Below are 57671 nucleotides of genomic sequence, written 5' to 3' on the forward strand. Positions count from 1 at the left end.
GCGGATGCAAGGCAAGCCGGCCTCGATGCGTTCCTGTTCCGGGAGGATGGGGTATTCGTCTTCCGCTCGTCGGAGGCGGTCCGCCGCTATGAAGAGAAGGAGCAAATCGGCTGCATGCTGCTGAATGAACATGACAATGAGTGGAGGGAGAGTTACGTTCAGAAGGTTATTTTAATCGGAGATATGCCGATTATTCGCCAAGTGTGGGCGTTGCATGAATCTGCTCATGCCCGCTTTGCCTCCTTCCAGTCGGAGGCGGACTACTGGGAGATTATAACGAGTGGACAAAGCAAAGGGACGGCCTTGCGCAGAATCGCGGAACGGCTGAACATCAAGCGCGAGGAAATAATGACGCTTGGCAATCAGCTTAACGATCTGGACATGCTTCAATATGCCGGGATTGGTGTAGCCGTTGCCAATGCGCATGAAGAGCTGAAAGCTGCTGCCGATTATGTCTGCAAGCGGGGTTATGGCGAAGGAGTCGCAGAAGCGATGGCCAAATTCTGTCTGTAGGATGACGGACGATGCGACTGTAGTCTGGCATCGTTATCTACCAATGTCGTAACTCAAAATACAGCCTCCGACCGTAACGAAGCCGCTGTTCCTTCTGTAAAGTTGAACTATCAGATTTTACAGGAGGAATGGTCAGGGTGAAGGATCAACCGTTATGGTTTAAAGGCGAGAAATGGACGGTCATTACGGGGCTTCTAGGAATCGCGTTGGCGCTCGTGTGCGGCTTGGGCGCGCTTCTGCTTGGCACGGACGAAACGCCGGGCTCCGGCATGGCCAAAGCTTTTTCATTCAATGCGGCGCTTGGCATCTTCTTGCTGTCAACGGCCGCTGTCAGTCCCTATTCGGGTATGGGCCGAAAGAGCAGAGCCTTCTTCCGCTGGTCTTACATTGCGCTAGCGCTATTCTCTTATTTCGCAGAGACAGTTCAGCATATCCGCGGAGTTAATCCCCGGTTCGTAACGGACGGCTCCGCTTTTGACCTTGCGGTCGCGAATAGCTTTGGAATGGTCGCCATGCTGCTGGCCGTTTTTTATTTGGGCTTTGCGGCGGCGTTTTTCCGGAAGCGTGCCTCGCAGCTGCAGCCAAGCGTCGTATTGAGTGTTCGATATGCTATGGCCGCTGTTATGTTTTCTTTTGTAGGCGGCTTCTGCATCTCCATCAACGGAGGCAGATTCATCGGTCTGGAGGGCAATTTAATTTGGTTCCATGGGTTAGGTTTTCACGCCCTGCAGGTTCTTCCGGTTATAGCATGGCTTGTCGTGAGGGGTGCGATGTCAGCGCGCTTGCAGCGAACGCTGATTCATATTGCCGGGGTGTCGTTCATCGGCGGTCTGCTGGCAATCGGCTTGCAAACCTTGCAGGAGAGGACACTGATGGAATGGTCGTTGCTGCCGCTTGCGGCGCTGGCCTTTTTCATTGTGACGACAGCGGCGGGCTTGCGGGCATCTGTCGAAGCGGTTCGTTCGAAGAAGGGGGAAAGCACGCTCGCCGGATAGGGCTTTGCCCTGTACGTTCTCTTGCCTGCTGCCGTGAAAATAGGGTTCTTCCCAACCGATTGATCTTATTTTACAATGACGGTAGCTCTAGGAACGGAATGAACAGGGGAGGACTCTCTACGTGAAAAGCAAGGCAGTGGTATGGTTGGAGCTGTTAGGGGTGTCGACGAAGCTCGGGCTGACTTCCTTCGGTGGGCCTATCGCCCACTTAGGTTATTTTCATGAAGAATATGTGCGCCGAAGGAAGTGGATTGGCGAGCAGGAATATGCGGAGCTGGTTGCGTTATGCCAGTTCCTCCCCGGCCCGGCAAGCAGCCAGGTCGGTATCGGCATTGGGCTGAAACGGGGCGGGCTGCTCGGCGGGGTGTTGTCATTCATCGGTTTTACGTGGCCCTCTGTACTGGCGCTGATGCTCTTCGGATGGTACATGCAAGCATCGGGAATGGACGGGAGCGGATGGCTGCACGGGCTAAAGCTTGTGGCAGTTGCGATTGTCGCGCATGCCATCCTGGGCATGGGCCAGAAGCTGGCCTCGGGGCGGCTGCTGGCGACGATAGCTGTTGTGTCAGCGGCATCAGCCTTGCTCTGGCCGACTGCCTTCACCCAGATTGTCATTATTGCGCTGGCAGGAGCGGCAGGGATATGGCTATGCCGGGATCAGCCGGACCAAGCCGGAGCAATCAAGCAGGGGGAGACGGCGCAGGAGTGGCATGCACCGCTGTCTCGACGCTTCGGCATCATCTGCTTGCTGTTATTCGCTGGCATGCTGCTTATTCTGCCATTGCTGCGGGATACGGGGAGCATGATGGCGATGGCCGACAGCTTCTATCGCTCAGGCTCTCTTGTATTCGGGGGCGGGCATGTAGTGCTCCCGTTGCTGGAGGATGAGATCGCAGGACGTGGCTGGGTGAACACCGAGCAGTTTCTGGCCGGATACGGCGCGGCTCAAGCTGTGCCGGGTCCGCTCTTCACGTTCGCGGCTTATCTTGGGAGCGTTATGGCAGGGCCTCTAGGCGCGGCAATTGCTACGATCGCGATCTTCCTGCCGGCTTTCCTGTTGGTCGCGGGCGCGCTTCCCTTCTGGGATACGCTTCGTGGGATGCCGCTGGCGCGCCGGGCGCTTGCTGGTGTCAATGCGGCAGTCGTCGGCTTGCTGCTTGCCGCATTCTATGACCCGATCTGGACGAGCGCCATAGGCTCGACGCAGGACGTTGCTTTCGCCGCGATCCTGTTTGTTCTGCTTTCTTATTGGAAGCTGCCGCCATGGGTAATTGTCATGCTGGGCGCCGCTGGCGGAGCGCTTGGTATCGGAGGATAACAGTCAATTGGAGTTGCCTAAGCCCCACTATGAGGTCATGTATGCCATCTTGCGCGCCTGTCTGCTTACGGCCAGTGTCGTTCTCATCATCATATAAAACATAAAGGTATCTCTTCTGGGCAAACAGCCCGCAAGAGATACCTTTTGCTTGTCTATTTTGTCACAAATTAGTAGATGGAAAAAAGCAACAAATATAAGCCCAGCAGCGTTAGGAATAAGACGGGCAGCGTCAGGATGATGCCGACCTTGAAATAGTAGCCCCATGTAATCCGCATGCCTTTTCTGGATAAAACATGGAGCCATAAGAGCGTCGCCAGCGATCCGATAGGGGTCATCTTGGGACCCAGGTCGGAGCCGATGACATTGGCATAGATCATGGCCTCGCGTAGCGCCCCGCTAGCCGTTACGCCTTCAATGGCTAGAGCGTCAATCATGACCGTCGGCAGATTGTTCATGATGGAGGAGAGGAACGCGGCGCAGAAGCCGACCACCATCGTAGCGGCGAACAAACCTTGATCGACAGCCCACTGGAACAAGGCTCCAAGCTGATCTGTCAATCCGACGTTGCGAAGCCCGTAGACGACGACGTACATACCGACGGAGAACACCACGATGGACCATGGCGCTTTCGCTAACACTTCACGTGTGCGGACAGCTTCGCTGTTGCGAGCGGCGATCAGCAACACAATCGCAGCAGTACCGATTATTGCGGAAATCGGCACCGGGATATATTCGCTTGCCAGATAAGCGGCAAGGAGCAAGGCGAGAACATACCAGGACAGGGTGAATAGCCGCTTATCCTTGATCGCCTCGCGCGGTTCTTTCATGCCGCTTCTATTATAGCTCTGGGGAATGCTCTTGCGGAAGAACAGGTAAAGCACCAGCAAGCTGGATAAGATGGCGAATAGCGTCGGGACAATCATACGGCTGGCATACTCCATGAACCCAATACCGAAGAAATCGGCCGACAGGATGTTCACCAGATTACTGATGACGAGCGGGAGCGAGGCCGTATCCGAGATGAATCCGCCCGCCATGACAAAGGGCAGCACCATCCGTTCATCGAATTGCAGCGCTCTGACCATAGCCAGCACAATCGGCGTCAGAATAAGCACGGCTCCGTCATTGGCGAAGAAGATGGATACGCCTGCTCCCAGCAGAATGGTATAGACGAATAACCTGCGGCCGCTGCCGCCTGATATTCTGGCGACGTGCAGCGCCGCCCATTCAAAAAATCCGTTCTCGTCAAGCAGCAGCGATATGATCATAATGGCGATTAGCGCGAGTGTAGCGTTCCAGACGATAGCGGTAACATCCCAGACGTCTTGCAGCGTGACTACGCCCAGCAGAAGGGCGATTGCAGCGCCGCCTGCTGCCGAATAGCCGATATTCAATCCCTTCGGCTGCCAAATGACAAACGTGATAGTTAGTACAAATATTCCTAGTGCGAGCAGCATGCAATAATGGCCTCCCCGAATCTCAACGACTCATTATAGCGGGCTGCAAATAGGATTGGCAATCACCAGCAAACAAATTTTTTCAACGTGCAACACATCTTTCCAATTGTCTTCATGCGTGGTATAAATGGTAGTGACATCATTCGACATCTACACATTTTCAGGTGAAAAGAGGCTTGTAGTACGATTATGAATCCCGAATTAAACACTTCCTCGCAGACAGCTAAGCGGTCTGCGCGAGCGAAAAAAGCACCCTACTCCAAGCTTCGAAAAGCTAGATACGGGTATTATGGCATTGCATTTGGATTGCTGTTTTTCATACTGGCACAATTTGCGGCAAGCTATATGGTGAAGCTGGATACCGTGTACAAGCATCGATTGAATTACGATATGTTCCTCGCCGATTCCAAGGTGATGGGTATCGCTGTTGAAGAGCTTGCCCGTCATATTAAGGATGAGGGCTTGACCGACTATGCAATACTGATCGGCAATTCCGTAGCTTGGGGCACGAATGAAAGCTCGGACCATTCCTTGGGAAGATACTTGTCCGATTCCGCGACAGCCGACGGAGAAGGCAAGCTGCAGGCCGTATTCAATCTGTCGGCGCCGTCGATGATGGCGGGTGACGCATACACGCTGCTTCTAATGCTCGACGAACATGGCATCAAGACGGATAACGTCATGATCGGACTAACGTACTCCTCCTTCGTAGGGGGAAATCCGGGCGTGAGGAAGGTGTTCTGGCTGGGCGATGATTTGAAAAAAGAAGATCCGGCTGTATTCCAGAAGGTGCTTCCGCATCTGGAAGCGACCGGCTATAAAAATGTGACGGGCTGGAAGGAAACGGAGCATAACGCGATCGCTGCACTCTCAAAATGGGTGCCGGTTATCCATTATAAAACGGTAATTCCGGAATCCATCAAGCAAATGGGCAAGGATAGCGACTTGATGGGCGATCCGCGCGCATGGAACGAAAAGCAATTTTCGGAGAACTGGATTACGTCGCAGCAATATTTGAATTTCTTTAATCCGGAGCCATTCGATATGTCGGAGGCCAATTGGAGCGTTTACTTCATGAATCGGATCGCCGAGCATCAACAAGGGAAGCGGCTTTTTGTATTTGTAGCAGGAAGCAACGGTGAGCTGTCCAAGAAGGAAGTCACACATCCCGGCTATATCGCCAATACGGAAAAAATCGATATCTATCTATCGGAGCTTGGCGGGGAATATGTCATGCTGCAGGATCGTATTGATCCGGACTTATTTACCGATCATGTTCATCTGACCAAAGAAGGCAATCAACTGCTTGCCCGTATCATTTGGGACGCCTGGACGGGCAAGGAGGCCTAATCATGTTATTTAATTCACCGACATTTCTCATATTCCTGGCCGTCGTCTTTGGTTTGTATTATGCATTGCCTCGCGGAAGAATGGTCATCCTTGCGCTGGCGAACGCTGCATTCTATGCGTATGCAGGGTTTGGCTACTTCCTGTTGTTCGGCGCAATTGTAGCGTCTGTGTACTTTATATCCAAAGGACTGCATGGTCCAAGAGGGAAGCTTGCGCTTGGGCTGGGATTGGCCGTTGTGCTTGCGAATCTGTTGTTCTTCAAATATTCGATGTTCCTGCTGGAGAATATCGAGAGCATGCTGGGGATGACCTTCTCTCTGCAAGGAACGGCGTTCGACGACCGCAGTATTGCGCTGCCGATCGGCATCTCCTTCTACTCGTTCCAGCTCATTGCTTATCTGGTCGATGTGCACAGAGGACAGCTGAAGCCTAGCCGCTCGTTATTGGAGTTTTGGGTCTTTATCTCCTTGTTTGCACATTCTGCGGCAGGTCCCATTCTGCGGGGCAATGACTTTATTCCGCAGCTGCGCAAGATCAGCTCCATCTTGTTCCGCGCGCCTCGCGTGAAGCTGGGTCTGGCGTTCATCCTGCTTGGCCTGTTCAAGAAAGTGGTCATCGTCGAGCAGGTCGCGCCGTATGTGAATGACTATTTCTCCAAAGCGCAGACGCTTACCGGAGTCGAGTCATGGATTGCTTCCTATTTATTCGCATTCCAGATTTACTTCGATTTCTCGGCATATAGCGAAATGGCGGTCGGTATCGGCTTCCTGCTGGGCTTGCGCCTGGATCTGAACTTCAAGACGCCTTACCTAAGCGCGAGTCCGGCCGAGTTCTGGAGAAGATGGCATATTACGCTGTCGCAATGGATTCGCGACTATATCTTTATTCCGCTGGGCGGCTCGCGAGTAAAGAACTGGCGCATATATGCCAACCTCATTGCCGCGATGACGATATCAGGCATCTGGCATGGCGCAGCCTGGACCTTCGTAATCTGGGGCCTCTATCACGGCCTGCTGTCCGCGGGGCATCGCATGTACGCCAAGGGCATCGCTCGTCTAGGCTGGAAGAAGGCGCTGGACAACAAGCTGTACAAAGTGTTTGCGATCTTCGTCTTCTTCCATTTGACTGTAGTCGGCTGGGTATTCTTCCGAGCGAATAGCTGGTCTGACGCCGTCTACATGCTGAAGAAGATGACGATGCTGGACGGCGTGCAGTTTACGAAGGCGCATCTGCTGCTGCTCGCGGTTGCAGCGGGATTGTATGTGCTTCATATTATGGAATATATCGTCGTATCCCGATTCAAGAAATGGTCGCTGGCTTGGCAGTTTAGCGTGCCTTCCATTGTACGGGGCGCGGTATATGCGGTTATTGCCATTGTGCTTCTCTTCTTGTTGATGAAGGGTGAATCAAGCAGCTTTATCTACTTCCAGTTCTAGCGGCTTTCATAAACTGCTTTTCTATAGGTATAGATCTCTCTCAATATGAAAGACTAGAGAGTGGGGGAGCAACCTAGGAAAGGAGCGAAGCCGATGGAATTCACACTTGGCGCGGACGAAGTCGTTCGCCGGATTAAGCAGCTGCAAACGAGCGGAGGATCTACCAGCAAGAAGCTGGTTAAGCAGAGTGATCCTGAATTAATGCGGAATGCGCTGTTCTATTTTCCTAGCTGGGATCATGCCCTTAAGAATGCGGCTCAGCTGTAACCAGCAGACCCATGCTATAGATACACGATAAGAACCTGAGATGAAACCATGTCCCTGCAGCCGCATGCTGTACGGACATGGTTTTTTGTATTTTTTAACTATAGTCAAATGTAGAATGGCGCATTCCGCTTGAATAGAGATACAATCATCGCAATAGAGGTATGTGAAAGGAGAGGCTAAGAAAGCCTATGAATATACGACAATTGCCGTTAACCGTATCGGGATTGGCGCGGGACTTTGAAGAGCTCGGGTTGAAACCCGGCATGTCGCTCATCGTTCACGCTTCACTGAAATCGACCAATCGCTGGATCGTAGGAGGGCCTTCCGCCGTTGTGCTAGCGCTGGAGCATGCGCTGGGGCCACAGGGAACGCTTGTGATGCCGACGCACACGTCGGATCTGTCAGAGCCTTCGGATTGGCAGAATCCGCCCGTCCCTGAATCCTGGTGGCCTATTATCCGGGAGGAAATGCCGCCGTTCGAAGCAGACCTGACGCCATCCAGGCGTATGGGTCAACTGGCAGAATGCTTCCGCAAACAGGATGGGACGCTGAGAAGCTCGCATCCTCAAGTGTCGTTCGCCGCTCGCGGTCAGCATGCACGCCGAATAACAGAGTATCATACCTTAGCGGACAGTCTGGGCGAGCAGTCGCCGCTGGCCAAGCTGTATGAGTTGGACGGCTGGGTCATGCTGCTGGGCGTAGGCTACAATCGGAATACCTCAATGCACTTGTCGGAGCATAGAGGGGAGTACGAGACCAAGCAATATCGGCAGCAAGGAGCGCCATGCCTTGTGAACGGTCAGCGTGAATGGACGGTATATCAGGATCTGGATTATGATTCGGATGACTTCGATGCCATCGGAGAAGCGTTCGAGCAGGAATATGGGGGTGCGGTTCGTGCAGGGAAAGTCGGAGATGCAGACGTGCGGCTTATGCCGATCCGCAGCTTGGTTGATTATGGGGTAGAGTGGATAGAGAAGCATCGCAACATTAAGAGCTGAAAGCGGACAGCGCAGACAGCTTCCGGAACTGATCTGCGCTCATATAGATAAGTCTGTTCTCCATGTAGTAGTCTCCGGGGGCTTCATGGCCGTTCTGGAGGACGCTCCCGCTCTCCAGCAAGAGGGAGAAGTTCATGCCATCTACGGTCAGATCGATCGTATTCGTTTCCCGGTTATAGGTTAGCTCTCCCCCGTATTTATTTACCAGCTCATGGAGCGGCGTATAGGCGGAATGATTCGCGGATGCCAGCTTGAATGCGGATTGGGATTGAGCCGATAGGATCGGCGCTGCGATAGGCGCATGCTCCGGCGCAGGGGGACTGGCCAGTGCGCCGTAGAACGTGACGGCAGCCAGCAGGATCAGGATCGTGTTACGGATTGGCAGCTTCATTGCTAACTCCTCCTCATCACGGATGTCGGAACAGACTTAGTGTAATGGACGATTGTGAAGGGAATGTCAAGCCGATATGAAGGTTTGTTAAAATCGCGTTGCTGCTCATAGCTAGAAAAAAGAACCGAAGACCGGAGCTGATGCCGCCGTTTTCGGTTCTTTCATTAAGAGGTTGCTTTCAGTTCCTTCTGAGATTGCGCTGCGGTCGCAGGCGCTGTCGCCATCTTGCTGCTGCCGTTGAACACGCCGCCGGATTCAATAATGAGCGATTGAGCTGTAATGTTGCCATTCAAGACGCCTGTGGCGCAGATGGTCAGCTTGCCTCTCGCTTCGACGTCACCGTTCAATTGGCCGGCAAGCACCAGGTCCCGAGCTGTGATGTTGGAGTTGGCCACGCCGTTCTCTCCGACAATGACATCCCCGCTCGACATAATGTCTCCGATGATGCTGCCTTCAATGCGAATGCTGGCCTCGGACTTGATCTTGCCTTCGAAGATCGTGCCTTCGCCGATGAGCGTATCCGTTGTATCCGGATTGATTTTTCCGCTTCCCGATTTGCTACTTTTGAACATGATCACTTTTCCTCTCTGTCTTCTTTTAGATAAGGCATAGGGTCGACATGCTCGCCGCCTACGATTACCTCGTAATGAAGATGGGGGCCTGTGCTTCGGCCCGTGTTGCCAAGCTCGCCGATGAGATCGCCTTTCTTCACCTTATCGCCAACCTCGACCAGCCGCTTGTTCAGATGCAGATAGCGGGTCTCAATGCCGCGGCCGTGATCGATGATGATGTTGTTGCCATGCGGATACGTTCTCTCTGACAAGGTAATGACCCCGTCTGCCGCAGCATAGATCGGGTCGCCGCGATTGCCGCCCAGATCCAGGCCGGAATGTACGGCTGCGCGTCCCGTGAAGGGATCGCGGCGAACACCGAAGGTAGATGTGATTTTACGGGAATCCGCGGGCCATATCGTCGGTGTAATCTCCAGAATGCGCTGGTGCTTGAGGAGTGCGTCCTTCGTTGCTTCCAGACTTGGCTTTAGCTCGTCCATCTGCGTGGACATGATGGACAAGTCCTGGAGCGTCTCCGCCGCAAGCGTATCATTCACATCCGGGGGCAAGAGAAGCTCTTCACCGCCTTGGCCGCCTTCCTCAATGGTTACATCCGATGAGATCCGAACCTCGGGTTCCTGAATGCCCGCAATCTCCTTCAACTGAAGCTCAAGCTCGGTAATTTCGGACATTTTGCTCTCGACATGCTTGGCTTGAGCGGACAAGGCGGATACGTCGGACTCCAGCGCCGCGATCAGGTCTTCACGTTCCTTCAGTTGCTCCTCATAACCCGACTCGGAGAGGGACAGCTGATGCAACACATTGTTGAGATGGCTGGCCTTTCCCGAAAATAATACAATGAACAGGGCTGCGCATATCGCCAGCAGTATGATAAGGGCGGGTATGAGTACGATGATAAGTCCAGGCACGCTGTAGCGCTGGACAGATTGATTCGCGTCCGGTATAACGACGAACGTGAATCGCTTCGACATCCACTTCATGTTTTTCCTCCTACATTTTCCAATACGTCTTCAACTTCCTCCTATTCGACATGTCTCCAAAAAAATCCTTTATTTCGAGCGATTATGCCGCAGAATTATCGGAATGCCGGGAAATATGGGGTCTTCTATGACTTTTGAACGATATTTACGTCGGGCTCGCCGCATGATACGCTAGTTGAAAAAGAAGCCTCGTACGGTATTAAAACCAGGATAGAAACAGGGGCAGGGACAGGAGCGAGACAGGCATGCTGAAGTGGGATGGACATACACACACCAGGTTTTGTTATCATGGCAGCGATGCGGCCCAGGAGCTGTATCTGGATCGAGCGATCGAGCTAGGATTCGAGCGCTATACCATTAGCGAGCATCCTCCGCTGCCGCAAGGCTGGATTGCGGATCATGATATATGGGACGAGCTGGCGATGCCGGAGGAGGAGCTTCCGCTCTACATGGCCTATATGCAAGAGATGAAACGGGCTTACGAGGGCAAGATCGAGGTTGCGGCCGGATTGGAATTTGATTATTTGCCGGGAAGGCTCGACTATACGGAACGGATGCTGGACAGATGGCAGGATGAACTGGAGGATGTGGTCTACTCCGTGCATTACTTGCCCGGTAGAGACGGCATGCGCTGTATCGACTTCAAGGCAGAGCACTTCAAGGAGCAGTTGCTCTCGTATTACGGCTCGATGGAACGGGTCGTGAATGAGTATTATGACCATGTCGAAGCGGCGATCGAATGGGCTTCAAGATTTCCGATGCGCAAACGGATCGGCCATATCAATCTGATCGAGAAGTTCCATCAGGCTTTGCCTGAGATGGATGAGAGTCTCATACGCAGCCGATTGGAGCGGATGCTGCCGCTGCTGGTAAAGTCTGGCGTAGGCATTGACGTGAATACGGCAGGGATGCGGGTGGCGACATGCGGCAAGCCGTACGTGCCGGAGTGGTTCCTGACAGAATGCGTAAAGCTGGGCATTCCATGTGTGTACGGCTCCGATTCGCATAAGCCGGAGCAGGTCGGCTTCGGATGGGAATGGTTCGAGAAGCAGATGTCGGGCCGGAGAGAGGGCTAGTCCATGGAGAAGCTTGTCATTGAACGAGTGCCCGCAGGCAGTCCCCAGCTCGCGGCATTGATCCGCGAGCTGGACCAATATCTGGAGGGCTTGTATCCGCCGGAGGATATCTTTGTCGTCGATTTCAATGACCCGAAGACGGAGGAGATGGTGTTCGTCCTTGCATATGGGGACGGCGAGCCGATTGGCTGCGCCGGTCTGCGGCAGCTGGACGGGCAGTCGGCAGAGCTGAAGCGGTTCTATGTAGATTCGCGCATGAGAAGGCATGGCGTCGCCCGTCAGCTGTACCAGTACCTGGAGCAGCAAGCGCTTATGCTTGGCTGCTCCATCATGAGGCTGGAGGCGGGCGCTCCGCAGGTAGAGGCGATCGCCTTCTATAAGAAACTTGGCTTCTACGAGATCCCCGCGTTCGGCGAATACATCGGCTGTGAATCCAGCCTCTGTATGGAGAAGAAAATCAGATAGCCCACGCTCATCACCTTATCCTGCACTCCGTTCGAAGGCGACGATCCAGTCGCCTTTGGTTGCGGCGTAGCCGGCATCGCCTTCCACGACAAGTCCATACAATCCTTTGACGTCTAGATATTCCTTGCGCGAGCCGTTATCGAACTCAAGTGTGATGTAATAATACGTGCGGGAAGAAGAGCTCGTATGGCCGATATGGTTGTTGTCATGATGATGACTGCTGTGGCTTTGAACATCCATCCGCTTGGTTACGATCCTCGCATAGGCGCTCTCCTGCGGGGCGCTTGCGTTGCGGAAGTGATTCGCCGCCGCGTACAGGATTCCTACAAATACGACGATAAAGCCAATGATAATGATGATGGGCACGGCCGTGGACATAAAATTGAATCCGCCGCCCCCGCCGGGAAATGACGGCCCAGGCCCGAAGTCTGGCATAGAGATAACCTCCTGATCTGATGGTCGGTTGTGTTTTATCGCGAACTACTTCTAATACGCTAATTTTCCATAAAGTGTTGCATTTACCTGAACCATAGATCGCGGAATCTTACCCAACCGAGCGATTCCAGCGAGATGCCTTGGACGGAAGGGTGAAAGGCCGTCTTCAAATGCTTGCGGTACAGGAACAGCAGGGAATGCCGCTTGATCAGCTCATCCTCCATCTCCATGAACAGACCCATTCTGACGGAGGCGTCCGGCTCGCCGAGTATGCGTTGCAGCGCATCTCCCAGAACAGCACCCGTAGCGTGATCCATATGCTGCATCATGCTTTTGTACAAATCGATCAGACGCAGCTCGCGATGTTCGTCGAGCATGATCGCGAATAGCAGCAGATCTGCGGACATCCGCTCCTTGCCCTTGAACTGCTCGGCGGCGATGAGATGAATCTGCAGATTAATGCCTGCTTTGCCCAGCATCTCTTGGATCAAGGCGGCGTCATGTTCATATTGGGGTATGGTCGTCAGGACGAGCGGCTGGCCGTTATAGCCGCATTCTCGCAGCATGGTGCTGCATGTCAGCAGGTAGTCAGCCTCATCCGTGACGATCCGGCCGCCATCTGCTGTCGGTCGGAACCAGAAGCTGGTAGCTTCTTCGATGACATCGCCGGACAATCGCCTGAGCAGTTCTGTCCGATGGATGGCATAATCAAGCGCTGAACGGAATGCCGCATTCGCTAGCGGCCCGGTCTTCAGTTCATTCACCGTCAGAAATTTGCATGTCGTGCCGGATTGCCGGACCTGCTCCCATTCGCCGCCGGCCATGCCTTCAATCCGGACATTGTGCATGACCTGAAATTGGCGCAGCTCCTCCATATCCTCTTCCTTGCGGTCCGCATCAGCGGGCATCGTCCAAACTTCCACACGATCAAGGAACGGGCGCTCCTGAAAGTAGGAGGGGAATGCCTCTAGTATCCATATGCCATGGCTGCTGCTTGAGAGTCTGAATGGACCGGTGCCTACAACGGCGCCGCTTGCCTGCCCGAATGCATCTCCAATCTGCTCGCATAGATCTTCAGGCACGATCGAGGCCCGGTTCGTGGAGAGAAACGACAGAAATGCTTCATTACGCGTCTTGAGCCGGAAGCGGATGGTCAGGTCATCCGGCGTATCGATATGCTCAATCCCGTTGTACACCCAGCTATATAGTCCGTTCGGCGCGAGCCGATGCAGGCGGTAGAGCGTATATTTCACATCCCAGGAGGTCATCTCGCGGCCATGGTGGAAGAAGACGCCTTTGCGCAGGAAGAAGGTCCATTCTGTCCGTGATTCATTGGTCTCCCACGCATGGGCGAGATGCGGGAGCACGGCGTCGCCTCTGACATCCATCCGTACCAGTCCGTCAAAGAGCTGGTTCACCAGATGGGATTCCCCGACATAATGGATGCGGGCAGGGTCCAGGCTGTCGATCTTGCCGGGCATCGGGAAGCGCAGCGTGTCGGTGCGCCGTTCGCCTTCTACAACGGTCTGGAAGCCGAATTGGCCAGACAGCCATTGCTGGAACCGGCCGACCAAAGCCGCGCCCCGCGGCTGGAGAAGCTGCAGCGCCGATTGCAGATCGCCCCGTAGCGCAAGCTCCTCGGCCTCCTCGAGCATGAGAGAATCGAGCGGCTTCGCGAAGGTGAGCAGAGAGCGGTTCCCTCTGCCGCGCCTGGCGGCCCATTCGATCCATTCTTCCTGTACCATTCGCTTAAGCAGAAGCACCATGTTACGATGAGTGCAATCCAGCTTCTCGGCAAGCTCGGCTGTCGTCACTTCAAGAGGAACTCCGTCAGTCGCTTGCGGATAGGATTCTCTCAGGATGAAATAATGTCTTCGAATTTTCACTTGAACCTCCGCTATACGCAAAATATGAAATTCTGCAATAGAAAGTTGCACTTTTTGTTCTTATTTTATAGGTTACAATAAAAGGGAGTTCATTACAAAGGGAGGTTATGGGCGATGAGAGATCCCGCGCCATGGCAGAGGCGATACAATAACATGTGGATACTATCGATCCTTCTCGGCGTGCTCGGACAATATTTGTTCGTGGGACGCCCGGCCGGCGTGTCCGTACCGATATTCGTCGCGTTGTTCTATGTCTTGTTTTTCTATGCGATGAAAGGAAGAATGGGGGGCTTCGACCGCTGGAGAGGGCAATCGAGAATGGGATGGTTCCTATTCGCGCCAATTGCACTGCTATCCATGACGTTCGTTCTATATGCGAATGAACTCTTCCGGTTTCTTAATCCCATTGTGATGTTTATATTGATTGTAGCCCAGACCATGCTTCTGGCGCGCGGCGGCTCGCAGCCGTGGCATCGTCCCAGATTTGTCCTGGAGCATATTAAGCAATGGCTCGTTACGCCTTTCGCCCATCTGACAGCACCGTTTAATACGATGTCGGACTGGGTGAACAGCAGAAGGGATACGAACAAAGCGAGATCGGTAGCAGGCAAAGTCGGCTTCGGCCTTATGCTGGCGGCTCCGCTCTTATTTGTGGTTGTTCTGCTGCTTGCATCGGCTGATGGCATCTTTATGTCCTGGGTGAACAAGCTGGGCACATTATTCGCGGGCGACTCTATCGACAGTGTTGTGAGCAGGATCATCTTTACATGCTGCTTATCGATATATGTGTTTTGCTATTTGTGGGGACTGCTGTTCCAGAAGCGAAAGGCTGTAGATATGAGCGCTGCGGAGCTGACTCCAGACGGGGAACCGAAGCTGCGTCCCGGGGTGGAGCGGGAGAAGGTCGATCCAATATCGGCAGCTACCGTGCTCGTGTGCGTCAACGTAGTTTATGTCTTGTTTGCCGCGATCCAGTTTACGTACTTGTTCGGAGCAGCAGAAGGTTTGCTTCCTGGAGGCACGGCCTATGCGGAATATGCGCGCAGGGGCTTCTCGGAGCTGGTCATTGTCTCGCTGATTAATATAGGCATTCTGCTGGTTGGCCTGCATTTCATCGGCAAAGGCAGCATGTTGTTCGAGCGTTTGCGCCAAGTGATGCTCAGCGTCTTGATGGGCTGTACGCTCGTGATGCTGATCTCGGCCTACAGCCGTCTATCGATGTATGAAGAGGTCTATGGCTATACGGAGCTGCGCCTGCTGGTCCACGGATTTATGATTTTCCTTGGGGTGCTTATGGCGGTAGCATTCGTCCGGATCTGGTACACAAGGTTCTCATTAGCGAAAATATATATTGCTTTAGCCATAACTTCGTACGTAATAATGAATTTCGCGAACATTGACGCCCGTATTGCCGTCAATAACATTGCACGGTTTGAGGAGACAGGGAAAATCGATATGTATTATCTTGGGACGTTGTCCGCCGATGCCGCTCCAGCTATTGTGAAACTGTGGGAGAAGCATCCGGAATATACGCAGCTGGAGAGTATTCTTAAGGGGTACGAGGGAGAAGCGCAGAGGCGGAACCATTGGCAATCGTGGAACCTGTCTTATCATCGTCAATTACCGTGATAAAGGAGTGAAAGAGGAGGTGGAGAGATGAGCAGAACAAAGAGATGGTTGCTTATCTATTTGCCTGCTGCCATTGTACTGTGCATTTACTTTCTGTACGCGCAAAACAATTCAATCGTCGTAACGACCTATAAGGTCGCAAGCGACAAGCTGCCGGACGGCTTCGATTCGTACCGCATCGTGCAGCTGTCCGATCTTCAGAGCAAGGAGTTCGGCAAGGAGCAGCGTCCGCTGATCCGCAAGGTGCAGAAGCTGGAGCCCGATATCATCGTGGTGACAGGCGACCTCGTAGACCGGAATCATTATGACGGCGAGGCCAGCTTCAGATTGATGGAGGGCATGGCGAAGATTGCACCGGTTTACTTCGCGAGGGGCAATCATGAACAGGGAGCTGAGGAATACTCTTCGGATTTAGAGGAGCGCCTGCTTGCGCTTGGCGTCCACATTATGAAGAACGCTCATGAGGATATTCCGCTTGGAGATGGCGAATTCCGGTTGATTGGAGTAGATGATCCTACGTATAACCACAAGGGCGACGGCGATGCGGACAAGATGAATGCCCATCTGACCGAAGCTCTAGCGGATGCGGACGGCTCCGATCTTTTCACAGTGCTCCTGTCCCATCGCACGGAGCTGTTCCCGGTCTATGCGGAGAATGGAATCGACCTGAGCTTGACGGGACATGCCCATGGCGGCCAGATTCGTGTTCCGTTCAAGGGCGGCGTGTTCGCACCAGGCCAAGGCATGTGGCCTGCTTGGACAGAGGGCATGCACGAGATTGGCGACAGTGCGATGATCGTCAACCGCGGCCTCGGCAATAGCCGCTTCCCGCTTCGTTTATTCAATCAGCCCGAGATTGTGCTGGTGGAGTTGACCCCGCAAGCGGCGGGGTAGAGAGCGACGGGAACAATTGCCGGGAAAAGAGGCGAATGACCTGTAGGAATCGCCAATTCGTCCGTTCTATCATCCGCATACGCTAGCGTATATGGCGTAATAGATGAATAGAGAAGGCGGATGATCTTATGCCCTGTTGCCTCGGAAATGTGCAGATCTTCAGGAATGAAGGTACGATAATATTCGGGAATATACGGCAGTACGCACCCAGCACCAATACGGTAGCGACGGAGACTCCCGAAGAAGCAGATGAAGAAAATGAGGGAGAAAGCACGGCGAGCGTATCGAGACGAAGGCGCGAGATGCGCAAGTCCCGCGCTCGCCGTGCAAAGGCAACACTGTATAGAAGCAAAAAGGGACCCGCTGCAACGGGCAGCGGGCCAAAAAGTTTATATTATAAAAAAGGGGGTCGAGTTCTATTATATGCCCCTTTCATTAATGGAGGATGAACGTAATATTTCAGTTTCGTTACAAATGTTGGGCAGGCCTTCCACTTGCCGTATTTGTAAGGTGAAAAAAGTTCGATCCCCGAACGGAAACATCGCCTATTAGGATTCAGTGCTTATGCAAAAAGAGGACCCTTGATCTATTCAAGGGTCCTCTTTTTGTTGTTTACCGCAGGGTCATATATCTAAAATGGCGATCATTCAGATTAAGGCTGAACGTGTCAGAAAATAACAGAAAAAAATCAATTGAATGCAAAATAGCGCTATGATATAATCGATAGCGTCATTGACAAATTAAATCAAGTGTGTATCCAGTTTTATTCCCACTTTAATTGTACATCTTGAACTTTGTTTTGTCAATGCTCTTTTCAAAATCCATAAAAAGGAAAAAGGAGAGTGTTCAGAGAGATGGAAGCGAAGGTTTGGCAGCAGGAACAGGAGCGGCTGAAGCGGGTCAGGAACAACCTCCAAGCGAGAATCACTGAACTGGAGCCGGAGGTTGCCGGACTGAGCGATCAGGCTACAGATATCCGCAAGCGGTTTTGGGAAGAAGTGACGATTAACACAAGCACATACGAAGATTTCGAAGAGAGCTTCTACTCGATTAATCAGCAGTCCGCCATATTGGCCGAGCGGGAGCGCGGCCACAAGCTGCTGATGCAGCAATGGAAAAACATGAACCGTCTGCTCCCGTCTCCGTATTTTGGACGCATAGACTTTCAGGAGGATAGCCTTGGCCTCAGCGAACAAATCTATATTGGCGTTTCTTCCTTCGTTGACGAAGACGGATTGAGCTTCTTGATCTATGACTGGCGTACGCCAATCGCGAGCATGTACTACGACTGCTCTCCCGGTCCGGCGTCTTATGTGACGCCATCCGGAGAAATCGAAGGGACGATGGAGCTCAAACGGCAGTATCAGATTCAAAACGGTCAAATCCGCAACATGTTTGACGCGAGCGAAACGATTGGGGATGAATTGCTGCAGCAAGTGCTCGGCAAAGGTGCAAACTCGCAGATGAAGAGTATCGTGGCCACGATCCAGAAGGAGCAGAACGCCATCATCCGCAATGACACAAGCCGGATGCTGATCGTACAAGGGGCGGCCGGCAGCGGCAAAACTTCTGCGGCCTTGCAGCGGGTGGCTTACCTGCTGTACAAACATCGCCAAACGATTAAAGCTGATGGGATCGTGCTTTTTTCACCAAATACGATGTTTGCCAGTTATATCTCTACCGTCCTTCCGGAGCTCGGCGAAGAGAATATGCAGCAGACGACGTTTCAAGAATATCTCGACTATTGGTTAGGTTCCTCGCTGCAGCCGGAGGACCCCTTTGATCAGATGGAATATGTACTGACTGCACAAGGAGAGCCATCGTATGAAGCTCGGCTTCAAGGGATGAAATACAAGTCATCCGAAGCTTTCCTGCAAGACCTGCAGAGCTATGGGAATTGGCTGGGGCAGAAAGGCATGCGCTTCAACGGCATTCGCTTTCGGAACCGCAATCTGATTACGGCAGAGCAAATGCGGACGAAATTTTACGAGTATGAACGTACCCTGCCGTTGTTTAATCGAATCGCTCTGTTGCAGGAATGGCTGCTGAATGAACTGGCCTCGCTGGAGCGCAAGGAACGGGAAGCGCCTTGGGTAGAAGAAGAGTTGAATTATCTCGACGCCGATCAGTATGCGGAGGCCTTCCAAACGCTGCATAAAGAGAAGGAGCTATTCGACCTTACGGAGCATTTCACCTCTGTTCGCGAGAAGCTGACCAACAAGCGCCGGGAAGATGAAGCCGACTTTGACTTCGCTTCGAAAGAAGAGGAGCTGCTTCGCCGCATGGTGGCGAAAGAAAGCTTCAAACCGCTTAGGAAAGCCGTGAGGAAGTTCTCGTTTGTAGATGTCAAAGGCATATACAGCCAATTGTTCAAGGGTGAGGTCGCTTATCGCGAGAGGACCAATACGGCAGAGCTTCCTGATTTATGGCCTGACATCTGCAAGCAAACCAGAGAAAGGCTGGATCAGCAAGCTTTATTTTATGAGGATGCGACTCCTTATTTGTACTTGAAGGAGCTAATCGAAGGCGTTCGGACGAACACGGAGATTCGGCATGTTTTTGTCGATGAGGGACAGGACTATTCGCCGTTCCAATATGAGTATCTGAAAAAGCTGTTTCCCCGTGCCCGGATGACGGTGCTCGGCGATTTCGGGCAGGCGATCTACATGCAGGCTACAAGCTTGGACTCGCCCGATTCGCCGCTCGTTCGTCTTTTTGGCAAGGATGAAACCAGCCTGGTCCGCTTGCTGCGCAGCTATCGTTCGACGAGAGAAATTGTTGAATTTACAAAATCGATGCTTCCGGGAGGGGAAGAAATAGAACCGTTCGATCGGAGAGGCCGGAAGCCACTACTGTTCCAACTGGACGGCAGGGGGAAGCGTGATGAGCAAATGGCGGCAGATATCGCTTCGCTCAAGGCGGAAGGCTACGACTCCATCGCCATCATTACGAAGACCGCAGCCGAAAGCCGGGAGGTCTATGAATCGCTGCGGATTCATGGCGTCGAAGCTTTGCAACTCATTACGAAGGAAACGCCGGACTTTGAGAAAGGCGTAATGGTCATTCCTGTGTATCTCGCCAAGGGCGTAGAGTTTGATGCCGTCCTGGTCTGTGATGCTTCTCTCGAAGCTTACGGACGAGATAACGAGCGGAAGCTTCTGTATACGGCATGTACGCGGGCGATGCACCGGCTTCATCTATATACGACGGGCGATTGGTCGCCATTCGTGCAGACATTGCCTGCGGATTTGTATGAGCAAGCAACGCATTAATCATTTTACCCATATCAAGCTCGCTGAGCAGAAAGCAGGGATCTATGTCCACTCCTACGCAAACCAAACCGGCGGCAGCCGGCGGGGACGGCTTCTCGTTGAAAGCGATTCTGCCTCCGCTTATCGCGATTATTGCTGGCATGATCATGGTGATTCTCGACAGCACTGTCGTCAATAATGCTATTCCGAAGCTCGTAGATTACTTCGACACCGATTTGAAGACGATCCAATGGACCGTCACCGGCTATACGCTGGCTCTATCCGCCGTTATCCCGCTTGCAGGCTGGATGACCGATAAATTCGGCTCCAAGCACATTTTTATAACGACGATTGCTCTGTTCACGATCGGCTCCGTCCTGTGCGGAATTGCGCAAACGCCGGAACAGCTGATCCTATTCCGTATTATTCAAGGCTTGGGCGGCGGGATGGTAGGCCCGATCGGGATGGCGATGGTGTTCAAGCTCGCGCCCCCAGAGCGCCGCGGATCGATCATGGGCGTACTCGGCATTCCATTGCTGGTAGCACCGGCGTTCGGTCCGGTGCTGTCCGGCTGGCTGGTCGATTCGGTCAGCTGGCACTGGATTTTCTTCATTAATCTGCCGATCGGCATTATCGCTTTTATTCTTGGGTACAAATATTTGCCGAAATCCGACCGCCAAGCGGCGCCGCATCTGGACATCGTGGGCATGTGCCTCGCACCAGTCGCATTCTCCATGCTGGCATACGGTGTAAGCGAAGGCGGCACAAGCTGGTCTAGCGTATCGACGATCACAGGCTTGAGCGTTGGCGGCGTGGCGCTCATCCTCTTTATCATTGTGGAGCTGAGGCAGAAGCAGCCGCTGCTGGAGCTGAAAGTATTCAAGTCGTCGGACTTTACTCGCAGCATCATTTTGACGTGGGTCGTTCAGCTCGCTCTGTTCGGGGCCATGCTGATCGTGCCGCTGTATCTGCAAGGCGTCATGCATTACTCTGCGCTGGAAGCGGGCTTGATCCTGATGCCTTATGCGCTCTGTGCGGCAATAGGCATGCCAATCAGCGGCCGGCTGTTCGACAAGATTGGGGCTCGCCCGCTCGCCATTGCCGGATTTACCGTAGTATCCGTCGCCTTGTATATTCTATCTGGTATCTCGGTGGATACCCCGTTATGGAAGATTATCGCGTGCATCTGCATGATGGGTCTTGGCATGGGGTTCTCCATGATGCCGCTCAACACGCATGTCCTGAACGCTGCGCCTCGTCATCTGGTGGGCCGCGTTACACCGCTGACCACAGCCGCTCAGCAAGTCGTCGTCTCATTTGCGGTTGCGGGCTTGACGGGTTATCTAACGTCGCAAATTGCCTCCCATGCCGCAAGTGCGGGAGCAGACGCCAATCCGCTGACCGCCGTCGTCGCGGGCTACGGCGATACGTTCTTCCTGTCCGCGTGCCTCGTGACCGCGGCTGTTGCATTATCACTCCTTCTGCGCAAGCCGAAGCCGCAGGAAGAAGCAAGAGTCGCGGGCGTGGACAATCCGGACCCCGCGATTATGGGGCATTAATCGCGTACCGGATCTCATTCGCTCGTATGCAAAAAGCCTTGGCCATTAGTCGGCCAAGGCTCCTTTGCTGATCAGGTTACTTTATTTGTCCGAACCACATTTAACGGAAAAAAGCGTTTATTTTCGGTTCCTGACGATAGGATGTGACGGTCAGTTCTTTGCTTTCGTCCAAGGAGGCGAAGAAGACGTCTTCTATTCGGAGGTTCATTTTGTTAAGCTTATGCTCCAGCCAGTCCTCAGTAAGCTGAAGAGCGCCAAGCGTGAGCAGCTGAGGCCTTCCTTCTTTAATGACCGCGTAGGAGAGTCCGAGTGTTCCGTTCGGAACGCCGAGCATAGAAGGCGTCGCTTCTTGATGGATCGCTTTCTTCAGCACGCTTAACTCGCCATTGCCCTCCAGTATCGCCACCTCAACCAGTGCGGCATCAAATACGCCTTGTTCCCTCAGCATCCGCAAAATATCGTCCACGCTATATTGGAGCTTGCGAAGGTTGGAGCGAAGGAACTGGCCGTCTTTCAATACGACGACGGGCTCGAACGTCATCCACTTCCCGAACTTGCCGCTTTTGATCAGCAAATAGGAAAACAGCTTCTGCATGATGGCAATGGCTATGATCGCTACGGCGGTATGGATATGCTGGACCTTCGGATCGGCAATATCGGCGCCCACCACAGAGCCGAGCGACAAGAAGATCAGGAAGTCGAAGACAGGGAGCTGTCCGATCGAACGTCTGCCCATAAACAAGGTGATGGCCAGGAGCAACGGATAGATGGTATAGATGCGGCCGATCACGAGCAGCGAATCTTTGAGAATAGCCAGCTTGCATCCCTCCCGTAGGGCAATATGGAACGGGGCATTCTCCACCCATTCCCAGAATAAGGTGCTCATCGGGGATGGGAAATATGCACAGACGAGAGGCGATTGCGGTCTATGAAAAAAAGAACAGGCTGCCCGGAGCGGGAAGACTCCAGGCAGCCTGTGATGGGTTACAGCAACGCTTTCCATTGAGCGATCTGCTTCTCTAATTGCGAGATAATATCGTCAATTTCGTGCGGGAACAGCACTCCGCCGTTTGTTTTATCGAGCGCGATGAGCTGATTCGCAAGCTCATCCTGCCGCTTCAGCTGCGTCTGCAATTGCGCTAGCAATTCGGCAGGCTGCGCGCTGGCGGATGGGGCCGCGGCTTGTGCTGCTGGCGCAGTGACTGAATTTGCAGTAGTCTCCGCTTGTCCTGTGGGAGCCGGGCTGGCAGGAGCGGCCGGTTTGTTCTCTGGCGGCGTCACGCTAGGTGCTGCGCTTGAAGCATCGGATTGGGAGCTTGGGGCTGCTGGCTTCTGCGGCTTCGGCTCCTCTTGCTGGCGGGCGCGTTCCTTCCGGTTCTGCTCATACACCGACCAGGTCTCGATAAGGCCTGGCCCTGACTTCAGCAGCAGCTTTTCTTTGGTGTTGTCCGAGATGGTCTTGTCCTTGAACAGCTTCGCAATCTTCTTCACGTCGCTGACGGGAAGCTCGTCACGGGCGGCAATGAGCGCCAGCGGATCACGGTGCTCCATAGGCAGATCCTTCAGCGGCATGAGCTGATCTTCCGTTAGCTTGTCCTTGCGGATCTCGATACCGCTGACGATCAGTTTTTTTACGGCATTGCTGAATTTCAGCAGCTCGCATTTATTTTTAATATAGCTTTCCGGCTTCCCGAGCTTGGCTGCCAAAAACTTCAGCGAGCTGCGGAATCTGGAATCATTCATAAGTTTATCGAAAGCTTCCGCTTCTTCTATCGGCGAGAAGCCTTCACGGGTCAGGTTCTCTGCGATTTGCTCCAGATAGATTTCCATTTCATCGGTCGTATTGGATACGATGCAAGGAATCGTGGCGCGTCCAAGGCGTTCAGTCGCTTTGTAGCGTCTGTTCCCATATATGATTTTGTAGCGTCCGTCAGCGGTTGTTCTTACTTTGATCGGAGACAGCAAGCCAAGCTCCTCAATACTGCGCATGAGCTCTTGCAGGGCTTCCTCGTCGAATTGGTATCGGGGCTGGTCTTGGTCTTCATCAATTAGTGCAATCGGAAGTTCAATGATATCCACGTTCATTCTCCTTCGTATCTGTCATTCTCGTATGGAGACGTCCGAGTGGGACGACCCTATTATATACCAGGAAGGGCTGGACATGTAGAAGAAATTGGACCCGGAATGATGGATTTGTAAAAAAGTGTAACAATTTCAAGATTTGTTCCGTCTACTAGGCTGCAAGCATCACTAAGAGCATAAGGAGAAGATGGATGAATCGACAAATGATCTTGATGGCGCTGGTATCTGCCGTTATTATATTGCTTCTGATTATTCCGGCTCTAGAGAGACCGAGGGATGAGCAGCAGCTTGTAGTGAATGACACAAAAGCTCCGGTTTCTATAGATATTGCACCAGAACAGGTAACGCTGCCTCCGTCAGATATCGTAGGGGAGGGAGGTAACCAAGACCCCATTCCGCCGCTGAACGCCTACCTGCAACCAGCGATAGGCGGCATCCGTTTGGTACTGGATAAAGGCAAAGCCCTAAATGCCAGCAGTGTAGCTGAAGATGCGCTAGGGGATATTTCCGTTCATGTGGTGGAACGGGAGATAGACTCCGGCGATTCCGAACTGGGCTGGGTGAAGCGGTATGACCTGGCTGTCGTGAGGCCGAATTCCGCCAAGTTGGATATATACCCTTTGTACATGGAGGAAGTTGGAACAGGTCACTATTACTATCCTAAGGTCAAGATTTTGAACGAGCATGAAGTGATGTTTATTAGACGGCTGAAAGAAGGGGAGATCATACAATACCAGCTTGTTGTCGTTCAATTAGGTAGTGGAAATTTCCATACGCTGCCGCCCTTTTGGAAGGTTCATCCCGATAGTGATGAAGAACGTGACTTTCTGCTGAGTGCCCACTATGAATGGAATGAGGACGGACATGTAGTTGAGGTCATGCTGACGAGCTATGAAGGCAAGAGATGGCAGATGGACATGGAAGCATTCAAGCTTATTGGGCATAGAGGTCAGACCTATCCTGCGACGGGTGATGCCGGCAGCGGTGGCCCGTCCAGGCCGCTCATGAATCCGACACCTGACCTGGAGAGATTCGCCTACTCTTTTACGGGGAAGGACCCTATCTTTGTAAGCAACCACTTTATGGTCGCGGATTCGAAAAGCGGCAAGGTGCTTAAGTTGTTCAGTATAGACGATACGATGCAGTTGTCGGATTCCGGACTGGTATGGAATAAAGAGAGCACCCGTTTTTTTCTGGAATATGCGAAGAAAGGCGATGAAATGGGGGTCTGGTATGACAGCGGCCCGGTTGTTTTCGCGCAGCAAATCGCTTTCTATGATTCGAACGGAGAGAGGTCGCGTGTGCTTCATGCCGCGAAAGGAGAGAGGCTCAGCATTTATAATTGGCTGGATGAGCATCGCTTGCTGGTAGAGAGCTACCGCCCAGTTCAGAGGACGAGCGGAGGCTGGAGCAAGGGAGATATCGTCTATAAAGAATACGATTTGCGTACAGGGAAGCTAACAGCCTACCGCAAGGAGCAGGACGCAGGCAAGCTGGCGAATGGGGAGACGGTAACCCTCAGGATGGCTGGAGGGACCTATGATTCCAAGGCATTCGTGTATGTCGACCATAAGAATATGAAGATATGGACACCCGATGTGAAAGGGCGGACGCATCAGAGCGGCGGGCAGCTCTATATCGACGTCTCCGATGCTGACATGCAACAGCGCATTTTTGAATGGGATGATGAGGCTAAGTCACTCCGTCTGGTATATAGCACAAGCTCGTCAGAACAACAGCTGCGCCAGGCGCTCGGAGACTGGCTCATGCTGGAGGATCGTGGGGAAAGCTCGTTCCTTTTCTTCAATACGAAGCCAGAACCGGAACTCAATGATGAAGGGTTGCCCATTCTCTCGGGTGAGCTTGTTCGTCTCAGAGGTAATGAGTGGTGGAACGAAAACAGCGACACTCTGATTAGTCTTCCTGGGAATGAAAATCGCGCGCTTGGCAAGAGCCGTTACGGGACGCTGCGAATACGGTCTTCGGAATGGGAACTTGAACATTATAAGGGAGCACGGCAGTATTATGGTCGATACGATGTGGAATTCACCAATACCGCTGGCAAAAAAATCAGGCTTCCTTCTTTGGAAAAAGTGGCGTTTGAGCTAGAGCGACCTGTTGGTGAGATGAAGGTATTATCTTTTGATGGTTTTGATCTGATTTTATTGAAGACGCATCAACAACGGATCGGCAAAAGTTATGGCGAAAAGTTCACTAATGTGTACGCATACGCAGTCACTGAGAACGGTGAAGCGACGCCACTTACCTTTCGCTATGCAGGTCCTGGGGGCATTCAGTTGGCGGATACTATCGGTATGATTGATACAGAAACCGCGACAGGGACCTCGGGGCAATCGATGATACTCCAGTCGTACATGGGAGAAAAGCGTGTTGAGTTGGCTTGGAAGGCGGATGTGAAGACGAAGTCCCTTACGTTGACTGAACTGAAGGATCGGACGAGGGAAGATGAGAGCATCCGGACAGTTGTAGAACGATATGCGAATCGTCTGGAGCAGGCGCTTGGTTTGACTGATATTGCGTTGCCGGAAGGTAAAATGGATAAGGTGAAGCTGCGTTCGCTTTTCACAGAGAAGGCTTGGAACAACCCTGGCTTTCAGCGGCTCAAGACTGACTTTGTCAAGCTGGAGAAAGCAGGAACTCCGTCCCGCGCATTTGCTTGGCAGCCAATTAACGCACGGTATGACGAGTACGGCAACATTCGAGTGACGTTTACGTTCAATTTATTTTACTCGATTGGGTGGGCGGCCCATTTGGAGGCGATCTTGAAGTTGGACGAATTTGAATGGATATTTCATGACTTCGGCATGCTGGAAACCGAGTATCAGGAAGGCTACAAGGAGCTTGACAATGACCTGGGCATGAAAGGGTACAACGGACTGGTTATTCCAGATGCTCTGGAGCGCTAGGTTGGATGTATTTCGTTGCCCGCGGTTGAGGGGACGAGTCCACTCAATTGCGAGAAAGTGGATTAAAAGTGCGCTGATGAACGAGATGGGGGAATAAGTCGATGAGACCGACCTGCAAGCCCGCTCTCGGGCGGGATGGTGGGAATAAGTCGGTGAGACCGACTTAAAGGCTCGCCGTCGGGCGATGGGAATGAATTAGGTCGATGGAATCGACCTGCAAGCTCGCCATCGGGCGAGATGGAGGAATAAGTCGATGAGACCGACTTAAAGGCTCGCCGTCGGGCGATGGGAATGAATTAGGTCGATGGAATCGACCTGCAAGCCCGCTATCGGGCGGGATGAGTGAAATAATCGGTTAAACTCGGTGGAATAGTGTTGTGTGGCACCACTAAATTTGCTGAATCGGCAAAACGAGCGAAATAGCGTTGTGTGGCACAACTAAATGTGCTAAATCGGCGATACGAGCGGAATAGTGTTGTGTGGCACCACTAAATGGACTCAATCGGCGAAATAAGCGAAAGAGGCTGTCCCGTAAGGTCCATCGTTGACCCTGGGGACAGCCTCTTTATGTATATTGCAGCTTCAGGCACAAACTAGCTTATTTGAAGAAGCTTTCGAATACCTTCTTAATCCCTGCTTGATCATGGGAGATCGATAGCATCACGTAGTTGCCTTGGCGCACAATCTGGTAGTTCTTCGCATCCTCGTGCTGGTCTGGCAAATATTGCGAGAACGTCTTGATGATGTCTTCGGCGCGCTTGGTCAGACCTTCCTTAACAGCCTCATAATGCTTGTCCGACTTCAGCTTCACAACCACCAGCTCAGTAGCTTTTGTATTCATCATCGCTTGATGATACGAACCCTCTGCAACAAGTTCGCTCGGATCAAAATAATATGAGTCCTTCACCTGTTCACCTGAAACGGACATAAGCACTGGCAGCTCAATATCCTCTAAAATTTTGTCGATGATATCGGATGTCTTCACCTTATCAGAAACTTCCGGCTTCTGCGACGGCTTCTCGGTAGGCTTCACAGTCGGCTTTGGCGACGGTTTCTGGCTTGGCACAGTGGTCGACGGTTTTTCAGTTGGCTTCGTGCTTGGTTTTTCAGACGGCTTCACGGTTGGTTTCGCTGTTGGTTTCGGTGTCGGCTTCGCCGTTGCTGCCGCATCGGCAGACGGCTTCGTTGTAGCGGATGGCGCGGCGCTCTCTTTTGCAGCGTCTTCATCAGTCGGCTTCTCGCTAGCTTGCAGCTCCGCCTCGTCGGACGGCTCTGGCGAAGAAGACGTGTCTTCGTTGCCCGCATTGTCCGTAGCTTCAGGCGTTGCCGATGCGGTCACATTAGGGCTGGCATCTGCGTTGCCAGCTTCTTTGCCGTCACCGTTGCTGCAACCAGCCAGTAACGATAATGCAATCGTCAGAGCGGCTGCCGTCTTGAATAACTTCTTGTTGTTGATCATGCTGTTCTCTCCTTATTCTCATGAAGTCGAACAACTAGACGGTCCTATGCCGTGAAAGGTTGCAGTAAATGAGAGTATAGCTATCAATCCCCATGAAGTCGACGATAAGCAAAATGATTCGTAGGTCCGTGTCCTGCCCCGATCTCAAGGGAATGCTCGATCGCCGCATGAATGAAGGCTTTTGCAAGGTCAACCGCTTTATAAGCGGTCATGCCCTGAGCCAGTCCGGCGGTGATGGCCGCGGAGAAGGTGCAGCCCGTCCCATGCGTATGGCGAGTATCGATGCGCCGTTGCTCCCAATAGTGGAACGCCATGCCGTCGTACAGCATGTCCACGACCTGATCGCCTGTAGAGGGATCATGCCCGCCCTTCAGCATGACATAGTCGCTGCCCATCTGATGCAAGCGCCGAGCCGCTTCCTCCCTGTCGCTTAAGCTTGTGATACTCATTCCCGTTAGTTCCTCGGCTTCCGGTATGTTCGGCGTGATCATGAAAGAGAGCGGAATCAGCTCCTTAACCAGCGCTGACAAAGCTTCGCGTTGCAGCAGGGATGTACCGCCCTTCGCAATCATGACGGGATCGATGACAAGATGGGGGAAACGATAATGGGCAATTTGCTCAGCAGCGGCAGTAATGATTGAGGCATGGGCAAGCATGCCCGTCTTGACGGCATCTGGCGGCAGATCATCGCCTAACGAGCGCAGCTGCTCGGCAACGGCGCTGGCTTCCATGGGATAGACGGCTTGTACGCCAAGCGTATTTTGCGCGGTGATGGCAGTAATCGCAGACATGCCGTATACGCCTAGCTCCTGAAAGGTTTTCAGATCGGCCTGAATGCCGGCGCCGCCGCCGCTGTCCGATCCGGCTATCGTTAACGCCTTGTGAATGACGGTTGAAGGTTGCATAGTGGCATATCCTTTCCTTGCACATAGATTAGCTATTATTGTATCAGCGTGAAGCTCCCATCGAAATGTATTTTTTATAAAGGTCGGGGAAGCGCTGTTGATTCGGTTAAGCGAATTTGGTAGTTTGGAGAATAAGCAATTATAGAGGAGCAGTGAATTTGTATGTCATTGGAGATAGAGCGCAAGTTTTTATTGCCGCAATACCCGCAGGCGCAGATTGAAGCGGGAGAACTGGTCCTGCAATCGGAGCAACGAATCGAGCAGACTTACTTGGCTATTGATGAAAATGAAGAACTGAGGGTTCGCAGGTTAATCGATCTGGCAACTGGACAGGTGTCGCACACGCATACGTTCAAGAGCGGCAACGGGTTGGTGAGAGGAGAAGTGGAGTACAGCATCTCGGCGAGTATGTATGCTCAGGTGACCGAAGCCTTCGGCTTTACGCCGCTGACGAAAAACCGGATCACTGCCTCATGGAATGGGCGCACGATTGAAATCGACAATTACGACCAAATTCAATTGTCCGTGCTGGAGGTAGAATTCCCTTCTTTGGAGGAGGCGAATGCCTTCCAGGCACCGGAGTGGTTTGGCGAGGACATCAGCTTGCAGAAGCAGTACAGCAACAAGACGGTATGGAAGCAGCTGCAAGGCGAGAAATGGCAGGAGAAATAAGATAGCGAGCAAAAGCCAAGGACACAGGAGAGGAGCGTTGATGAATGTCCATTCACAAAAGAAGCGGGTTTCTGCGCAAAATTGCTCTGCTTCGGGATAACGTACCTTCCTTCCGCCAATACCCGTTCAGCCTGAATGCGGTGCGAGAGCTCGACGAGCTGGAATTTCACCCGAAAGTGACTTATCTGGTCGGAGAAAATGGTTCGGGAAAGTCGACGCTGATGGAGGCGATCGCAGTGGCGCTCGGCTTTAATGCGGAGGGCGGAACCGTTAACTTTACCTTTCAAACAGAGGCGACGCATTCGGAGCTGCACCAGTACCTGAAACCGGTGCGGGGAGCAAGTCGGCCGCGGGACGGCTTTTTCTTCCGGGCTGAGAGCTATTACAATCTGGCTTCGAGCATTGATGAGATGGATCGCGAGGGTCTCGGCCCCCCTATCATATCCTCTTATGGCGGCAAGTCACTCCATCAGCAATCGCATGGGGAGTCGTTCTTCTCGACCTTTCTGCACCGGTTCGGCGGCAACGGGCTGTATATTCTCGACGAGCCCGAAGCGGCGCTTTCTCCATCCAGACAGATGGCGCTGCTCGCCCGCATGCATGATCTCATACAGGATAACTCCCAGTTTATTATCGCGACCCATTCGCCAATCGTGATGGCCTACCCGGATTCCATTATCTATGAATTGTCAGCGGACGGCATTGGGACGACGACATGGGAAGAGACGGAGCATTACATCATTACAAAACAATTTCTGAACAATCGGGACCGGATGCTGAAGGATTTGCTGGAAGAGGGATTCGACTGATGACGGTGTGAGCCATGTATTTGATGTGCCCCTATGCTCGGCCCCAACATGACCAACGAGGACACGTGGTGCAAACAATCATCGATAATCGGATACAACTGCGTCCGCCAGCGGAATGAAAAAAACTGGCCCCGAAGGGCCAGCCTATTGATGTTATTTAAAATGAGCGTATGATTCCAGATGGTTGATTGAAACTGATCGCGATCATGAGAACATTCGAGATATCGCGCGTCATAGGGTTGCACGGTAGTAGCAATTCGTTTTAAAGGCCCGACGCTTTCTTCAGCTCTTGATAGAGCGATCTCGTCTTGGCCGGTTCTTCATCATTGTAGATGACAACCAGATCGTCGAGCTTCATGATAATGTACGGCGGCGTTTTCTTGAATACGTACAGCTTGGCAGGCCCGAGCTCGGCGAGCTTGAAGTTGCCCCTTGCAAAGGTGGATGTCGCAATGCCGTTCGAGCGGAAGCCGGTCGGCACAGCATCCTCAAGCGTGAGCTCTTTGATCTCGTCTATAGCAAAGCTGTAGTCGTATTCGGTGTTTTTGATCGACACTATCCCTTGATCATTGATAAGCAATTTAGGCGGAGAGGAATCCGCGCGCACCATCATGAACGTCACAGGCAGAATGACGAGAGCTACCAATATGAAGCTTCCGTAATAAATCCGCTTGCCGCCTTTGGTAGCCAGATTGACAGTTGTGCCAGTGCCAACGCGTTTTTGGACCATTACGGACTTATCCTGTGGATTATAGTAGGACAAGCCATGCCGCCAATGCAGGTCGTCGTCCTCCGCATGATAGCCCTTGCCATCGGTGCTGCCGAAGCGGTATTCCAGCTCTTTGACGCGGTTATGGACGTAATAGATGCCAAGCAGAGGGACTAGCGAGACCATCGCAATGCCGCCCATCCATAGATTGATATGGATCATTGTACCTTCGGATAATACGTTGTAGGCGATAAATGCGTTAGCGACCTCGAATATCGCCAGAATGAGCCAAAGGGTGGACCAATAGCGTCTCGCGGCATGATGAATGGCGTTGTTCGCGACCGGATTCCGGCTGTAGGCCCGCGGCTTGCCGTGGGTAAAGCTGAGCGACAGCAGCAGCAAGACGGCGGTCATTGCCAAAGAAGCGAAGCCGGTCAGGCGCAGCAGCGGATTGTCATGCGAGATCGACAGGGCGATCAGCGGAATGCTCAGAACAGCGGGCAATGCGAACCAATAGGGCGACCAAGGCTTCATGGCAGCCAGCCGGGCAATGTCCTTTTCGACCGATATGTAACGCTTCTTGCCAACGAACCATTGTTCATCCCTTTTTAGCGCGACGGTCTTGTGATGGATGGTTTTAAATGGTACGGTGGAGGTGTACATGACGCCTGCGACCCACAAAATAAAGTAGATGAAAGATAAAGAAAAATAGGAACCGAGCCATAGCAAAGGCGCCAGACCGAGCAGCCCGGCGACGGCGTACCAGCGGTATGACTGTCGGAACTGCACCTGGAGCGCGGCGATTCGCGAATCCTGGAGCGCCGCTTCAGGCAGCTTAAGGCCGAACAGAATGCCGTTTTTCGGCTTCGCCTGCGTCCCGTATACAAGCAGAACGGTAATATATACGATCAGACCCGGAATAAGCAATATCAATGTGTCCAATACTCTACCTCCCGTTAGGATATCTCTGATGCTCTCGCCCAATATAATATAGAACATATGTTTTTGTCAAAATGAGAAGGAGCTGCTCAATATGATACGATTCGGCCTTATCGGAACAAACTGGATTACCGAAAGATTCCTCGCAGCGGCCAAGCTGCATGACCAATTCAGCCTGACAGCCGTCTATTCCCGTACGGAAGAGACAGCCGCGGCTTTCGCGGACAAGCACCAAATTCCTCATCGCTTCACCAGTCTGGACGCTATGTTCGCCAGCGGGGAGATAGATGCTGTCTACATAGCCAGTCCTAACAGCTTTCACGCGCCACATGCGATCACCGCGATGAATCATGGCATTCACGTCTTGTGCGAGAAGCCAGCAGCGTCCAACGCCCGCGAGCTGAGAGAGATGATCGATACAGCGAACCGCACGGGTACGCTGCTAATGGAAGCGGTGAAGTCTACGCTTATGCCGGGCTTTGGCGCGATACGCGACAATCTGGAGCGGATCGGGCCGGTTCGTCGTTATTTTGCGAGCTTCTGCCAATACTCCTCCCGCTATGACGCCTACAAGTCCGGCGAAGTGCTGAATGCGTTCAAGCCAGAGCTGTCCAACGGCTCTCTGATGGATATCGGCATCTATTGTATTTATCCCGCCGTTGCCCTGTTCGGCAGACCCCTTACGGTCAAGGCGGATGGGTATAAACTGGCTACCGGAGTAGACGGAGAAGGCAGCATCATTCTGGGCTACGGCTCTATGGATGCGGTGATGATGCATTCCAAGATTACCAGCTCGACACTGCCGAATGAGATTCATGGCGAGGACGGCAATCTGGTCATTAATAAAATCAGCGAGCCGGTACGGATCGAGCTGCATACGCGCGACGGCCGGGTAGAGGATCTGACCAGACCGACGGTCGAACATTCGATGTACTACGAGCTGGATGAATTTATCCGATTGCTGAAAGAAGGCAAGAGAGAGTCCTCCGTTAATACGCATGAGGTGTCTCTTATTACGATGGAGATTATGGACGAAGCCAGAAGGCAGCTTGGCATTATCTACCCAGCCGATAACGTATAGATAAGCATGGATCATGAGGCTGGAGCGAGCGAGGGTAGTTCGTATCCGGCCTTTTTTGCCATGCTTGACGTTCATAAGAAGAGGGGAATAGGATGAAATACTTCACGGCGGAGCAGTACCGGAAGATGCAAATTCGAGGCTTTCTCGTCTTTCATGAAAGCGAAGAGGATTATGCAGCCGACAGGCAGTGGTATGTGGAGAATGATAGGGATTACGAGGCGGAATCGATCGCCTTCTATACCTATCTGGAACCCATCATTACCCGTCATATGCCGCAAGAGTTGCACGAAGCTATTCAGCGCGGCGAAGGCGACTTGAAGAGAATGGGCATGCCGTCACCTGAATTCCGCAGGAGAGCCGAAGCATGGAGGCAAGAGCTTCAGCGTGAATGGGATGAAGCGCGAGATGCGTATTGGGCGCGCTACAAGTCCATTGAATCAGAGCTGCCTGAAGAGCGCAGCATCATTCATCGGCTCCATGATGCCAAGATCATCGCCGAAACGATCAGTGCAGATGAAAAAAGCATTGAGCTGCTGCTGGATGGCAGCGGCTCAATGCTTGGCCATGATCACCTATTCCTTCGCTTCGAAGGGGTGACCCATTATGAATCGCTTAGCTCGTTGCTCGATAATCACTGGCTTTACGAGGAGCTGGATTTAGGCGGCAATGGCTTCGAGCTGCGCGCTTTGCTAGACGCAGGCAGCGGCTTGCAGGACATGAATGAACTCATCATCCGGGCAAGCCGCGTGAGTGTCGTAACGGAGCCGGCTGTTGACTTAAGCTCCAGCAACGGGCAGTCGAACTAATCGATCATCTGAATCAAGACAGCCGGTATACCGCGAACGGATCGCCTTGTCTGAACGGCTCGCTGATCTCGTCCAGACGAGCCAGCGTCTCTGCGCTCAGCTTAAGGTCTACACTGGCGAGATTGTCGCGGAGCTGGCTGACGCGCGTCGCTCCGACAATGACCGTCGAGACCGCAGGGCGGGCCATCAGCCATGCAAGCGACAGCGTGCTTGCCGTTGTGCCCAGCTCCGCCGCCAGCTCATTCACCTGGCGCGCCAGCTTCAGGTTCTTATCCTCCATGAACCGCTTGAAGCCGGGGTCGGTGTCTGCGCGCGAGCCCTCCGGCGCATCCTGCGCCGAGGCATATTTGCCGGTAAGAATGCCGCCCGCCAGCGGGAAGTATGGGATGATGCCGAGTCCTTGATCGAGGCAAAGCGGGATAAGCTCTCGCTCCGGCGTCCGGTCTGCAAGCGAATAGCTGGTCTGCATAGACACGTACGCGTTCAGTCCCAGCTTATCGCTAATGCCGAGTGCTTTCATGAGCTCCCAAGCATAGTAGTTGGATGCGCCGATATACCGGACTTTGCCGGAGCGGACCATATCGTCAAGCGTCCGCAGCGTCTCCTCCAGCGGTGTCTCGGGATCGAAGGTATGTATCTGATACAAATCCACGTAATCCGTCTGCAATCTACGCAAGCTGCCCTCCAGCTCGCTCATCAGATGGCGCCTGGATGATCCGCGTTCATAAGCGCCTGCGCCGCGCGGCAGGCCAGCCTTTGTCGTCAGTACAGCGTCATGCCGTCTGCCCTCCAGCGCCACACCGATAATTCGCTCCGACTCTGAACCGGCATAGATATTGGCAGTGTCGATGAACGTAATGCCGCTGTCCAGCGCCTCATGAATGATATCGATTGAAGCACGCTCGTCGGACCGCTTGCCGAATGCATTCGTGCCAAGCCCCAGCGCGGACACCTTCAGCCCGCTAACTCCCAAACGACGGTATTCCATATCCATTCAGCTCCTCTTCGTTTTTACCCATTCTACTCCTCGTCCACGGCAAAATCCATCCCGGTTGAACCGGAGCATCGCTCACAGGTATAATCTCCCTAAGGCCATGCCCAACGAAGTCATATCGGCCAAGCCAGCATGGCTTCGACAACGTGAAGGAGGATGACTCATGCGATTCGTCAGCAACAACGGCATTACCGATCCGGCGCTTAATCTGGCGCTTGAAGAATACATCCTTCGTTCCTTGCCGAACGAAGACGACTATCTGCTGTTCTATATTAACGAGCCGTCCATTATTATCGGCAAAAACCAGAACACCGTGGAAGAAATCAACGCCGACTATGTGAAGGACAACAACCTGCATGTCGTGCGCAGGCTGTCTGGTGGCGGCGCAGTTTACCACGATCTTGGCAATCTGAATTTCAGCTTCATCATGAAAGACGACGGCGGTTCGTTCCATAACTTCAAGAAGTTCACGGAGCCTGTCGTGAGCGCGCTTCGCAAGTTGGGAGTAGAGGCCGAGTTGACCGGGCGCAATGACCTGCAGGTCGGCGAGCGGAAGATCTCCGGCAATGCGCAATTCCATACGAAGGGCAAAATGTTCAGCCATGGCACACTTCTATTCGATTCCGAGATCGAAAACGTGGTATCCGCTCTTAAGGTGAACGCCGAGAAGTATGTGTCGAAGTCGACCAAGTCGATCCGCAGCCGTGTGGCGAACATATCTGAGTTCTTGAAGGAACCGATGACGACGGAGGAGTTCAGGCAGAAGCTGCTTCAATCGCTGTTTGAAGGTTCGGAAGAGATTCCGCTATACGAGCTGACGCAGCAGGATTGGGATAAGGTCCGCAAGCTGGCGGACGAGCGCTACCGCAGCTGGGAGTGGAACTATGGCCGCTCGCCTGCGTTCAACGTGCAGCAGCGCAAACGCATTGAAGGCGTCGGCACGTTCGATGTCCGTCTGCAAGTAGAAGAGGGCGTGATTACGGAAGCGGCAATCTATGGCGATTACTTCGGCCGGGGCGACAGCGCCGAGGTTGCGGAACGCCTAGCAGGAACCCGCTATGATGCGGCCTCGCTGCGAGAACTGACAGATAGCCTGGATTTGCCGTACTACTTTGGCGCGATTACGAAGGAGCAATGGCTTGAGCTATTGCTGTAAGAGGGCCAGAAGAAGGGACATCTTGCAAGCATGTATGCGGCCTGATTTGATTGTCTTTCATGCCGAAAAACTCGCATGCAGCTAGGATGACATTTTCGTATCACCAAGAAAAAGAGGCCAGTCGCTTGCCGGACTGGCCTCTTTGACATATCAGTGAACTTCGGCAGACACTATTCCGACAAAATCTGAGATATTGACTAACGATATAATCAGGTGTATATTAATTGTGTAACCGGTTACCTATCAGGGTGGAGTGAGAACATGACTTCAATTAAAGACGTTGCAAGGATTGCGGGCGTATCTGTTGCGACGGTGTCCAGAGTGCTGAACGATAAAGGCTATGTAGGTCAGCGCACGAGAGAAGCAGTTGAAAAGGCCATCAAAGAGACGAGCTACAAGCCTAACGAAGTGGCGAGAAGCCTGTTTAAGAAGCAGTCGAGCACGATTGGCTTAATTGTTCCTGATATCATGAACCCTTTCTTTACCGAGCTTGCCCGGGCTGTTGAAGATATGGCCACTAAGCTTGGCTATAATGTTATACTGTGCAATTCCGATGGGAATGGAGATAAAGAGCAAGCCTATTTGGATGTACTGAAACAACAATATGTAAACGGTATTATTGTTTCTTCCAATACACTGACTGCTCAGCAGGTTGAGGAGCTTAACATTCCTGTCGTAAGCATTGACCGAGAGATCAGCAAGGGACTTCCGACAATTGTAGTAGAGAACAAGAAGGGCGCAATGATGGCTACGCGTTATTTGCAGAGCAAAGGGTGCAAAAACATCGGCCACATCAGAGGCTCATACGGCGTTGTCAATGCGGAAGAGCGTTATGAAGGCTACAAAGAAGTCGTTGCGAATGAGCCATGGTTCAAAGAAAGCTACGTCGTGAATGGAAACTACGATATGCAGTCATCCATTGAAGCGACGGCAGAGCTGCTGCGTCTGCATCCGGAGATAGACGGTATCTTTGCCGCCAATGATATTATGGCTATTGGGGCGCTCAAAGTCGCTCACCAGCTTGGCAAGAAAGTGCCTGAAGAGCTTGCCGTTATCGGATTTGACGGAATTAAGCTGTCCACAGTCATGACGCCGGAGCTAACGACGATTGTTCAGCCTATTTACAAACTGGGAGAAGTATCTGCTGAAATGCTGATTAGTTTAATGGAACACCAACCTATAGAGAACACTTATTATAAATTGGATGTAGAGCTTATAGAGAGAAATTCTACTTAAGGAGTTTACCGGAGTGGAGCAGAAACCCAAAATTACAGTTGTAGGCAGCATTAATATGGATTTGGTGACGATTACTTCCCAGGTGCCGAAGGTAGGCGAGACGCTATTCGGCAATCGTTTTCAAATGAATCCTGGAGGCAAAGGAGCTAATCAGGCAGTAGCTGCCGCCAGGCTTGGAGCTCATGTTCAATTAATCGGTTGTATTGGCAACGATGATTTTGGCCAACATATTCTGAAGCATCTGCAAAACGAAGGTGTTAATGTAAGCAATGTGGAACCGGTTACAGATTCGACAGCAACGGCAACGATTGTGGTAGCTGACGGGGACAACAGTATTATTGTTGTGCCTGCGGCTAATAATTATGTAACGGCTGCATTCGTTGAATCCAAGCGGGAGGCCATTGCAGCAAGCGATATTCTCATTGTTCAATTGGAAATTCCGTTGGAAGGCGTGCAGAAGGCAGTTGAGATCGCGAAGGAGAACGGAGTAACTGTCATTCTTAATCCGGCCCCTATTCAAGAGCTGCCGTCTGAACTCATTCATGATATCGATTATTTGACCCCGAACGAACATGAACAAACATTGCTCAGACAAGGGAGAAGCGAAGAGGAGCTGGATGGGAAGCTGATCGTCACGAAGGGAAGCCAAGGGGTTTCGATTCGTGAGGGCGGCGAGGATATCCACATTCCTGCTTTCAAAATCAATGTCGTGGATACGACGGGAGCTGGGGATTCGTTTAATGGAGGACTGGCCCTTGCGCTTTCGAAAGGTATGCCACTCCGAGATGCTTGCTACTATGGCAACGCGGTTGCAGCTATGTCCACAACGAAGCTTGGCGCACAGACTGGAATGCCTACAGCAGCAGAAGTGGAAGCGTTTATGAAGAGCCGGGCGTAATGACCCGGCGGCTGTTTTATATATGCATTGGAATCGCTTACTTTATATTTTCATTTTAGGAGGAATTATACGATGACTCAACAACCAAGACCAATCATTATTGACACAGACCCGGGGATTGATGATGCAGTAGCCCTTGCCATAGCTCTCTATAGTGAAAAGCTGGATGTACGCTTAATTACGACGATTGCCGGCAATGTCAGCTTACAGAAAGTAACGACTAACGCCCTGCGTTTGCTGAAGTTCTTTGGCAAAAACGTTCCGGTCGCACTAGGTGCGGACAGACCTCTTATCAAGGACCCAATTGACGCAAGCGATATCCACGGTTCAACGGGGATGGACGGTTTTGACTTTGAAGAGCCGACGGAAGATTTGGTGTTGAAAGAGAATGCCGTGAATGCCATGCACCGCGTCATTATGGCAAGCGAAGAGCCTATCACCCTGGTGCCGATCGGACCGCTAACCAATATTGCGCTATTGCTTAAGATGTACCCGGAAGTGAAAGAGAAGATTGCTGAAATCGTATTGATGGGCGGCTCCACAACTCGCGGGAATATGGGCGTCATGTCCGAATTTAATATTTTTGCCGATCCGGAAGCGGCGAAGATTGTCTTCTCAGCCGGCCTGCCTGTTGTCATGGTGGGGCTAGATGTTGGTTTGAAGGCTCTGGTGTACCCGGAAGACAGCGCTGAGCTGAAAGTGATGAATGAGACGGGGAACATGATTTATCAATTGTTCCAAAAGTACAGAGGCGGCAGCATGAAAACAGGCTTGAAAATGTACGATAGCTGCGCTATTGCCTACCTGTTGCAGCCGGAAATGTTCCAAGTAGTGGACACATTTGTGGATGTGGAACTGAACGGGTCACTAACTGCAGGATGTACCGTCGTGGATTTGAAGGGATACCTGAAGCAGCCTAGCAACGCCAAAGTGTGCGTTGATCTGGATCCGGACATGTTCAAGCAATGGTTTATGGAAAGTTTGAAGAAATGCAATTAAACAATAAGCATTCCAACTAGGGAAGGAATAACATCATGGATTCTAACATCATCATGTATGCCTCGGCCATTATAGCCGTATCGATCGTTATTTATATGCTGATCAAAAAGATGGATATCAAAATTACACTCTTCTTGATGGGCATTATTCTCATCCTCATTAGTATGGGGATGGGCAAAGAAATCGCTATTAAAGGATTTGAGTCCACGGGATCATTTTGGCTCGATCCGCTTGAAGTCATCGTCGCGCAATTCAAGCAAACCTTCGGAGCGGCGGGCTTTATCGTCCTTATCTTGGGCGGATATACAGCTTACATGTCATCCATCGGTGCCAATGAAGTAACGGTTAATGCTTTAACGAAACCTATCGCTAAAATCAAATCCGTTTATTTCCTGGTCCCTATCGTGTTCTTGTTGGGCAACGTATTGTCGCTGGTTATTCCTAGCGCATCCAATCTGGCGATCATCTTGCTTGCCACGCTTTACCCGATCTTGAGAAAAGCCGGCATGACAGCCCTAACCGCAGGTGCGGTAATCGCTACGTCGGCAACCATTGTACCGACTCCGCTCGGAAGCGACAACGTGGCGATTGCCGAGGAATTGGCCAAGCATGCCATGTTCGAGGGCATGAACGTAACGAACTATGTATTTAACTATCATGCTCTCGTGTCCATTCCGACGCTGATATTTATCGCTATCGTTCATTACTTCTGGCAGAAGCGAATGGATAAGAAAGAAAAGCTGAATACAAAAGTCAATGAAGCGGAGAACATGGATGCGCCAGCCGTCGCTGAGATCAGCGGAGGCAAACTGTTTAAAACCGTTTATGCCATTCTTCCGATCTTCCCTATTATCTTGTTGTTAGGTGTGTATGCGGTTCAGATTACGACAGGTGAATCGATCAGTATTAGTGTAGAAGTAGCGACATTAGTATCCCTGATTCTTGCTATTGTGTGTGAATTGATCAGGCATAAAGGAAATAAGAGCGTCTTGGAAAAGACGGAAGCCTTCTTCAAAGGTATGGGCGGAGCTATTCCGATCGTGGCGTTGCTCGTAGCGGCGTCCGTGTTCGTAACAGGTCTGAAATCGATTGGTTTGGTGGACGAGCTTCAAACCTCGATGCAGCATATTCAGGGGAATGGGCTTGACTTTATTCTGCCTCTCATCCTGGTTGCATTGACCGCTCTTATCGTTATCTTGAGCGGTAGCGGCACAGCCCTGATCTTTGCGATGGTGCCTTTGATTGTGCCATTGGCGGTTGCGGCGGGCATTAGCCCGATTGCGATATCCGTTCCGCTTGGTCTGTCGGGCAATCTCTTCCGTGCCGTCTCGCCTGTAGCCGCAGTTATTCTGATCGTGGCCGGAACCGTTAAGGCAGATCCGATTGCCATTGTCAAAAGAACGTCGGTTCCTATGATTGCCGGAGTCATCTTTATGTTTGTTCTCTCCATGATTATATTCCTATAAGGCTAAGTTCCAGGCTGTTCAATCAACGTATGCTTGGAAAAAAGGGCTGCCCGGAGGTCATAGACGACTTCTGAGGCAGCCCTTGCTTATTCTCTCACGTGCTTAGCTTTATCCCTTATTGGGGATGAATGCGTTGTCGCTTATGGGCATGCAAGATGAGCCGGCCATGCTTGATCAATACCTTCACAACGGCGTAAACCGGAACAACGATCAGAATGCCAATCAGTCCAGTGAGGCTCCCGGCAGCAATAATTAGCACGATGACGGTTACCGGATGAATGTCCATCGTTTTTCCCATAATTTGCGGCGAGATGAAGTTGCCTTCGATTTGCTGGATGATAACAGTGACCAGAACAACATAAAGCGCCATTACGGGATCTTGGATAAGGGCAACCAGCACAGCAGGCGCTGCGCCGATAACGGGACCGAAGAAAGGTACGATATTCGCCAGCATGCCAATAACGGCAAGTACAAGCGCGTATTCCAATCCAATAATGGAATAGCCTGCGAGGAGCAGGATGCCTACGACGAGGCTAATAACAGCCTTGCCTCTAATGAAGGAGGAGAGCGTATCATCCAAATCCTTCAGTAAGGGAGGCACATGCTCCCGGTAGGAGGATGGCGCAAGGTCAATCAGCTTCGGTACAAGCTTGTCTCCATCCTTGAGCGCGTAAAAGAGGATGAACGGCACAAGCCCCAGTACGAATAAGGCGTTGCTCATCCAGTTGAATACGCGCAGCATACTACCCGCGATCGAGCCGGCATATCGATTCCACTCCGAGCCGATCTCTTGGCTCAAATTCGGAATGGCATCTCGTATAGGAGGGGCCAGAGCTTGCTGTTCATTGCGAAGCGATTCTATGCCATCCGCCACAAATTCGACCATCTCGGGAACTTGAGCGACGAAGCTGGCGAATTGCTTTTGGAAGAACGGGCCGGCCGTCAGAACGATTCCGGCAAGTGACAGGGCGATTACGAGAAAAACGAGAAGCACCGCGACACTTCGCGGTGTTTTTCGGCGTTCCAGCCATTCCACTAGCGGGCGGAATAAATAGTAAAGCACGCCGGTTACAGCAAACGGAAAAAAAACCGCGTTTAGAACGACGCCAATAGGCTGAAACCAGCTGCGATTCAGGCTAAGTAAATAAAAGAGAAGCAGCACGAGAATGGCCACTACCAGCCATTTGAATCCTTTTTTTTCTTTCCAAGACATGCGGCTATCCCCTTTCATGCGACAAGCGATCCATAGTCATGATTTTTAAAGGTAAGTAAACCTGAATCCCATATATGAAACGAAAAAAATATGGAAAAATGGAACTATTGGGATGCCTGCGGGGTCTTATTCATAGAGGTGAAAACTTTGGAGAAGCATTACTTGCATCATCTGGCGCCGGGCTTCGACCGTTCTGCCGTGCTGGAGGATATGATGACGGAATTCGGCGAGGATATATGGAACTTCGCTTATTTTCTTACTCGCCGGCGTGACGCTGCGGATGATATCGCTCAAGAAGTATTTCTGACCGTGTATAACCGAATGTACACATTCCGGGGAGAGGCGAGCGTGAAGAGCTGGCTGCTTAGCATTGCCCGCAACAAATCGCTGAATTACTTGAGAAATGCGTTTATACGAAGGGCTGTGCTGATGGGGACTTATCGAGCAGAAGGCTCGACTGCTTCTGCTGAGCAAGTCGTATTCGAGCGGATGTCCTCCCGCGAAGTATGGGCGACCGTAATGAAGCTGCCAAGGAAGCACAGGGAAGTGCTGCTGCTCGCTTACCATTATCAAATGAAGATGGATGAGATCGCAGCGACGCTCGATTTGTCGGAGGGGACGGTCAAGTCCAGACTGTTCCGGGCGAAGAAGAAAATGTCCGAATGGCTGAAAGAGGAACAGGAAGGAGGCAAGGACGATGGATAGTCGCAATGGGAACTGGGAGGCTGGACTGAAGGAATCGCCCTTCTATCATTCTCATTTCACGAATGAACTGAAGAGCAAGGTGAGGCAAGGGGTGAGGGGAGAAACCTATAGGCTTAAACGAATGTTCCGGGCTGCTTTACTGGCCTCCATCGCAATCTTGGGAATGGCGTTATTTTTAATCGCGGGCCGCTTATCGTTCTGGCAGACAGAAGGAGAGATTCCCCCGGCTCAACATGCGTATTATGATAACGGAAAGTTGATAGTGGAGGTGTTCCCAGATCCCGGGCTCAGAGCCGGAGCTCCGTTCGGATACCTTTTTCACTTTGCCGCGCCTTTCAGTGATCTGCTCAGTAAGTCGCTTTCCATCGAGGCGGTGCATCTGCCTACTGGACAGAGCGTAACTGTAGTAGAACCGACGGTTGTGGAGGTGCCGAGTTCCGGTTATGCGGGACTAGAGAGATGGACCACAAGCTTCGCGCTGCCGGTGGGCGGCATGTGGCGTTATGAGATCAGCCTTGATGGCGAGTATTATGCCGATGTGGTGCTGGATGTAGCAGAGCCGGACTGGTCGCTTACGCCTACCTTCTACGTGGAGACATTTGAGCTAAGGGGGATTCCGGATGTGATAGCTTTTATAGATCCAGGGTTTGTTGCCAACCAGCACAATAAGTATATGTGGTTTTTCCTCGATAGAAACTTGGCACAGGAAGGCAACTTTGAGGTGAAGGCCGTAAGGGAAGGCGACGAGAAGCTGGTTACTATCCTGGAGTACCGGCCTGCAGGCAGTTATGACCAGCTGCCATCGTCCATGATGCTGCCGGAGCCGGGGAAATGGCGGCTGCTCCCTTATATGAACGGCAAACTGATGGGAAGCATCGTAGTGGATGTCAAAGAAAACGAAGATAATTAAGGATGAAGGCATCCCCTTGCTCCCTGTGCGGGCAGTGAGGCGGATGCCTTTTTTTATATGGACGAGTAGCAGGGATATGACGAAAGTCGATTCATGGAATTGGCAGAGGGGTAAAAGGAAATAGTAGGTATGGAAAAGAGGTGCTCCCAAGTGAATCTAACGCCGGAGCAGCGGATACAGCTGCATGGCTTCAACAATCTGACGAAATCGCTAAGCTTCAACATGTACGACATTTGCTACACGAAGACGAAGGAAGAGCGGGAGGCGTATATCGCTTACATCGATGAGCAATACAACTCTGACCGGCTGACATCCATTCTGAATCATGTAGCGGACATCATTGGCGCCCATGTGCTGAATACGGCCAAGCAGGATTATGTACCGCAAGGGGCCAGCGTGACGCTGCTTGTATCGGAGGGGCCAGTGGTGGAAGTGCCGGTCGACACCTTCGAGGAGACACCGGGCCCGTTGCCGTCCACTGTTGTGATGGCGCTGGACAAGAGCCATATTACGGTGCATACGTATCCCGAGTACCATCCGAGCGAAGGGATCAGCACGTTCCGCGCGGATATCGACGTATCGACCTGCGGCGAGATCTCGCCGCTGAAGGCGCTGCGCTTCCTAATCCATTCCTTTGACACGGATATCATGATGATCGACTACAGAGTGCGCGGCTTTACCCGGGATATCGACGGCAACAAGCTGTTCATCGACCATGAGATCAACTCCATCCAGAATTATATTCCGGAGGAGCAGAGTAGACTCTATGACATGATTGACGTGAACATCTATCAGGAAAATACGTTCCATACCAAATGCAGGCTGAAGCAATTCGATCTGAACAATTACCTGTTCGGGTATACAAAGGATTCACTAAGCGAAGGCGAACAGACGGAGATCGAACGGCTGCTCAGGCGCGAGATGGACGAAATCTTTTATCACATATCCAAATAAAGGAGCTGATGACGATGGCGAATTCGGATAAAAAACAGCAGATTTTCCCCCCGCAAAATCAGGAGCGGCAGCCCGGCAATGAATCGGAGATGAGCCCGCCTCCAATTTTTGAGACGGACCAGTACAAGGCGGCAGGCAAGCTGAAGGGCAAAGTGGCGGTCATTACAGGCGGATACAGCGGTATAGGCAGGGCGGTTGCCGTTGCTTATGCGAAGGAAGGAGCATCGCTAGTCATCGCCTACAAAGACGAGCATGACGATGCCAATCGGACCAAGGAGATCGTGGAGCAGCATGGAGTGAAATGCAAGCTGGTTGCGGGAGATATCGGTTCAGAGACGTTCGGGCAAGGGCTCATCCGCGCAGCAATCGAAGCACATGGCAAGCTGGACATTCTCGTGAATAATGCGGCGGAGCAGCATGTGCGCCAGAAGCTGGAGGATATTACGCCGAGGCAGCTGGAGGCAACGTTCCGTACCAATGTATTCGGCATGTTCCATGTCACGATTGCAGCTATGCCTCATTTGAAGCAAGGAGCATCGATTATTAATACCGCCTCTATTACGGCGTATAAGGGGAATCCCACGCTGATCGATTATTCCTCGACCAAAGGGGCCGTCGTGTCGTTCACGCGGGCGCTGGCCGCTAATCTCGCAGGCGGGGGCATCCGCGTCAACGGCGTTGCGCCAGGTCCAATCTGGACGCCGCTTATTCCGGCGTCGTTCGATCCGCAGGCGGTATCGACCTTCGGCTCGGACACACCGATGGGAAGGCCAGGCCAGCCCCATGAGTTAGCAGCAGCTTATGTCTATCTGGCCTGCGAGGATTCCAGTTATATGACAGGTCAGATCCTTCATATTAACGGCGGAGAAATCGTGAACGGATAAGACGATGATGTTTAAGCGAACAAGGAGAGGCCGATGTCCGGCCTCTCCTGTTCCATGTTCCGCTTATAGAAAGCCGTGTTCCTTTGCATAGCGTCCCCAATGCGGAGAGCTGCCGTCGATGTCCTTGAATCCGTATAGTATATTGGCTCATATACGACATCTTCTGTCATATAAGCATGATAAGATGGAAACAGATGAACAACGTTGGGGAGAGGTGATGATCATGCGTGCAGGAAGGCTGATGTCTATCGTATTGCTGCTGCAATCCGAGGGGAAGCTGACATCGAAGCAGCTTGCGGAGCGTCTGGAGGTAACGGAGCGGACGGTTCTGCGCGATATGGAGGAGCTAAGCAGCGCGGGCGTTCCTGTGTATGCAGAGCGGGGACCGCAAGGCGGCTGGCTCCTGACGGAAGGATACCGCTCCAGCCTGACGGGACTTCACGCCGATGAGCTTACCGCTTTGCTTCTATCTAGCCAGGGTGAGGAGCTGGGCGACTTGGGCCAGCGGCAGTCATTGGAGGCGGGGCTTCGGAAACTGCTGGCGGCGACGACGGATACGGCGAGGAAGAATGCAGAGCTGGTCCGCAGCAAAATCCATATCGACGGAGCCGGCTGGCATGCGGAGAAATACGGCAAGGACCAACACCCGCACTTGCCGATCGTACAGGAGGCGGTCTGGGAGGAGCGGGAGCTTCGTATTGCCTATGATCGCGATGGCGTCTCCTCAGACCGCGTCATAAGGCCGCTTGGACTGGTGGCGAAGCGCAATGTCTGGTACGTCGCAGCCTTGACAGAAGCGGAGGACGTCCGCACCTTCCGCATATCGAGGCTGAGGTCAGCAGAGCTGCTTCCGAACGGATTCCGTCCCCCGGAGGCATTCAATCTGGCGGCATACTGGGAGCGTTCCTTGGCGGATTTCAAAGGACAGCTGCCGCGTTATCCCGCGGTGGTCAGGCTCAAGAATAGCCTCCTGCGCCGTCTGGAGTCGGAGAGGTATGTTCTTTCTATGCGGCAAGAAGAGGCGGATGACACCTCGGGATGGACGACTGCTCGTGTGGAATTTGAGACGCTGGAGTCGGCCTGCCAGATCATTATGAGCTATGGAGCGGGCATGGAAGCGCTAGAGCCATCCGTACTAAGGAAGATGGTCATGGATGAAATCGAGGCGCTGCGAGTGGTATACTGGAACCGTGCATAAATTACGGATAGGCACATGCCTGATCCATCATTTGAAGATAGAGGAGATGTACATATGAGCACAAATATGGAGCAGTATTTTGAGAAATACGCCGAGCTGATCGTTCGCACAGGCGTTAACATTCAGCAGGGCCAAGAGGTATACATAAACGGAGCTTCCATTGAGATCGCGCCGCTGGTTCGTCTTGTAGCTGCCAAAGCCTATGAAGCGGGAGCTTCCAATGTGCATGTGGAATGGGCGGATGACCAGTTGTCCCGTCTGAAATACGAGAAGGCGGCGGACGATGTATTCAGCCAATTTCCAGAGTGGGAGACAGCCAAGCGCAATGACTTTGTGAAGCGCGGCGCGGCGTTCATCTCCATTACGGCATCCAGCCCCGACCTGCTGCAGGGTATTCCGTCGGAACGCATCTCTGCTTTCCAGAAAGCTTCTGGTCAAGGCCTGCGCGAGTTCCGCAGAGCGATTCAATCGGATAAGGTGAGCTGGACGGTCGTGGCTGCGGCAGGAGCAGAGTGGGCGAAGAAAGTGTTCCCTGACGTATCCGAGAGCGAAGCGGTGAACCTGCTGTGGAAGGCGATCTTCGATTCCGTGCGCCTGCATGACGCTGATCCGGTGCAAGCATGGGTGAAGCACAATGAAACGCTGCACGAGAAGGCGGAGACGTTGAATGCGCGTCGCTTCCAGAAGCTGCATTACACGGCGCCGGGCACAGATCTGACAGTAGAATTGCACGAGAAGCATATCTGGGTAGCCGCAGGCAGCACGAACGAGAAGGGCTTCTCCTTTATGGCGAATATGCCGACAGAGGAAGTATTCACCGTGCCGCTGAAGACAGGTACGAACGGCTATGTGTCCAGCACGAAGCCGCTTAGCTATGGCGGCAACATTATCGACCGCTTCAAGCTGACCTTCGAGAACGGCCAAGTCGTGAAAGTAGAAGCCGAGGAAGGCGAAGAAATTCTGAAGAAGCTGGTCGATGTGGACGAAGGAGCAAAATACTTGGGTGAAGTCGCGCTTGTGCCGCATGAATCGCCAATTTCCCAGTCCGGCATCCTGTTCTACAATACGCTTTTCGACGAAAACGCGTCCAACCACCTGGCAATCGGCAGTGGTTATGCGTTCAACGTGGAAGGCGGCAAGACGATGTCGCCGGAGGAGCTTGAAGCTCATGGCGTCAACTCCAGCATTACACATAACGACTTCATGATCGGCTCTGCCGAGATGGATATTGACGGCATTCAAGCCGATGGCACAGTCGTGCCTGTCTTCCGCAAGGGAGCCTGGGCGATCTAATGCGCCAGTGGTAATCACGGTGTAAAGCTTAGGGAAGGGGAGAGCTGAACGCTATGCCGGATTGGTCCTATCAAACCCTATTCCGTCCGCTCTTGTCCCGGCTGCCGTCACGCGTCAGCCGCTCGTTCACGCTGGGAGCGATGGGTGCGATCAGCCGCCTGCCGGGCGGCTCGTTCGTCATCCGGACGCTTGGCCATATGGAGCTGTCCCCGATATTGAAGCGTCAAGCAGCAGGCTTGGCGCTTCTTTCGCCGATTGGGGTATCGGGAGGGGTCGATCCTGCAGGAGTCGCGCAGGAGGCGCTTGCGCAGTTCGGGCCTGGCTTCATGGAGTTGGGGCCTGTGACGTTAAACGCAATTCGGAGCGACGATCCGATAAGGAATGACCGCACAAGCGAGACGATCTATTATCCTGACTACTTCGAGAATGACGGATTGGCCGCTATAGCAGAGCGATTGGCGCATAGGAAGCATAAGCTGCCTTCCTATGCGCGGCTGACGCCGATGCCTGGCGCATCGCCCGACGAAGCGTTGGAGCAGCTGAATAAGTTGATGGAGACGCTGGCCAAGTCGGGAGCGGCCGGATTTTATATTGACATTGCTTCTGGTGATCAACCATGGGAGCAAGTTGAGCGCATAGGTCATGACCTTGCAAAGCTGCGAATGAACCATGAGCTGCCGTTGTTCCTGTACGTCCCGCTATCATTGCCTGATGAGCGGCTGCTGCAACTAGTAGAGTGCACGAAAGAAGTCCGCTGGCAAGGTGCCGTTATCGGCGAAGCTTGGCTGGAGCATATCCTGCCAGATGAAGATAACCGATCAAGATCTGAGACTGATCAGCCAGCTGCCGTAGGAACGACGAACGGTAAATCAATAAAGCAGGCTGTCGTAGGCAAGGCTGGTCTGGACCCGTCGCTGGGCAAGACCGCTCTGCTACGCGAGAGGATGGGTGATGACTTCATCATCAAGGCTGGCGGGGGTGTCCATGAGCCGCTGGACGCGCTAAGACTGCTTGAAGCGGGTGCCGATCTCATCATGCTGCACAGCGGGCTTGTTCATTCCGGCCCCGGCTTGCCCAAGCGGATTAACGAGGCGATCATCTACGAGACGGTTCGCATGGAGTCACCGCCAGAGCCAATTCCCTTCTGGCGCAATTGGGGATGGATGTGCCTGCTTGGCGTCGGCATGATCATAGGCGGACTATTAGCGTGGTGGATCGGGGCGACGGATGTGCTGCTCTCCTACGATACACGATTCCTCGGAATGTCGATCCCAGAGATCCATCATGTGAACCACCACTTGCTCCACTTTATGTCGCATGACCGGATTACGCTGGCAGGTACGATGATCTCCATCGGCATTTTGTATTATCAGCTTGCCAGATACGGCTTGCGATACGGACAGCATTGGGCGCGTACGGCTCTTGTGTCCTCCTGTGTAGTGGGCTTCTCCAGTTTCTTTCTTTACCTGGGCTATGGCTACTTTGATCCGCTTCATGCGCTGGCGGCTGCTGTGCTTCTGCCCATGTTCATCTTCTCCCTCAGAGGCCATGCCGACAGACCGAGCCGCAAGCCGGTCAATCTGCGCAATGACCGGGCATGGATGCTGGCGATGTGGGGGCAGCTGTGCTTTGTTGCATTAGGCTTTGCGCTTACGGCTGGCGGCATTGCGATTGCCAGCGTTGGCGTAACCCATGTATTCGTGAAGGCGGACCTGGCCTTTCTGGGCACTGTGCCAGATCAATTAAATGCCGTCAATCCGAAGCTGATCTCCCTGATTGCCCATGATCGGGCAGGCTTTGGAGGCGCACTGCTATGCGATGCCATCGCGATTCTCATTATTGCCCTTTGGGGGATCGGCCAAGGCAGGAGATGGTTATGGTGGACGCTTTTGATCGGAGGGGCGCCAGGATTTTATGCCGGACTATCCGTTCATTACGGCATCGGCTATATCGATTTCATGCATCTTCTTCCCGCATTTGTAGCAGTGTTTTTGTATATAGCTGGCCTTATTCTGTTGTATCCATACATGATGAAGAAGTCGCCTATATGACATTTGTCATATAGGCGACTTGACGTTTATGACTAGGAGCAGATACGGTCGTTATTCTACAATGGAGTAAGCAAGAGCCGGAGAAGGCTAGTTCCTCCCGCTCTATGGAACTCAGAGGAGGACGTCAGCATGTCTGATCCCAAACAAATGCAATTGAAAAAAAGCGTAGCCCCTTACGAACATTCCGAACTTAACGTTAGCATAAGGCAATTGTTCAATACGCTGCTCCCGCTGGTTGCCTTATGGTATGCCGCTTACTGGAGCTTGTCCATATCCTATTGGCTAACGCTGGCATTTGGCGTAGCCACATCCTTTTTCGTTATTCGAGCCTTTATTATTTTCCATGATTGCTGCCACGGCTCGTTCTTCAAGAGCAAGCGGGCCAATGACATCATGGGTATTATAACTGGCGTGCTTACGCTAGTCCCTTATCAGCAATGGAAAAACTCACATGCCATTCATCACGCAACAAGCAGCAATCTTGACAAGCGGGGCGTAGGTGACTTGTGGATCTTGACGGTGGAGGAGTATGCTGCGTCATCTTGGAAGCAGAAGCTCGCTTACCGGATTTATCGGAATCCGTTCATTATGTTTGGTATCGGACCTATCTATGTATTCTTGTTCCAATACCGCTTCAACCGCAAGGGTGCCCGCCGCAAGGAACGCATGAATACGTATCTGATGAACGCGCTTATTGTTGCCGTGTACGCGCTTATGTGCTGGGCAATCGGCTGGCAGGCATTCCTTCTGGTGCAAGGCCCGATCTTCTATCTGTCCGGTGTACTTGGCGTATGGCTGTTCTACGTACAGCACCAGTTCGAGGATTCGTACTTCGAGCATGAGGAAGAATGGAGCTATGTGAAGGCGGCTGTAGATGGCAGCTCGTACTATAAGCTTCCGAAGCTGTTCCAATGGCTGACCGGCAATATCGGCTTCCACCATGTGCATCATCTTAGCCCGAAGGTGCCGAACTATTATCTGGAGACGGCGCATGATGCAGTACCGCCGCTGCATAAGGCGACTACGATTACGATCCGCCAGAGCTTCGAGTCACTCAAGTTCAGACTGTGGGATGAAGAAGGCAAGCGGTTCGTCAGCTTCCGCGCTGTGAAGGACCGTCTGAGACGACCGTCATCGACTAGCCGTGTAACGCCTTCAGGTAATCCCCGCAAGGCAAGCTAATGCGGAGTATGCTACAATAACGAGAAAGACACGGCATGAGTCGGAAGGCAGAGGATGTGGTTGCAGATGAATAAGTGGTATCAAATCTTTCACCGCAATACAGGGCTGAGCCCATACGTTTGGGTCGTCTTCTGCATCTTGCCGTTCTACTTTATATTCCGTTCGTCGTCCACGCCGGAGGTCATCTCCGGCATTGTCATGATCATTTTGTTCTTCGTATGCTACCGGCTGTCCTTTGTCTCCAAAGGATGGCTTGTCTATTTCTGGACGAGTGTGCAAATTCTCATATCGATTGCGATGACGCTTCTGTTCAGTTACGTGTACTTCTCCATTTTCCTGGCTTTTTTTATTGGCAATATTCAGAACCGAGCAGGGTTTTTCACTTTATATGCGATTCATCTGGCAAGTACGTTCATTACGGTCAATTACGGCTTTGCTACCCAAAATCAGCTGTTTTTCACGCAATTTCCGTTTATTCTGATCAGCCTGATCGTCGTTATTCTGCTTCCGTTCAATACGTATAACCAGAAGAAGCAAGGCCAGCTGGAAGGCCAACTGGAGGACGCCCACAAACGGATAGCGGAGCTTGGGAAGCAGGAGGAACGTCAGCGCATCGCGCGTGACCTGCATGACACGCTTGGCCAGAAGCTGTCTCTCATCGGACTCAAAAGCGATCTGGCGGGCAAGCTGGTTCATAAAAATCCGCTTCGCGCCCAAGCGGAAATACGCGACGTGCAGCAGACTGCCCGGACCGCCCTCAAGGAAGTGCGCGAGATGGTCACCCAGATGAGGGGGGCCAGGCTGGACGAGGAGCTGCATCGCGTTACACAAATATTAGCCGCAGCAGATATCGAGCTTCATGTAGTAGGGGACTACCGGCTAAACGATACGAACCTGCTGACCGAAAACGTGCTCTGCATGTCTATGAAGGAAGCGGTCACGAATGTGGTGAAGCATAGTAAGGCCAAGCGCTGCACGATCACCTTCACATCAACCCCGACCGACTTCTCGATCACCGTATCGGATGACGGCATAGGCATGACTGTACGGCCCGGGTATTATCGAGGCAACGGGCTTCGCGGGATGAAGGAGAGACTGGAGTTCGTTAACGGGAGTCTGAGCATTAGATCTGACAGAGGAACCGAGCTGAATATTACGGTGCCGCATGTTGTGAAGCGTCCCACGAAGGAGGAGACTAGCGAATGATTACAATCGTCATAGCGGAGGATCAACGCATGCTGCTTGGCGCGCTGTCCTCGCTTCTTGATTTGGAGGACGACATGAAGGTAGTAGGGCGGGCGTCGAATGGCGAGGAAGCGATCGCTCTGGCTAAGCAGCATAAGCCGGATATCTGCATCATGGATATCGAGATGCCGCTTAAGAGCGGATTGGAAGCGGCGGAAGAGATGAGAGGCGCGAGCAAGGTCATCATTCTGACGACCTTCGCCCGCTCGGGTTATTTCGAGCGAGCGATTAAGGCCGGTGTCAGCGGCTATCTGCTTAAGGACAGTCCCAGCGAGGAGCTGGCAAGCTCCATTCGAAGCGTTATGTCCGGTCGAAAGGTGTACGCTTCCGAGCTGATGGACGAAGCTTACGGCGGCGGCTCAGATAATCCGCTTACGGAGCGGGAGAAAGAAGTGCTGGAGCTGGTGGCCGACGGCAAAAACACGAAGGAAATCGCAAACGAGCTTTTCCTGACGACAGGGACGGTACGCAATTACATCTCCGTCATTCTGGATAAGCTGGGTGTGAGCAATCGGATTGAGGCAATTACGAGATTCAAGGAGAAGGGCTGGTTCAAGTAACCGGCCCTTTTATTATGATTCGGGGTACTTCTTAAGAAAGTTTAAGAAAATATTTACAACATATTTACAAGATGTTTACAACTAAAACAGGAATTCCGATTATAGTTAAGAGGAGATGAAGACCTGTAGACTAAGCGGGCATGGAAAATCGGCTTTTATTAAAAAAAGCATGGAAAAACGATGCCACATGCAACTTTTATGTTCGTAAAAACGTATAGTCTATGGTACATATTGGATGACATGGGAGTTAGAAAAAAAGCGGGGAGAGGAAAAAGAAATGAAAAACTGGTTCAAAAAAGCAGCTTCTGTCGTGCTCGTAACGACGCTTCTGGCAGGCTGCAGCTTTGGCGGCAAAGAGGAGAGCTCCAATACGCCGCAAGCACTCAAGGTGATGTATTACGATGAAGGAAGCTTCTTCCAGGAGTACGGCATGCTGTTCAGTACGTTATATCCCGAAATTGATATTTCCGTTGTATCGACGCAAAGCATCTATCGCGGCAATTCGGGAGCGGATGGCGAAGAGGTCGATTATGAGAAAGCCAGACAGGAACTGATCGATAAGGAAAAGCCAGATATACTGATGCTTGACATTTCAGAGTACGAGAAGATGGCACAGGACGGCAAGTTCACCGACCTGGATGCTTATATTGTCAAGGATAAGTTCGATACAGCTGGACTTGTGCCGGGCATGATCGACTATATGAAGGAGCTTGGCGGCGGCCAGCTGTATGGTCTTCCTTCCGGCTTCAGCAGCCAAGTGTTGTTCTATAATAAAGGCTTGTTCGACAAATTCAATATTCCGTATCCGACTGATAATATGACATGGAACGAAGTCATCCAATTGGCTAGACAGTTCCCGACCGATGGAGAAAAAGAGGACCGCGTCTACGGCCTGAAGGCTGGTTACAGCGGCAATCTGAGCGAGCTGGCGCAAACAATGGCTCAATCCGAAGGTCTGAACTATGTTAACCCGGCAACTAAAACGATGACGATCAATACAGCTGGATGGAAAAATGCGGTTCAAACGGCTTATGACGCCATTAAATCCGAAGCTTTGTACTTTGAATCACAAAATAATATGGGCTTCTCGGGCAACTACGATGATTACATGCTGCGCAATCCATTCACAAGCAATCGTGCAGCGATGACAATCGATGGAAGCTATTATATCCGCGACTTGAAGGAAGCTGCTGAGTATTACAGCAAGGAAGAAGGCAAAATCGTGAAGGATTGGGATATCGTGACGATCCCGGTTAGCTCGCAAATGCCTGATCATAGCACAAGCACATGGTACAACAACATCTTTTCAATTGCCAAGGACTCGCCGAACGCTGATGCGGCTTGGAAGTTCATCTCGTACATCTCCGGTGAAAATTATGCACGCGTGAAGTCGAAGCTAACATACAACAACGGCTTCTCGATTCATACGAAGTATATCAAGGATGATGAGGGCCACAACTATGCGGCATTCTACAAGCTGAAGCCTTCGAAGCCGACCATGGACTACAAAGAGTTCGAGAAGCTTCCGAAGCAATTCAGCATGATGTATTACACTTACATGGAAGAGGAGTTCAAGTCGATTCAGGACGGCAACAAGTCTGTCGATGATGCACTTGCTTCCTTGCAGACGAAGGGTGAAGAGCTGCTTGCTCAAGAGTCCATGACGGATGAAGAGGTTAACAAGCTATGGGAAGAGCGTAACGCAGAACAAATGAAGCAAATGCAAGAAGCAGCCGGAGCGTCCGGTGCTGTAGAATCTGTTGTTGTAGAATAATGAACTAACTGACGAATGAGACATTTCAGGTGGCAAAAAGCCATAAGGGATGTCTCATTTTTTTGAAATAAATATGGAAAAAAATATAATAAGTATTCATTATAAGTAAAATGGTGATTGGATAGATATCCGATTTTTTTCGGGCCAACAAGTAACGAGGGGGAAAGAAAGTGACGTACTGGTGTAAAAAGCTTTCCTTGCTGCTAGTGGTATGCGTCATGTTTACCGGATGCAGCTTAGGAGGTAAGGAGCAGGAAACGAGTGACCCTGTCACATTGAAGGTTCTGTACTACTCCGAAGAAGAATTTTATCGGAATTACGGGATGCTGTTCAGTACGTTATATCCGGAGATTGAGTTCGAGGTTATTTCACTACAGCGGATATACAACAGCAACGAGGAGGATCCCGTTAAAGCCAAACAAGAGCTTATTGAAAAAGAAAAGCCGGACTTACTATTAATTGACCTGTATGACCTGGAGACGTTAACGGAGAAAGGCAAGCTTCTAAGCCTGGATACGTATTTGGCCCGGGATAAGATCAATACGGATGAAATGGTGCCTGGCATTATCGATATGATGAAGGAGATAGGGGACGGCCAGCAGTATGGCATGCCATCGTCATTCAGTGGACGGGTGCTTTATTACAACAAAGGACTATTCGATGCTCATAACATCCCTTATCCAAGTGATCAAATGACCTGGAGCGAGGTGATCCAATTGGCTGAGCGTTTCCCGGCAGACGGAGAGCCAACGGATCGCATATATGGAATTAAGCTGGGATACTCCGGGAAGTTGAATGAAATCTCGGACATGATCATGAGCAGCGAAGGCTTGAAGTATGTCAATGAAGCTACAAGACAAATAACGGTCAACACACCTGCGTGGCAAGAGGCAGTGGAGTTGGCGAAGAAATTGACGGATTCGGATACGTTCTATCGTCAAGATCAGCAGAGCAGTCCAATGTCAATGACGTACCAAAGTTACTTGAAGCAAAATCCTTTTTTGGCTAATCGTGTGGCCATGCTCCTTGATCAAAGCTATTTGCTTCGTGAATTGGAGGAAATAAGCAAGCTAGGTGGGGATAACGGCGATTTGATAAAGGAGTGGGATATGGTTACCGTGCCGGTTGGCGAGCAAAATCGGGACAGTTCCAACGGATTTTTTCTCTCGGAAGTATTTGCGATTATGAAAGATTCCCCGAACCCGGAGGCAGCGTGGAAGCTGATTTCTTTTGTGGCTGATGAAGAGCATACTCGGTTGAAATCCAAGCTGGGCTTTGGCAGAGGGCTTCCGATTCATACGAAGTATATCCGTGACGATGCGGGACATCACTTTGAGGCTTTCTACAAGCTAAAACCATCGTTCAATAAAAAGGCAGCAGTAGAGAACAGGCTGCCCGATTCCTTCTACAATGAATTTTATTGGATGAAGGACGAGGAGCTTCAAGCCGTCCAGGATGGAAGCAAAGGCCTAGAGGAGGCATTGGAGTCGCTTCAAGCAAGAGGTGAAGCACTTCTGGCCAGGACTGATGCTTCCGGTGACGGAAGCAAGCCGACTGAAGAAGTCACAGAGACGGAGTTACCGGCTGAAGGGTTGGAGCCATCTGATGCGCCATCGGAAGGTGAAGATTTGGCTGCTGACGAGGAAGCTTAGATAAATCGATGGCAAAGCAAGGATAGATGCGAGAGAGTCGCAAGAGACGACTCCGTTGCTCGGCGAACAGCTGACTTCGAAAATGCCGGTGTAGAATGTATTCCTCAGCGGCGAGGCGGCGATGCTGAATATCGGCGAATGGCTCATCCGCAGCGTGCCGCAGGAAGTCATGGATCTGCGTTCGCAGGAATACGAGAAGTATTTCCTCGGCAACCAGACTGGCGACGAGACGCAGGCTCGGATGGCGCAGCGCTATAACGATTATTTGCAGCAGCAGAAGTAAGCAGGATGCCTCGGTGAATCACATATTTCGGAATAGACCGTCCTTGGACACTTGTTGAGCCCTGGGACGGTCTTTCATATTGCATTGTTGAAACTACATGGATATAATAGTGTCCATTATCTTGATAACGGAATATCAGGGAGGGATGCCGCATGGGCAGTGTGAGGCTGGTGGAGCCGTCGTTGGCTTACCGTGAAGCGTATACGAATTTTTATGAAGATTGGATGACGGAGGGCATTGATGCTATCGTGCCTTGGGTAGTGGAACAAGATCCGCGGGATTTTGAAGCTTATCTGGCATTTTTGCGTGCTGCGGACAGCGAGGAGAAATTGAAGGATGACGCCTTTGTGCCGCATTCCACTTATTGGTTAATCAACGAGGATGAGGAAGTGGTCGGGGCGGTCAATATCCGTCATCGGCTTAATCAGAAGTTGCTAGAGAGCGGCGGACATATTGGCTACGGCATTCGTCCTTCGCGCCGCGGCAGAGGATATGCGTCGGTGCAGCTTGCGGAAGCGCTGAAGATTACGAAAGCGATGGGCATCGATCGCGTGCTGCTAGTATGCGATCACGACAACGAAGCCTCGGAGCGGACGATCCGAGGGGCGGGCGGCGTGCCGGATTCTCCTTTTACAACGGAGAAGGGTGAAGTTTTGAAGCGGTTTTGGATTGATGGAAGAGAGTAGTCAGCGCTGTAAGCAGAGAAATCATTACAGTCATCGCAGAGCCATAGAGTGCTGGTTGAACGATAGACAGATTAGAGGAGGCGGCGTGACATGCAGTTAGAGACGGAACGATTACTGCTTCGGGAGTTTACTCATGAGGATCAGGATGCTGTGCATGAATATGCGTCAGATCCGGTAGTGACGACTCATATGATATGGGGACCGAACTCGGAGGCGGATACAAGGGACTTCATTGTTCATATGCTACGCATTCAGGCGCAGAAGCCTAGAGAGGGATATGAGCTTGCCGTTGTGCTGAAGGAAAGCGGGAGGCTGATCGGCGGCACGGGACTATACGTTCTGCCAGCATCGCAAGGCGAGATTGGATATTGCTTTAACAGGCAGCATTGGGGGAAGGGGTATGCGACCGAAGCTGCTGGTGCCCTGTTGCGGTACGGATTTCGGGAGCTTGGCCTTCATCGGGTCTAC

General features: G+C 52.1%; 51 protein-coding genes (2 of these 51 cut by a window edge). 38 read left to right on the forward strand and 13 right to left on the reverse strand.

What is annotated here, in order from left to right; translation table 11 throughout:
- The 3 genes from ACFVSO_RS06690 to ACFVSO_RS06700 all read left to right on the forward strand — a co-directional run.
- Positions 1-513: the 3' portion of a Cof-type HAD-IIB family hydrolase gene (locus ACFVSO_RS06690; RefSeq protein ID WP_387471369.1), read on the forward strand. It extends 276 nt beyond the left edge of the window; the window shows 513 of its 789 coding nt (coding positions 277-789); its start codon lies beyond the left edge, outside the window; it ends in the stop codon at positions 511-513.
- A 137-nt stretch (positions 514-650) separates the two neighbouring features.
- Positions 651-1508 carry a hypothetical protein gene (locus tag ACFVSO_RS06695; RefSeq protein ID WP_387471371.1) on the forward strand — a complete coding sequence of 286 codons (858 nt, stop codon included), beginning with the start codon at positions 651-653 and terminating at the stop codon, positions 1506-1508.
- Positions 1509-1629: 121 nt separating this feature from the next.
- Complete coding sequence (locus ACFVSO_RS06700) at positions 1630-2826, forward strand: chromate transporter (RefSeq protein WP_387471373.1); 1197 nt, start codon at positions 1630-1632, stop codon at positions 2824-2826.
- 167 nt (positions 2827-2993) lie between these two features.
- On the opposite strand, the gene ACFVSO_RS06705 is transcribed toward ACFVSO_RS06700, so the two are convergent.
- Complete coding sequence (locus ACFVSO_RS06705) at positions 2994-4283, reverse strand: arsenic transporter (RefSeq protein ID WP_387471375.1); 1290 nt, start codon at positions 4281-4283, stop codon at positions 2994-2996.
- A 189-nt stretch (positions 4284-4472) separates the two neighbouring features.
- On the opposite strand from ACFVSO_RS06705, the gene ACFVSO_RS06710 reads away from it, so the two are divergent.
- From ACFVSO_RS06710 to ACFVSO_RS06725, 4 genes are all read left to right on the forward strand, one after another.
- On the forward strand, positions 4473-5633 hold the full coding sequence (locus ACFVSO_RS06710; protein ID WP_387471377.1) for a hypothetical protein: 1161 nt from the start codon (positions 4473-4475) through the stop codon (positions 5631-5633).
- A 2-nt stretch (positions 5634-5635) separates the two neighbouring features.
- Positions 5636-7069, forward strand: coding sequence for an MBOAT family O-acyltransferase (locus ACFVSO_RS06715; protein ID WP_387471379.1), 1434 nt, complete (start codon positions 5636-5638; stop codon positions 7067-7069).
- A gap of 93 nt (positions 7070-7162) precedes the next feature.
- Positions 7163-7336, forward strand: a complete 174-nt coding sequence (locus ACFVSO_RS06720; protein WP_387471381.1) for a hypothetical protein — start codon at positions 7163-7165, stop codon at positions 7334-7336.
- A gap of 188 nt (positions 7337-7524) precedes the next feature.
- Positions 7525-8337, forward strand: a complete 813-nt coding sequence (locus ACFVSO_RS06725) for an AAC(3) family N-acetyltransferase (RefSeq protein WP_387471383.1) — start codon at positions 7525-7527, stop codon at positions 8335-8337.
- Here the strand turns inward: ACFVSO_RS06725 and ACFVSO_RS06730 are convergent.
- The 3 genes from ACFVSO_RS06730 to ACFVSO_RS06740 all read right to left on the reverse strand — a co-directional run bounded on the left by ACFVSO_RS06730 (position 8327) and on the right by ACFVSO_RS06740 (position 10280).
- The gene (locus ACFVSO_RS06730; protein WP_387471385.1) at positions 8327-8728 is read right to left on the reverse strand and encodes a hypothetical protein; all 402 of its coding nucleotides are present in this window, start codon (positions 8726-8728) and stop codon (positions 8327-8329) included. The genes ACFVSO_RS06725 and ACFVSO_RS06730 overlap by 11 nt on opposite strands.
- Positions 8729-8892: 164 nt before the next feature.
- The gene (locus ACFVSO_RS06735; protein WP_387471387.1) at positions 8893-9300 is read right to left on the reverse strand and encodes a bactofilin family protein; all 408 of its coding nucleotides are present in this window, start codon (positions 9298-9300) and stop codon (positions 8893-8895) included.
- 2 nt (positions 9301-9302) lie between these two features.
- The gene (locus ACFVSO_RS06740; protein ID WP_387471389.1) at positions 9303-10280 is read right to left on the reverse strand and encodes a M23 family metallopeptidase; all 978 of its coding nucleotides are present in this window, start codon (positions 10278-10280) and stop codon (positions 9303-9305) included.
- 245 nt (positions 10281-10525) lie between these two features.
- On the opposite strand from ACFVSO_RS06740, the gene hisJ reads away from it, so the two are divergent.
- Positions 10526-11356 (forward strand): histidinol-phosphatase HisJ, encoded by an 831-nt coding sequence (hisJ, locus tag ACFVSO_RS06745; protein WP_387471391.1) that lies wholly within the window; start codon positions 10526-10528, stop codon positions 11354-11356.
- Between the two features lie 3 nt (positions 11357-11359).
- Entirely contained in the window at positions 11360-11821 is a 462-nt protein-coding gene (locus ACFVSO_RS06750) for a GNAT family N-acetyltransferase (protein WP_387471393.1), read from the forward strand.
- Positions 11822-11836: 15 nt separating this feature from the next.
- Here ACFVSO_RS06750 and ACFVSO_RS06755 read toward each other — a convergent pair whose 3' ends face one another.
- Positions 11837-12256 carry a DUF2500 domain-containing protein gene (locus ACFVSO_RS06755; RefSeq protein WP_387471395.1) on the reverse strand — a complete coding sequence of 140 codons (420 nt, stop codon included), beginning with the start codon at positions 12254-12256 and terminating at the stop codon, positions 11837-11839.
- 83 nt (positions 12257-12339) lie between these two features.
- Complete coding sequence (locus ACFVSO_RS06760; protein ID WP_387471397.1) at positions 12340-14142, reverse strand: ABC transporter substrate-binding protein; 1803 nt, start codon at positions 14140-14142, stop codon at positions 12340-12342.
- A gap of 114 nt (positions 14143-14256) precedes the next feature.
- On the opposite strand from ACFVSO_RS06760, the gene ACFVSO_RS06765 reads away from it, so the two are divergent.
- The 4 genes from ACFVSO_RS06765 (at position 14257) to ACFVSO_RS06780 (ending at position 21475) form a co-directional block, all read left to right on the forward strand.
- Positions 14257-15771 (forward strand): DUF4153 domain-containing protein, encoded by a 1515-nt coding sequence (locus ACFVSO_RS06765; protein ID WP_387471399.1) that lies wholly within the window; start codon positions 14257-14259, stop codon positions 15769-15771.
- Positions 15772-15798: 27 nt separating this feature from the next.
- Positions 15799-16665: a metallophosphoesterase gene (locus tag ACFVSO_RS06770; protein ID WP_387471401.1), complete on the forward strand. Its 867-nt coding sequence runs from the start codon at positions 15799-15801 to the stop codon at positions 16663-16665.
- Positions 16666-17519: 854 nt separating this feature from the next.
- Complete coding sequence (gene helD / locus ACFVSO_RS06775) at positions 17520-19937, forward strand: RNA polymerase recycling motor HelD (RefSeq protein ID WP_387471403.1); 2418 nt, start codon at positions 17520-17522, stop codon at positions 19935-19937.
- Between the two features lie 44 nt (positions 19938-19981).
- On the forward strand, positions 19982-21475 hold the full coding sequence (locus ACFVSO_RS06780; protein WP_387471405.1) for a DHA2 family efflux MFS transporter permease subunit: 1494 nt from the start codon (positions 19982-19984) through the stop codon (positions 21473-21475).
- 100 nt (positions 21476-21575) lie between these two features.
- Here ACFVSO_RS06780 and ACFVSO_RS06785 read toward each other — a convergent pair whose 3' ends face one another.
- Together ACFVSO_RS06785 and ACFVSO_RS06790 are read right to left on the reverse strand one after the other, a co-directional pair.
- Complete coding sequence (locus ACFVSO_RS06785; protein WP_387471407.1) at positions 21576-22478, reverse strand: DUF421 domain-containing protein; 903 nt, start codon at positions 22476-22478, stop codon at positions 21576-21578.
- Positions 22460-23560 carry a ParB/RepB/Spo0J family partition protein gene (locus ACFVSO_RS06790; RefSeq protein ID WP_387471409.1) on the reverse strand — a complete coding sequence of 367 codons (1101 nt, stop codon included), beginning with the start codon at positions 23558-23560 and terminating at the stop codon, positions 22460-22462. The genes ACFVSO_RS06785 and ACFVSO_RS06790 overlap by 19 nt, the downstream gene beginning before the upstream one ends.
- 188 nt (positions 23561-23748) lie before the next feature.
- On the opposite strand from ACFVSO_RS06790, the gene ACFVSO_RS06795 reads away from it, so the two are divergent.
- Positions 23749-26484: a hypothetical protein gene (locus ACFVSO_RS06795; RefSeq protein WP_387471411.1), complete on the forward strand. Its 2736-nt coding sequence runs from the start codon at positions 23749-23751 to the stop codon at positions 26482-26484.
- A gap of 598 nt (positions 26485-27082) precedes the next feature.
- On the opposite strand, the gene ACFVSO_RS06800 is transcribed toward ACFVSO_RS06795, so the two are convergent.
- Complete coding sequence (locus ACFVSO_RS06800; protein ID WP_387471413.1) at positions 27083-27943, reverse strand: DUF4358 domain-containing protein; 861 nt, start codon at positions 27941-27943, stop codon at positions 27083-27085.
- Between the two features lie 83 nt (positions 27944-28026).
- Positions 28027-28848, reverse strand: coding sequence for a bifunctional hydroxymethylpyrimidine kinase/phosphomethylpyrimidine kinase (gene thiD, locus ACFVSO_RS06805; protein ID WP_387471415.1), 822 nt, complete (start codon positions 28846-28848; stop codon positions 28027-28029).
- A gap of 162 nt (positions 28849-29010) precedes the next feature.
- Here thiD and ACFVSO_RS06810 point away from each other — a divergent pair, with 162 nt between their 5' ends.
- Both ACFVSO_RS06810 and ACFVSO_RS06815 read left to right on the forward strand, forming a co-directional pair.
- Entirely contained in the window at positions 29011-29520 is a 510-nt protein-coding gene (locus ACFVSO_RS06810) for a CYTH domain-containing protein (protein ID WP_387471417.1), read from the forward strand.
- A 44-nt stretch (positions 29521-29564) separates the two neighbouring features.
- The gene (locus tag ACFVSO_RS06815) at positions 29565-30329 is read left to right on the forward strand and encodes an AAA family ATPase (protein ID WP_387471419.1); all 765 of its coding nucleotides are present in this window, start codon (positions 29565-29567) and stop codon (positions 30327-30329) included.
- A gap of 262 nt (positions 30330-30591) precedes the next feature.
- Here the strand turns inward: ACFVSO_RS06815 and ACFVSO_RS06820 are convergent, their stop codons facing one another.
- Entirely contained in the window at positions 30592-31980 is a 1389-nt protein-coding gene (locus tag ACFVSO_RS06820; RefSeq protein WP_387471421.1) for a DUF5808 domain-containing protein, read from the reverse strand.
- Between the two features lie 91 nt (positions 31981-32071).
- Between ACFVSO_RS06820 and ACFVSO_RS06825 the strand changes: the two genes are divergently transcribed.
- On the forward strand, positions 32072-33058 hold the full coding sequence (locus ACFVSO_RS06825; RefSeq protein WP_387471423.1) for a Gfo/Idh/MocA family protein: 987 nt from the start codon (positions 32072-32074) through the stop codon (positions 33056-33058).
- 92 nt (positions 33059-33150) lie between these two features.
- Complete coding sequence (locus tag ACFVSO_RS06830) at positions 33151-33864, forward strand: DUF4085 family protein (protein ID WP_387471425.1); 714 nt, start codon at positions 33151-33153, stop codon at positions 33862-33864.
- A 13-nt stretch (positions 33865-33877) separates the two neighbouring features.
- Here ACFVSO_RS06830 and ACFVSO_RS06835 read toward each other — a convergent pair whose 3' ends face one another.
- Positions 33878-34852: an aldo/keto reductase gene (locus tag ACFVSO_RS06835; protein WP_387471427.1), complete on the reverse strand. Its 975-nt coding sequence runs from the start codon at positions 34850-34852 to the stop codon at positions 33878-33880.
- A 169-nt stretch (positions 34853-35021) separates the two neighbouring features.
- Here ACFVSO_RS06835 and lplA point away from each other — a divergent pair, with 169 nt between their 5' ends.
- The 5 genes from lplA (at position 35022) to dcuC (ending at position 40613) form a co-directional block, all read left to right on the forward strand.
- Positions 35022-36014 carry a lipoate--protein ligase gene (gene lplA / locus ACFVSO_RS06840; protein ID WP_387471429.1) on the forward strand — a complete coding sequence of 331 codons (993 nt, stop codon included), beginning with the start codon at positions 35022-35024 and terminating at the stop codon, positions 36012-36014.
- Between the two features lie 261 nt (positions 36015-36275).
- Positions 36276-37250, forward strand: coding sequence for a LacI family DNA-binding transcriptional regulator (locus ACFVSO_RS06845; RefSeq protein ID WP_387471431.1), 975 nt, complete (start codon positions 36276-36278; stop codon positions 37248-37250).
- 13 nt (positions 37251-37263) lie between these two features.
- Positions 37264-38148 (forward strand): ribokinase, encoded by an 885-nt coding sequence (gene rbsK / locus ACFVSO_RS06850; RefSeq protein ID WP_387471433.1) that lies wholly within the window; start codon positions 37264-37266, stop codon positions 38146-38148.
- Positions 38149-38220: 72 nt separating this feature from the next.
- Complete coding sequence (gene rihC / locus ACFVSO_RS06855) at positions 38221-39147, forward strand: ribonucleoside hydrolase RihC (RefSeq protein WP_387471435.1); 927 nt, start codon at positions 38221-38223, stop codon at positions 39145-39147.
- Positions 39148-39182: 35 nt separating this feature from the next.
- Positions 39183-40613, forward strand: coding sequence for a C4-dicarboxylate transporter DcuC (gene dcuC, locus ACFVSO_RS06860; protein WP_387471437.1), 1431 nt, complete (start codon positions 39183-39185; stop codon positions 40611-40613).
- 115 nt (positions 40614-40728) lie between these two features.
- Here the strand turns inward: dcuC and ACFVSO_RS06865 are convergent, their stop codons facing one another.
- A complete protein-coding gene (locus ACFVSO_RS06865; protein WP_387471439.1) occupies positions 40729-41826 on the reverse strand; it encodes an AI-2E family transporter in 1098 nt (365 codons plus the stop codon).
- Positions 41827-41964: 138 nt separating this feature from the next.
- Here ACFVSO_RS06865 and ACFVSO_RS06870 point away from each other — a divergent pair, with 138 nt between their 5' ends.
- The 15 genes from ACFVSO_RS06870 to ACFVSO_RS06940 form a co-directional block, all read left to right on the forward strand.
- Positions 41965-42531: an RNA polymerase sigma factor gene (locus tag ACFVSO_RS06870; RefSeq protein ID WP_387471680.1), complete on the forward strand. Its 567-nt coding sequence runs from the start codon at positions 41965-41967 to the stop codon at positions 42529-42531.
- On the forward strand, positions 42524-43441 hold the full coding sequence (locus ACFVSO_RS06875; protein ID WP_387471441.1) for a DUF4871 domain-containing protein: 918 nt from the start codon (positions 42524-42526) through the stop codon (positions 43439-43441). The genes ACFVSO_RS06870 and ACFVSO_RS06875 overlap by 8 nt, the downstream gene beginning before the upstream one ends.
- 150 nt (positions 43442-43591) lie before the next feature.
- A complete protein-coding gene (gene speD, locus ACFVSO_RS06880; protein WP_387471443.1) occupies positions 43592-44395 on the forward strand; it encodes an adenosylmethionine decarboxylase in 804 nt (267 codons plus the stop codon).
- Positions 44396-44409: 14 nt separating this feature from the next.
- On the forward strand, positions 44410-45279 hold the full coding sequence (locus tag ACFVSO_RS06885) for an SDR family oxidoreductase (protein WP_387471445.1): 870 nt from the start codon (positions 44410-44412) through the stop codon (positions 45277-45279).
- 223 nt (positions 45280-45502) lie between these two features.
- Positions 45503-46477, forward strand: a complete 975-nt coding sequence (locus ACFVSO_RS06890) for a helix-turn-helix transcriptional regulator (RefSeq protein ID WP_387471447.1) — start codon at positions 45503-45505, stop codon at positions 46475-46477.
- Positions 46478-46531: 54 nt separating this feature from the next.
- Positions 46532-47770 carry an aminopeptidase gene (locus tag ACFVSO_RS06895; protein WP_387471449.1) on the forward strand — a complete coding sequence of 413 codons (1239 nt, stop codon included), beginning with the start codon at positions 46532-46534 and terminating at the stop codon, positions 47768-47770.
- Between the two features lie 53 nt (positions 47771-47823).
- Entirely contained in the window at positions 47824-49821 is a 1998-nt protein-coding gene (locus tag ACFVSO_RS06900) for a dihydroorotate dehydrogenase (RefSeq protein WP_387471451.1), read from the forward strand.
- Positions 49822-49950: 129 nt separating this feature from the next.
- Complete coding sequence (gene desA, locus ACFVSO_RS06905; protein ID WP_387471453.1) at positions 49951-51003, forward strand: Delta(5) desaturase DesA; 1053 nt, start codon at positions 49951-49953, stop codon at positions 51001-51003.
- 66 nt (positions 51004-51069) lie between these two features.
- Entirely contained in the window at positions 51070-52209 is a 1140-nt protein-coding gene (locus tag ACFVSO_RS06910; RefSeq protein ID WP_387471455.1) for a histidine kinase, read from the forward strand.
- Positions 52206-52808, forward strand: a complete 603-nt coding sequence (locus ACFVSO_RS06915; RefSeq protein WP_387471457.1) for a response regulator — start codon at positions 52206-52208, stop codon at positions 52806-52808. Before ACFVSO_RS06910 ends, ACFVSO_RS06915 begins: the two co-directional genes overlap by 4 nt.
- 277 nt (positions 52809-53085) lie before the next feature.
- Complete coding sequence (locus ACFVSO_RS06920; protein ID WP_387471459.1) at positions 53086-54582, forward strand: ABC transporter substrate-binding protein; 1497 nt, start codon at positions 53086-53088, stop codon at positions 54580-54582.
- Between the two features lie 170 nt (positions 54583-54752).
- Complete coding sequence (locus ACFVSO_RS06925) at positions 54753-56234, forward strand: ABC transporter substrate-binding protein (RefSeq protein WP_387471461.1); 1482 nt, start codon at positions 54753-54755, stop codon at positions 56232-56234.
- Between the two features lie 121 nt (positions 56235-56355).
- Positions 56356-56517: a hypothetical protein gene (locus ACFVSO_RS06930; RefSeq protein ID WP_387471463.1), complete on the forward strand. Its 162-nt coding sequence runs from the start codon at positions 56356-56358 to the stop codon at positions 56515-56517.
- 152 nt (positions 56518-56669) lie between these two features.
- Positions 56670-57203 carry a GNAT family N-acetyltransferase gene (locus ACFVSO_RS06935; RefSeq protein WP_387471465.1) on the forward strand — a complete coding sequence of 178 codons (534 nt, stop codon included), beginning with the start codon at positions 56670-56672 and terminating at the stop codon, positions 57201-57203.
- Positions 57204-57293: 90 nt separating this feature from the next.
- Positions 57294-57671, forward strand: the 5' portion of a protein-coding gene (locus tag ACFVSO_RS06940; protein ID WP_387471467.1) for a GNAT family N-acetyltransferase. 168 nt of this gene lie beyond the right edge of the window; only the first 378 of its 546 coding nucleotides appear in the window; the start codon lies at positions 57294-57296; its stop codon lies beyond the right edge, outside the window.

Origin of the sequence: Paenibacillus sp. NPDC057967 (genome assembly GCF_042887015.1) — a bacterium.
Lineage (GTDB): Bacteria > Bacillota > Bacilli > Paenibacillales > Paenibacillaceae > Pristimantibacillus.

Bases quoted from the DNA above. Each gene is read 5' to 3' on its own strand.
- ACFVSO_RS06705 (WP_387471375.1), bottom strand. From the start codon at position 4,283: ATGCTGCTCGCACTAGGAATATTTGTACTAACTATCACGTTTGTCATT.
- ACFVSO_RS06710 (WP_387471377.1), top strand. From the start codon at position 4,473: ATGAATCCCGAATTAAACACTTCCTCGCAGACAGCTAAGCGGTCTGCG.
- ACFVSO_RS06715 (WP_387471379.1), top strand. From the start codon at position 5,636: ATGTTATTTAATTCACCGACATTTCTCATATTCCTGGCCGTCGTCTTT.
- ACFVSO_RS06720 (WP_387471381.1), top strand. From the start codon at position 7,163: ATGGAATTCACACTTGGCGCGGACGAAGTCGTTCGCCGGATTAAGCAG.
- ACFVSO_RS06725 (WP_387471383.1), top strand. From the start codon at position 7,525: ATGAATATACGACAATTGCCGTTAACCGTATCGGGATTGGCGCGGGAC.
- ACFVSO_RS06730 (WP_387471385.1), bottom strand. From the start codon at position 8,728: ATGAAGCTGCCAATCCGTAACACGATCCTGATCCTGCTGGCTGCCGTC.
- ACFVSO_RS06735 (WP_387471387.1), bottom strand. From the start codon at position 9,300: ATGTTCAAAAGTAGCAAATCGGGAAGCGGAAAAATCAATCCGGATACA.
- ACFVSO_RS06740 (WP_387471389.1), bottom strand. From the start codon at position 10,280: ATGAAGTGGATGTCGAAGCGATTCACGTTCGTCGTTATACCGGACGCG.
- hisJ (WP_387471391.1), top strand. From the start codon at position 10,526: ATGCTGAAGTGGGATGGACATACACACACCAGGTTTTGTTATCATGGC.
- ACFVSO_RS06750 (WP_387471393.1), top strand. From the start codon at position 11,360: ATGGAGAAGCTTGTCATTGAACGAGTGCCCGCAGGCAGTCCCCAGCTC.
- ACFVSO_RS06755 (WP_387471395.1), bottom strand. From the start codon at position 12,256: ATGCCAGACTTCGGGCCTGGGCCGTCATTTCCCGGCGGGGGCGGCGGA.
- ACFVSO_RS06765 (WP_387471399.1), top strand. From the start codon at position 14,257: ATGAGAGATCCCGCGCCATGGCAGAGGCGATACAATAACATGTGGATA.
- ACFVSO_RS06770 (WP_387471401.1), top strand. From the start codon at position 15,799: ATGAGCAGAACAAAGAGATGGTTGCTTATCTATTTGCCTGCTGCCATT.
- helD (WP_387471403.1), top strand. From the start codon at position 17,520: ATGGAAGCGAAGGTTTGGCAGCAGGAACAGGAGCGGCTGAAGCGGGTC.
- ACFVSO_RS06780 (WP_387471405.1), top strand. From the start codon at position 19,982: ATGTCCACTCCTACGCAAACCAAACCGGCGGCAGCCGGCGGGGACGGC.
- ACFVSO_RS06785 (WP_387471407.1), bottom strand. From the start codon at position 22,478: ATGGAAAGCGTTGCTGTAACCCATCACAGGCTGCCTGGAGTCTTCCCG.
- ACFVSO_RS06790 (WP_387471409.1), bottom strand. From the start codon at position 23,560: ATGAACGTGGATATCATTGAACTTCCGATTGCACTAATTGATGAAGAC.
- ACFVSO_RS06795 (WP_387471411.1), top strand. From the start codon at position 23,749: ATGAATCGACAAATGATCTTGATGGCGCTGGTATCTGCCGTTATTATA.
- ACFVSO_RS06800 (WP_387471413.1), bottom strand. From the start codon at position 27,943: ATGATCAACAACAAGAAGTTATTCAAGACGGCAGCCGCTCTGACGATT.
- thiD (WP_387471415.1), bottom strand. From the start codon at position 28,848: ATGCAACCTTCAACCGTCATTCACAAGGCGTTAACGATAGCCGGATCG.
- ACFVSO_RS06810 (WP_387471417.1), top strand. From the start codon at position 29,011: ATGTCATTGGAGATAGAGCGCAAGTTTTTATTGCCGCAATACCCGCAG.
- ACFVSO_RS06815 (WP_387471419.1), top strand. From the start codon at position 29,565: ATGTCCATTCACAAAAGAAGCGGGTTTCTGCGCAAAATTGCTCTGCTT.
- ACFVSO_RS06825 (WP_387471423.1), top strand. From the start codon at position 32,072: ATGATACGATTCGGCCTTATCGGAACAAACTGGATTACCGAAAGATTC.
- ACFVSO_RS06830 (WP_387471425.1), top strand. From the start codon at position 33,151: ATGAAATACTTCACGGCGGAGCAGTACCGGAAGATGCAAATTCGAGGC.
- ACFVSO_RS06835 (WP_387471427.1), bottom strand. From the start codon at position 34,852: ATGGAATACCGTCGTTTGGGAGTTAGCGGGCTGAAGGTGTCCGCGCTG.
- lplA (WP_387471429.1), top strand. From the start codon at position 35,022: ATGCGATTCGTCAGCAACAACGGCATTACCGATCCGGCGCTTAATCTG.
- ACFVSO_RS06845 (WP_387471431.1), top strand. From the start codon at position 36,276: ATGACTTCAATTAAAGACGTTGCAAGGATTGCGGGCGTATCTGTTGCG.
- rihC (WP_387471435.1), top strand. From the start codon at position 38,221: ATGACTCAACAACCAAGACCAATCATTATTGACACAGACCCGGGGATT.
- dcuC (WP_387471437.1), top strand. From the start codon at position 39,183: ATGGATTCTAACATCATCATGTATGCCTCGGCCATTATAGCCGTATCG.
- ACFVSO_RS06865 (WP_387471439.1), bottom strand. From the start codon at position 41,826: ATGTCTTGGAAAGAAAAAAAAGGATTCAAATGGCTGGTAGTGGCCATT.
- ACFVSO_RS06875 (WP_387471441.1), top strand. From the start codon at position 42,524: ATGGATAGTCGCAATGGGAACTGGGAGGCTGGACTGAAGGAATCGCCC.
- ACFVSO_RS06885 (WP_387471445.1), top strand. From the start codon at position 44,410: ATGGCGAATTCGGATAAAAAACAGCAGATTTTCCCCCCGCAAAATCAG.
- ACFVSO_RS06890 (WP_387471447.1), top strand. From the start codon at position 45,503: ATGCGTGCAGGAAGGCTGATGTCTATCGTATTGCTGCTGCAATCCGAG.
- ACFVSO_RS06895 (WP_387471449.1), top strand. From the start codon at position 46,532: ATGAGCACAAATATGGAGCAGTATTTTGAGAAATACGCCGAGCTGATC.
- ACFVSO_RS06900 (WP_387471451.1), top strand. From the start codon at position 47,824: ATGCCGGATTGGTCCTATCAAACCCTATTCCGTCCGCTCTTGTCCCGG.
- desA (WP_387471453.1), top strand. From the start codon at position 49,951: ATGTCTGATCCCAAACAAATGCAATTGAAAAAAAGCGTAGCCCCTTAC.
- ACFVSO_RS06910 (WP_387471455.1), top strand. From the start codon at position 51,070: ATGAATAAGTGGTATCAAATCTTTCACCGCAATACAGGGCTGAGCCCA.
- ACFVSO_RS06915 (WP_387471457.1), top strand. From the start codon at position 52,206: ATGATTACAATCGTCATAGCGGAGGATCAACGCATGCTGCTTGGCGCG.
- ACFVSO_RS06920 (WP_387471459.1), top strand. From the start codon at position 53,086: ATGAAAAACTGGTTCAAAAAAGCAGCTTCTGTCGTGCTCGTAACGACG.
- ACFVSO_RS06930 (WP_387471463.1), top strand. From the start codon at position 56,356: ATGCTGAATATCGGCGAATGGCTCATCCGCAGCGTGCCGCAGGAAGTC.
- ACFVSO_RS06935 (WP_387471465.1), top strand. From the start codon at position 56,670: ATGGGCAGTGTGAGGCTGGTGGAGCCGTCGTTGGCTTACCGTGAAGCG.